61 protein-coding genes, 1 tRNA gene and 1 pseudogene are annotated in these 54,914 nt (G+C 66.9%); 23 read left to right on the top strand and 40 right to left on the bottom strand.

The annotated features are described in order from the left end of the window. Positions 1-330: 330 nt before the first annotated feature. The 3 genes from Pph01_RS30600 to Pph01_RS30590 form a co-directional block, all read right to left on the bottom strand. Complete coding sequence (locus Pph01_RS30600) at positions 331-1,410, bottom strand: CU044_5270 family protein (RefSeq protein WP_204076632.1); 1,080 nt, start codon at positions 1,408-1,410, stop codon at positions 331-333. Continuing rightward, positions 1,407-2,015 carry an RNA polymerase sigma factor gene (locus Pph01_RS30595; RefSeq protein WP_204076631.1) on the bottom strand — a complete coding sequence of 203 codons (609 nt, stop codon included), beginning with the start codon at positions 2,013-2,015 and terminating at the stop codon, positions 1,407-1,409. Before Pph01_RS30595 ends, Pph01_RS30600 begins: the two co-directional genes overlap by 4 nt. A gap of 711 nt (positions 2,016-2,726) precedes the next feature. Continuing rightward, on the bottom strand, positions 2,727-3,971 hold the full coding sequence (locus Pph01_RS30590) for a YncE family protein (protein ID WP_239117134.1): 1,245 nt from the start codon (positions 3,969-3,971) through the stop codon (positions 2,727-2,729). Between the two features lie 195 nt (positions 3,972-4,166). Between Pph01_RS30590 and Pph01_RS42955 the strand changes: the two genes are divergently transcribed. Beyond that, positions 4,167-4,439: a hypothetical protein gene (locus Pph01_RS42955; RefSeq protein ID WP_239117133.1), complete on the top strand. Its 273-nt coding sequence runs from the start codon at positions 4,167-4,169 to the stop codon at positions 4,437-4,439. 18 nt (positions 4,440-4,457) lie between these two features. On the opposite strand, the pseudogene Pph01_RS43750 reads toward Pph01_RS42955, so the two are convergent. Continuing rightward, positions 4,458-4,583: pseudogene (locus tag Pph01_RS43750) on the bottom strand (helix-turn-helix domain-containing protein); the annotation flags it as partial. A 1,064-nt stretch (positions 4,584-5,647) separates the two neighbouring features. On the opposite strand from Pph01_RS43750, the gene Pph01_RS30585 reads away from it, so the two are divergent. Both Pph01_RS30585 and Pph01_RS30580 read left to right on the top strand, forming a co-directional pair. Beyond that, complete coding sequence (locus tag Pph01_RS30585) at positions 5,648-6,697, top strand: hypothetical protein (protein ID WP_204076629.1); 1,050 nt, start codon at positions 5,648-5,650, stop codon at positions 6,695-6,697. Between the two features lie 562 nt (positions 6,698-7,259). Continuing rightward, positions 7,260-7,745: a hypothetical protein gene (locus tag Pph01_RS30580; RefSeq protein ID WP_204076628.1), complete on the top strand. Its 486-nt coding sequence runs from the start codon at positions 7,260-7,262 to the stop codon at positions 7,743-7,745. 159 nt (positions 7,746-7,904) lie between these two features. Here Pph01_RS30580 and Pph01_RS30575 read toward each other — a convergent pair whose 3' ends face one another. Beyond that, positions 7,905-8,717, bottom strand: a complete 813-nt coding sequence (locus Pph01_RS30575) for an aminoglycoside 3'-phosphotransferase (RefSeq protein ID WP_204076627.1) — start codon at positions 8,715-8,717, stop codon at positions 7,905-7,907. Positions 8,718-8,787: 70 nt separating this feature from the next. Further along, the gene (locus Pph01_RS30570; protein ID WP_204076626.1) at positions 8,788-9,516 is read right to left on the bottom strand and encodes a hypothetical protein; all 729 of its coding nucleotides are present in this window, start codon (positions 9,514-9,516) and stop codon (positions 8,788-8,790) included. 113 nt (positions 9,517-9,629) lie between these two features. Here Pph01_RS30570 and Pph01_RS30565 point away from each other — a divergent pair, with 113 nt between their 5' ends. After that, entirely contained in the window at positions 9,630-10,214 is a 585-nt protein-coding gene (locus Pph01_RS30565; protein WP_204076625.1) for a mycothiol transferase, read from the top strand. Positions 10,215-10,219: 5 nt separating this feature from the next. Here the strand turns inward: Pph01_RS30565 and Pph01_RS30560 are convergent, their stop codons facing one another. From Pph01_RS30560 to Pph01_RS30540, 5 genes are all read right to left on the bottom strand, one after another. Further along, complete coding sequence (locus Pph01_RS30560) at positions 10,220-10,513, bottom strand: DUF6204 family protein (RefSeq protein WP_239117132.1); 294 nt, start codon at positions 10,511-10,513, stop codon at positions 10,220-10,222. Next, positions 10,501-11,154, bottom strand: a complete 654-nt coding sequence (locus Pph01_RS30555) for a TetR/AcrR family transcriptional regulator (protein ID WP_204076624.1) — start codon at positions 11,152-11,154, stop codon at positions 10,501-10,503. Before Pph01_RS30555 ends, Pph01_RS30560 begins: the two co-directional genes overlap by 13 nt. A gap of 78 nt (positions 11,155-11,232) precedes the next feature. Further along, entirely contained in the window at positions 11,233-12,231 is a 999-nt protein-coding gene (locus Pph01_RS30550; RefSeq protein ID WP_204076623.1) for a hypothetical protein, read from the bottom strand. Positions 12,232-12,452: 221 nt separating this feature from the next. Continuing rightward, entirely contained in the window at positions 12,453-12,965 is a 513-nt protein-coding gene (locus Pph01_RS30545; RefSeq protein ID WP_239117131.1) for an HAD domain-containing protein, read from the bottom strand. Further along, positions 12,962-13,612, bottom strand: coding sequence for a TetR/AcrR family transcriptional regulator (locus Pph01_RS30540; protein ID WP_204076622.1), 651 nt, complete (start codon positions 13,610-13,612; stop codon positions 12,962-12,964). Before Pph01_RS30540 ends, Pph01_RS30545 begins: the two co-directional genes overlap by 4 nt. Before the next feature lie 64 nt (positions 13,613-13,676). Between Pph01_RS30540 and Pph01_RS30535 the strand changes: the two genes are divergently transcribed. From Pph01_RS30535 to Pph01_RS30515, 5 genes are all read left to right on the top strand, one after another. After that, on the top strand, positions 13,677-14,123 hold the full coding sequence (locus Pph01_RS30535) for a hypothetical protein (protein WP_204076621.1): 447 nt from the start codon (positions 13,677-13,679) through the stop codon (positions 14,121-14,123). Next, the gene (locus Pph01_RS30530) at positions 14,120-14,530 is read left to right on the top strand and encodes an ester cyclase (protein ID WP_204076620.1); all 411 of its coding nucleotides are present in this window, start codon (positions 14,120-14,122) and stop codon (positions 14,528-14,530) included. Before Pph01_RS30535 ends, Pph01_RS30530 begins: the two co-directional genes overlap by 4 nt. Positions 14,531-14,738: 208 nt before the next feature. After that, positions 14,739-15,260, top strand: a complete 522-nt coding sequence (locus tag Pph01_RS30525) for an EF-hand domain-containing protein (protein WP_204076619.1) — start codon at positions 14,739-14,741, stop codon at positions 15,258-15,260. A gap of 241 nt (positions 15,261-15,501) precedes the next feature. Then, on the top strand, positions 15,502-16,047 hold the full coding sequence (locus Pph01_RS30520; protein WP_204076618.1) for a MarR family winged helix-turn-helix transcriptional regulator: 546 nt from the start codon (positions 15,502-15,504) through the stop codon (positions 16,045-16,047). Beyond that, positions 16,044-16,409 carry a hypothetical protein gene (locus Pph01_RS30515; RefSeq protein ID WP_204076617.1) on the top strand — a complete coding sequence of 122 codons (366 nt, stop codon included), beginning with the start codon at positions 16,044-16,046 and terminating at the stop codon, positions 16,407-16,409. Before Pph01_RS30520 ends, Pph01_RS30515 begins: the two co-directional genes overlap by 4 nt. Before the next feature lie 24 nt (positions 16,410-16,433). On the opposite strand, the gene Pph01_RS30510 is transcribed toward Pph01_RS30515, so the two are convergent. Further along, positions 16,434-17,027, bottom strand: coding sequence for a TetR/AcrR family transcriptional regulator (locus Pph01_RS30510; protein ID WP_204076616.1), 594 nt, complete (start codon positions 17,025-17,027; stop codon positions 16,434-16,436). A gap of 86 nt (positions 17,028-17,113) precedes the next feature. Between Pph01_RS30510 and Pph01_RS30505 the strand changes: the two genes are divergently transcribed. From Pph01_RS30505 to Pph01_RS30485, 5 genes are all read left to right on the top strand, one after another. Next, positions 17,114-17,932, top strand: a complete 819-nt coding sequence (locus Pph01_RS30505; RefSeq protein ID WP_204076615.1) for a class I SAM-dependent methyltransferase — start codon at positions 17,114-17,116, stop codon at positions 17,930-17,932. A gap of 265 nt (positions 17,933-18,197) precedes the next feature. Beyond that, on the top strand, positions 18,198-19,208 hold the full coding sequence (locus tag Pph01_RS30500) for an aldo/keto reductase (RefSeq protein WP_204076614.1): 1,011 nt from the start codon (positions 18,198-18,200) through the stop codon (positions 19,206-19,208). Positions 19,209-19,447: 239 nt separating this feature from the next. Further along, positions 19,448-20,524: an LLM class flavin-dependent oxidoreductase gene (locus Pph01_RS30495; RefSeq protein ID WP_204076613.1), complete on the top strand. Its 1,077-nt coding sequence runs from the start codon at positions 19,448-19,450 to the stop codon at positions 20,522-20,524. Then, positions 20,521-21,138 (top strand): CE1759 family FMN reductase, encoded by a 618-nt coding sequence (locus Pph01_RS30490; RefSeq protein WP_204076612.1) that lies wholly within the window; start codon positions 20,521-20,523, stop codon positions 21,136-21,138. The genes Pph01_RS30495 and Pph01_RS30490 overlap by 4 nt, the downstream gene beginning before the upstream one ends. Positions 21,139-21,264: 126 nt before the next feature. Then, a complete protein-coding gene (locus Pph01_RS30485) occupies positions 21,265-23,106 on the top strand; it encodes an AfsR/SARP family transcriptional regulator (protein ID WP_204076611.1) in 1,842 nt (613 codons plus the stop codon). A 17-nt stretch (positions 23,107-23,123) separates the two neighbouring features. Here the strand turns inward: Pph01_RS30485 and Pph01_RS30480 are convergent, their stop codons facing one another. Further along, complete coding sequence (locus tag Pph01_RS30480; RefSeq protein ID WP_204076610.1) at positions 23,124-24,419, bottom strand: DUF5919 domain-containing protein; 1,296 nt, start codon at positions 24,417-24,419, stop codon at positions 23,124-23,126. Positions 24,420-24,512: 93 nt separating this feature from the next. Continuing rightward, positions 24,513-25,403: a pirin family protein gene (locus Pph01_RS30475; protein WP_204076609.1), complete on the bottom strand. Its 891-nt coding sequence runs from the start codon at positions 25,401-25,403 to the stop codon at positions 24,513-24,515. Positions 25,404-25,623: 220 nt separating this feature from the next. Here Pph01_RS30475 and Pph01_RS30470 point away from each other — a divergent pair, with 220 nt between their 5' ends. The 4 genes from Pph01_RS30470 (at position 25,624) to Pph01_RS30455 (ending at position 28,687) form a co-directional block, all read left to right on the top strand. Continuing rightward, positions 25,624-25,794: a hypothetical protein gene (locus tag Pph01_RS30470; protein WP_204076608.1), complete on the top strand. Its 171-nt coding sequence runs from the start codon at positions 25,624-25,626 to the stop codon at positions 25,792-25,794. Next, positions 25,791-26,699 (top strand): CHAP domain-containing protein, encoded by a 909-nt coding sequence (locus tag Pph01_RS30465; RefSeq protein ID WP_204076607.1) that lies wholly within the window; start codon positions 25,791-25,793, stop codon positions 26,697-26,699. Before Pph01_RS30470 ends, Pph01_RS30465 begins: the two co-directional genes overlap by 4 nt. A gap of 305 nt (positions 26,700-27,004) precedes the next feature. Beyond that, entirely contained in the window at positions 27,005-27,613 is a 609-nt protein-coding gene (locus Pph01_RS30460; protein ID WP_204076606.1) for a DUF305 domain-containing protein, read from the top strand. A 231-nt stretch (positions 27,614-27,844) separates the two neighbouring features. Next, positions 27,845-28,687, top strand: coding sequence for an MBL fold metallo-hydrolase (locus Pph01_RS30455; RefSeq protein WP_204076605.1), 843 nt, complete (start codon positions 27,845-27,847; stop codon positions 28,685-28,687). Between the two features lie 3 nt (positions 28,688-28,690). Here Pph01_RS30455 and Pph01_RS30450 read toward each other — a convergent pair whose 3' ends face one another. The 5 genes from Pph01_RS30450 to Pph01_RS30430 all read right to left on the bottom strand — a co-directional run bounded on the left by Pph01_RS30450 (position 28,691) and on the right by Pph01_RS30430 (position 32,879). Then, entirely contained in the window at positions 28,691-29,764 is a 1,074-nt protein-coding gene (locus Pph01_RS30450) for an MFS transporter (protein WP_239117130.1), read from the bottom strand. A 123-nt stretch (positions 29,765-29,887) separates the two neighbouring features. Then, positions 29,888-30,700: a TIGR03943 family putative permease subunit gene (locus Pph01_RS30445; protein ID WP_239117138.1), complete on the bottom strand. Its 813-nt coding sequence runs from the start codon at positions 30,698-30,700 to the stop codon at positions 29,888-29,890. Between the two features lie 5 nt (positions 30,701-30,705). Beyond that, positions 30,706-31,719 carry a permease gene (locus Pph01_RS30440; RefSeq protein ID WP_204076603.1) on the bottom strand — a complete coding sequence of 338 codons (1,014 nt, stop codon included), beginning with the start codon at positions 31,717-31,719 and terminating at the stop codon, positions 30,706-30,708. Between the two features lie 56 nt (positions 31,720-31,775). Beyond that, positions 31,776-32,648, bottom strand: coding sequence for an NUDIX hydrolase (locus tag Pph01_RS30435; RefSeq protein WP_204076602.1), 873 nt, complete (start codon positions 32,646-32,648; stop codon positions 31,776-31,778). 39 nt (positions 32,649-32,687) lie between these two features. Beyond that, positions 32,688-32,879 carry a hypothetical protein gene (locus Pph01_RS30430; RefSeq protein ID WP_204076601.1) on the bottom strand — a complete coding sequence of 64 codons (192 nt, stop codon included), beginning with the start codon at positions 32,877-32,879 and terminating at the stop codon, positions 32,688-32,690. A gap of 785 nt (positions 32,880-33,664) precedes the next feature. Between Pph01_RS30430 and Pph01_RS30425 the strand changes: the two genes are divergently transcribed. After that, a complete protein-coding gene (locus Pph01_RS30425) occupies positions 33,665-34,768 on the top strand; it encodes a DNA glycosylase AlkZ-like family protein (RefSeq protein ID WP_204076600.1) in 1,104 nt (367 codons plus the stop codon). Positions 34,769-34,807: 39 nt separating this feature from the next. Here Pph01_RS30425 and Pph01_RS30420 read toward each other — a convergent pair whose 3' ends face one another. Continuing rightward, positions 34,808-35,560, bottom strand: coding sequence for a M15 family metallopeptidase (locus Pph01_RS30420; protein ID WP_239117129.1), 753 nt, complete (start codon positions 35,558-35,560; stop codon positions 34,808-34,810). 369 nt (positions 35,561-35,929) lie between these two features. Between Pph01_RS30420 and Pph01_RS30415 the strand changes: the two genes are divergently transcribed. Continuing rightward, entirely contained in the window at positions 35,930-37,111 is a 1,182-nt protein-coding gene (locus Pph01_RS30415; protein WP_204076599.1) for an ATP-binding protein, read from the top strand. Positions 37,112-37,216: 105 nt separating this feature from the next. Here Pph01_RS30415 and Pph01_RS30410 read toward each other — a convergent pair whose 3' ends face one another. Next, entirely contained in the window at positions 37,217-38,035 is an 819-nt protein-coding gene (locus Pph01_RS30410; RefSeq protein ID WP_204076598.1) for a MauE/DoxX family redox-associated membrane protein, read from the bottom strand. 3 nt (positions 38,036-38,038) lie between these two features. Beyond that, positions 38,039-38,977, bottom strand: a complete 939-nt coding sequence (locus Pph01_RS30405) for a hypothetical protein (RefSeq protein WP_204076597.1) — start codon at positions 38,975-38,977, stop codon at positions 38,039-38,041. Between the two features lie 299 nt (positions 38,978-39,276). Between Pph01_RS30405 and Pph01_RS30400 the strand changes: the two genes are divergently transcribed. Then, positions 39,277-39,774: a SigE family RNA polymerase sigma factor gene (locus Pph01_RS30400; protein ID WP_204076596.1), complete on the top strand. Its 498-nt coding sequence runs from the start codon at positions 39,277-39,279 to the stop codon at positions 39,772-39,774. Between the two features lie 70 nt (positions 39,775-39,844). On the opposite strand, the gene Pph01_RS30395 is transcribed toward Pph01_RS30400, so the two are convergent. Continuing rightward, complete coding sequence (locus tag Pph01_RS30395; protein WP_239117128.1) at positions 39,845-40,333, bottom strand: MarR family winged helix-turn-helix transcriptional regulator; 489 nt, start codon at positions 40,331-40,333, stop codon at positions 39,845-39,847. 100 nt (positions 40,334-40,433) lie between these two features. On the opposite strand from Pph01_RS30395, the gene Pph01_RS30390 reads away from it, so the two are divergent. Beyond that, the gene (locus Pph01_RS30390) at positions 40,434-40,997 is read left to right on the top strand and encodes a YceI family protein (RefSeq protein ID WP_204076594.1); all 564 of its coding nucleotides are present in this window, start codon (positions 40,434-40,436) and stop codon (positions 40,995-40,997) included. 239 nt (positions 40,998-41,236) lie between these two features. Then, positions 41,237-41,326: transfer RNA gene (locus Pph01_RS30385), tRNA-Ser, on the top strand. A gap of 172 nt (positions 41,327-41,498) precedes the next feature. Here Pph01_RS30385 and Pph01_RS30380 read toward each other — a convergent pair. The 17 genes from Pph01_RS30380 to Pph01_RS30300 form a co-directional block, all read right to left on the bottom strand. Then, a complete protein-coding gene (locus Pph01_RS30380; RefSeq protein WP_204076593.1) occupies positions 41,499-41,768 on the bottom strand; it encodes a hypothetical protein in 270 nt (89 codons plus the stop codon). A gap of 47 nt (positions 41,769-41,815) precedes the next feature. Further along, on the bottom strand, positions 41,816-42,943 hold the full coding sequence (locus Pph01_RS30375; RefSeq protein ID WP_204076592.1) for a tyrosine-type recombinase/integrase: 1,128 nt from the start codon (positions 42,941-42,943) through the stop codon (positions 41,816-41,818). Between the two features lie 224 nt (positions 42,944-43,167). Next, positions 43,168-43,344 (bottom strand): helix-turn-helix domain-containing protein, encoded by a 177-nt coding sequence (locus Pph01_RS30370; protein ID WP_345485843.1) that lies wholly within the window; start codon positions 43,342-43,344, stop codon positions 43,168-43,170. After that, positions 43,344-44,918, bottom strand: a complete 1,575-nt coding sequence (locus Pph01_RS30365; RefSeq protein WP_204076645.1) for a replication initiator — start codon at positions 44,916-44,918, stop codon at positions 43,344-43,346. Before Pph01_RS30365 ends, Pph01_RS30370 begins: the two co-directional genes overlap by 1 nt. 95 nt (positions 44,919-45,013) lie before the next feature. Further along, positions 45,014-45,166 carry a hypothetical protein gene (locus Pph01_RS30360; RefSeq protein ID WP_204076590.1) on the bottom strand — a complete coding sequence of 51 codons (153 nt, stop codon included), beginning with the start codon at positions 45,164-45,166 and terminating at the stop codon, positions 45,014-45,016. After that, positions 45,163-46,593 (bottom strand): FtsK/SpoIIIE domain-containing protein, encoded by a 1,431-nt coding sequence (locus tag Pph01_RS30355; RefSeq protein ID WP_204076589.1) that lies wholly within the window; start codon positions 46,591-46,593, stop codon positions 45,163-45,165. Before Pph01_RS30355 ends, Pph01_RS30360 begins: the two co-directional genes overlap by 4 nt. 85 nt (positions 46,594-46,678) lie before the next feature. After that, a complete protein-coding gene (locus Pph01_RS30350; RefSeq protein WP_204076588.1) occupies positions 46,679-47,005 on the bottom strand; it encodes a hypothetical protein in 327 nt (108 codons plus the stop codon). Beyond that, on the bottom strand, positions 47,005-47,277 hold the full coding sequence (locus Pph01_RS30345) for a hypothetical protein (protein ID WP_204076587.1): 273 nt from the start codon (positions 47,275-47,277) through the stop codon (positions 47,005-47,007). The genes Pph01_RS30350 and Pph01_RS30345 overlap by 1 nt, the downstream gene beginning before the upstream one ends. After that, complete coding sequence (locus tag Pph01_RS30340) at positions 47,277-47,687, bottom strand: plasmid replication, integration and excision activator (protein WP_204076586.1); 411 nt, start codon at positions 47,685-47,687, stop codon at positions 47,277-47,279. Before Pph01_RS30340 ends, Pph01_RS30345 begins: the two co-directional genes overlap by 1 nt. A gap of 223 nt (positions 47,688-47,910) precedes the next feature. Further along, positions 47,911-48,153: a hypothetical protein gene (locus tag Pph01_RS30335; protein WP_204076585.1), complete on the bottom strand. Its 243-nt coding sequence runs from the start codon at positions 48,151-48,153 to the stop codon at positions 47,911-47,913. A gap of 924 nt (positions 48,154-49,077) precedes the next feature. Continuing rightward, positions 49,078-49,905: an integrase gene (locus Pph01_RS30330; RefSeq protein ID WP_204076584.1), complete on the bottom strand. Its 828-nt coding sequence runs from the start codon at positions 49,903-49,905 to the stop codon at positions 49,078-49,080. A gap of 3 nt (positions 49,906-49,908) precedes the next feature. Next, a complete protein-coding gene (locus Pph01_RS30325) occupies positions 49,909-50,808 on the bottom strand; it encodes a sigma factor-like helix-turn-helix DNA-binding protein (protein ID WP_204076583.1) in 900 nt (299 codons plus the stop codon). An 89-nt stretch (positions 50,809-50,897) separates the two neighbouring features. Continuing rightward, positions 50,898-51,170 carry a hypothetical protein gene (locus tag Pph01_RS30320; RefSeq protein ID WP_204076582.1) on the bottom strand — a complete coding sequence of 91 codons (273 nt, stop codon included), beginning with the start codon at positions 51,168-51,170 and terminating at the stop codon, positions 50,898-50,900. Beyond that, on the bottom strand, positions 51,167-51,571 hold the full coding sequence (locus Pph01_RS30315) for an ATP-binding protein (protein ID WP_204076581.1): 405 nt from the start codon (positions 51,569-51,571) through the stop codon (positions 51,167-51,169). Before Pph01_RS30315 ends, Pph01_RS30320 begins: the two co-directional genes overlap by 4 nt. Before the next feature lie 92 nt (positions 51,572-51,663). Further along, positions 51,664-52,524, bottom strand: coding sequence for a helix-turn-helix domain-containing protein (locus Pph01_RS30310; RefSeq protein WP_204076580.1), 861 nt, complete (start codon positions 52,522-52,524; stop codon positions 51,664-51,666). Between the two features lie 107 nt (positions 52,525-52,631). Further along, entirely contained in the window at positions 52,632-53,279 is a 648-nt protein-coding gene (locus tag Pph01_RS30305; protein WP_204076579.1) for a DUF4276 family protein, read from the bottom strand. Further along, complete coding sequence (locus Pph01_RS30300; RefSeq protein WP_373315693.1) at positions 53,279-54,589, bottom strand: AAA family ATPase; 1,311 nt, start codon at positions 54,587-54,589, stop codon at positions 53,279-53,281. Before Pph01_RS30300 ends, Pph01_RS30305 begins: the two co-directional genes overlap by 1 nt. Positions 54,590-54,914: the final 325 nt, after the last annotated feature.

Below are 54,914 nucleotides of genomic sequence, written 5' to 3'. Positions count from 1 at the left end.
CCGAGGGCCTTGGGCTCCTCGTCGAGCGAGGAATGAGCGTAGATCGAGGGGATCAGGGCAGCGAGGTGCATGCGGGGCCGTTCTGGAACCGAAATCGCTTCCTTCGTAGTTGAGGAAGTGACGGTGACGAGATCGTTCAGGGCGTGATGGGGATTCTGGCCTGAGTGATCCGGTGGGCGGTGATTCTTTCGGTGGTGTCGAGGGCGTCGGGCAGCGGACTCGTTGCGTCGGCACATTGTGAGAGGTGGGTGACTGCGCGGCGCCGGCTCGATGGAGGGCCGAGCCGGCGCCGGTTTACCGCCTATCGGCGGTGGGGCCTTGTGAGCTTGGTCAGCCGACGTGGCCGAGCGGGTAGTTGGGGACGGTGTTGGTCCAGCCGTAGGAGACCACGGCCTCGTAGCTGGTCCTGCCGGCCTTGGCGGTGGGGTTCGTCTTCCCGGGCTTGACCAGGGTTTCCGTGCGGGCCAGTACCCGTCCGGTGATCGGGTCGATCACCAGTTGGTGGTCGACGACAGTACCGCCCTCGGCCGTGACCCGGTGGACGATTCCCGTGCCCGGGCGGCCCAGCGGATCGGTGACGGAGCCGATGACCTGCAGTCCCGGCTCGGTGGCCAGCACGCGGTAGGCGGCTCCCAGTACCTTGGACGAGACTGGAGCCGAGCCGATTCGCTGGAGGTGGCTGAGCATCCACTCTGTTCGGTCGATATTGGCACCAGGAACGGAGTTCACCCGGCGCAGTTCCTCCAGCAGGAACTGCCGCAGCCGCTCGGGGTCGTCCGGCAGCGTCCGCGTATCGACCGGCTTCAATCCCTCCCAGGCCGCCAGTCTGAAGGCCTCCCCGCCCGATACTTTGACCTTCTCCCAGCGGGTCGGCATTTTCACCGGCGGCTTGGTCGCGTCCAGATTCGCCCCTTCGGCCCGGTTCGGCAATGCGATGGGGCCGTCCTCCGGGGCCGGGCCGACGATGCGGCTCTCCAGATCCCGGCTGGCGATCCATGCGTCCTTGCCAGGGCCGGCGTCCCAGATCCCGATCTGCTGGATCTGATATTTGGTGTACTTGCCGACGATGACCTCTCCGCCGTCCTGCGTTACCACTGACCAGTACTTCCCCTTGGTGAGGGGTGTTCGTTCCACCTTGGTCGCCGCGGAGAGCAACACCATCTGGGCCGTCTGCGGCGCCGCCCTTGGGGCTGGATCGTCGGCACCGGCACCTCCCAGCCCGGCCATCGCAAGTACCGCGGCGGCCGCCGCGGCTGCCAGCCCGAGCCCGGCGGCTCCCCATCGGGGCAGGGACAGCCGTCGCCGACTGGTCATGTCCTCTTCGAGGCGGCCGAACGCCTGCGCGACGGCCTCGGGAGTGGCGAGCGGCGGCTCTTTCGTCAGCTCCCGTACCAGTTCGATCTCGTTCATTTGGGTGACTCCTCTGTGAGGTGTGTGGGGTCGACCCCGCCCAGTGCGGCACGAAGCTGCTTTCGAGCCCGGTTCAGCCGGGACGCCACCGTGCCGTACTTCAAATCGAGCGCCATCGCGACTTCTTCGTAGGTGAAGTCGGCCAGCGCCACCAACAGCAGCACGTTGCGATCGCCGGGCGAGAGCGCGGCCATCGACTCGGCCAGTTCCCTGCGTACGCTTCCTGCGCTGACCTGTGCCGTGACCCGGTCCTCTGGGCCGACGGTGGACGTCTCGGCCGGCGTCTTGGCGATCATCCGGTAGACGCGCTGCTCAGCGCGTAAGTGCTGGCCCACGAAGTTGGTCGCGATGCCGTACAGCCACGGCCGTACGGCACCGCGTGCCGGGTCGAAGCGTTTGCGCCTGCGGAAGGCGGCCAGGAACGTATCGGCCGCGACGTCATCGGCGACATCAGTACCGAGCCGCCGGGCGATGTAGCGACGTATCTCTTGGAAGTAGCGGTGGAAGATCTCGCCAAAACATTCGGGCTCACGCCACGACGCCTCGATCACCGCGGCGTCGCTCAGCGGCGCGGCCGCGGCGTCGGGTGCGTGACTCAATCTCATCTGATGTCCTTCGCTGCGGCGGTCGGTCAGCTACTTCTTTGCCGCTCGCCCCCTATCCCTTCACGCCCGCGACGCGGGTTCCAATCCGCGCAGCGCTGCGGTATGACGCTCGCGGGCCGGCGCTGGGGTGATCAAGGAGAGTCTGGTCGCTGGCATTGCCGGCGGACGTGTGGCAGGCGTGCGAACGATCTGGATCGGCCGTGAGACACGGCCTGATCATGCGCACGGTGACGCCCAGGTGATCGACACGGCCCGCGCGGGATATGTACGGGATGATCTTCGGTCGCTGTCCGGCGGTTCAAGGCGTAACCACAGGTCAGTGGCTACACGACGGTGTGATTCGCAGTGTTCTTGAAAACCGCTAGGCCGGGTGACCGGTCTTGTGGGTTCGAATCCCACGCTCTCCGCTCAACCTCCTGAAATGGTGCCTGACCAGCGCGATCGCTGTCGTCAGGCACCGTTTGTCGTTTCTGGGGTGCGCCACCGTAAGCGACCCGCGGCCGCTGTCGGCCGCCCCCTTTCTGACGTGTCTTCCGATGAAGACACGTCAGAAGAAAGAGACGGCCGCATGAGTGTGTGGTCGGATTATCAACCCGTTATCAACGAACGGACGGGCTCAAAACCATTTCGGATGGAGTGTGTCAGCCGTCGGCATTCATCGGTCCCGGGATCAGCGACGCTGCTCCGAGGCCGCGTGTGGCCCCGACGTCGTCAGCCGTGTGTTCCGGCGGCATTCAGGGCTTTGGTGATCGCAGGGTGATCCAGAATATGTTGCACGAGAGTGTCGACGTCGTGCAGCTTCTTGTCGATCTTTCCTGGGTTGCTCGTGGCGACGACGCCGCCGAAGTTCTCATTCCTACTCTTGACGATGCCGCCGGCCTCTTGCTTGCTGGAGGTCGAACTCTTCGCGACGTTTCGCTTGCGAATCTTCTGAACCACGGGGACCTCGCCGATCGCTATTCCCAAGGGTCCCGCCGCGCCCGGGAGGGCGAGGGTGGTGACGAAGGTGTTGTTCGTGGTGTTGATCACCGACGAGTTGTTGGAGCCGGAGTTGGCCGTAAAGGCGCGGGTGCCGTCGCGGTTGATCGCTATCGCGAAAGGCTGGATCGCGTTCTGGAGGCCGATGTTGGAGACGAAGGAGTTGTTCGTGATATTGATCACCGACACGTTGCTCGAGCCGAAGTTGGCCACGTAGGCGCGGGTGCCGTCGGGGGTGATCGCCACCCCTTCGGGGGTGGTCGCGTTCTGGAGGGCGATGTTGGTGACGAAGGTGTTGTTCGCGGTATTGATCACCGACACGTTGTGCGAGGTGCTGTTGGCCGTGTAGACGCGGGTGCCGTCGGGGGTGATCGCTATTCCGAAGAGATCTGTCGCGTTCTGGAGGTCGATGTTGGTGACGAAGGTGTTGTTCGTGGTGTTGATCACCGACACCTGGTTCTCGACCTGGTTGAACTCGTTGGTCACGTAGGCGCGGGTGCCGTCGGGGGTGATCGCTATTCCGCTGGGACCGACCGCGCCCGGGAGGGCGATGTTGGTGACGAAGGTGTTGTTCGTGATGTTGATCACCGACACGTTGTTCGAGCTGCCCTGGTTGGCCACATAGGCGCGGGTGCCGTCGGGGGTGATCGCTATTCCGAAGGGTCCGACCGCGCCTGGGAGGGCGATGTTGGTGACGAAGGTGTTGTTCGTGGTGTTGATCACCGACACGTTGTTCGTCCCGAAGTTGGTCACGTAGGCGCGGGTGCCGTCGGGGGTGATCGCTACTGCGAGGGGCTGGTCTGCGCCCGGGAGGGCGATGTTGGTGACGAAGGTGTTGTTCGTGGCGTCGATCACCGACACGTTGTCCGAGCCGCGGTTGGCCACGTAGGCGAACTCTCGAACCTGCGCGGCGGCCACAGCCGGGGCAGGCACGGCCATCAACGGCGCCAGCCCGGCCGCGATGGCCGCCGCGGCCACCAATGAACGGACGCGGGACCGTCCCTCGCGCCCGTGGCGCCGACCGGACAGTTCCGGACGGCCATTAACTACCGGATTTCTCCTCCAACGCGTACACATTGGGGACCTCCTCTGATCAACTGAGACAGGTCTCGTTGTACGTCTGGACGCACCGCGCCCTGGAATGCGGCACGCCAACTTGCGCACTCGTTGCCGATGATGGGTACGGCGGTCACCGTCGAGATCGACGGCCCACCGCCTGGGTTTTCGCCGTCCCGTCTGATGGAACAGATGTGCGCCCGGCTGCACGAGGTGGACCGGCGCTTCAGCACCAATCGCTCCGACAGCGAGGTCAACCTCCTCGACCATGCGGAGGAGGCGCAGGTGCCAGGCGATCGTGTCGGGGCTGGCGTCCAGGCCCTGGTCGGAAAGGTGCTTACGGAGTCGGACGATCAGTTCGGCCGTCTCGGCCGTGATCGCGGTCGGTGAGGTGTTCGGTCTTCTCGACCGCGGCTCGAACGCCGCCTCGCCTTCGTCCCGGTAGCGGGCGACGAGCTTGGACACCCACCCCTTGGACACCCCGTACACGCGTGCGACTTCTGCCTGAGAGCGGCCCTCGACGACAAACCGCAGTGATCACAAGCCTGGCCTTCGACACGGCCAGACACTGGACCGCCGCAGTTTCCTATGTCTGGAGACATGCGTTTCCTATGTCCTGTACCAGCACACCACGCTCTCCGCTCAATCTCCTGAAACGGTGCCTGGCCAGCGGATTCGCTGTCGTCAGGCACCGTTGATCATTTCTGGCCTACGCAACCGTACGTCGCCAGAACGCACACCGTGAAATTTGGGCGTCGAGCTGGTCGCGGTGGCGGACTACCTTCGTGGCCGCTGCTGAGCTGTCGAAGGTCGGGCACGATACGGGCAGTGGCACGGTGGCCTTACTGGAGCCGCTCGCGCGGTCATGTCGTGGGATGCGGCTGGCGCAACGGCCGTGGCATCCGCAGTGGCTGCACCGGTGGCGCAAAATGACGGCGATATGGCAGCAGCTCACATTGTGTGGAGATGCGCGCCTTGCGCGTGCAGCCGACGCCCTTATCAATGCGGCATTGGAATTGGACGATGAGTGAGACCCTCAGCGGAGCCTTTTGGTCATGAGGTTAGGACGTCGTCAATCCTGCGGTTGGCTATCTCCGAGCCGCCGTCAATGCATTTGGCGTAGACACGGAGGAGGACATCTACTCCGTGGCCGGCACGCTCAGCCACCTCCGGAGCAGCAACGCCCGCGTTGAGCCAGAGGCTTACAGCGGAGGCTCAGATCAGCACCCCGCCGAGCAGTAGGGGTGGGGTCGCCGCGATCAACTGGATCATGGATGCTCCCCTCGATCCGACGGGGCGGCTCAATCTTCGTGCACCGTAAGGATCGGAATACGTGCTATTGATAAAAGGGCAAGAAGCTCAACACCTCCTTGATTATTTCCATCCAAATCCTCTTGATTATTTCAAATCAACAGGAGGATTTCGTGTCAAGCACTTCGTCTCGGCGCCAAGTACTCGTTGGTGGCGCCCTAGGAGTAGGAGCGCTGGCCGGCGCGGCTAGCGGCGTCGGACCGGCCCTTGCCTCACCCAAGGCGCTTCCACCGGTCAGGACCCGCCCTCGCCCGGTCGCCCCCGTCAACCAGGCCGTCGCGGACCAGATGCCACTGGCGTACAAGGTCATGCCGCAGCAGGCCGTCGGCGTCGATCTGGAGAAGGAAATTGCCATCCACACGATGGCCGACATCGACGACAAGCGCGTCCGATTGATCGACTACATCTGGAAGGGCGCCGGCCTGCCCACCACGATGCCGAAGGTCGAGCCAGGAGTCGCCCTACCCGCCGCGATCGCCGACCTTACCGGCGTACGGCAGACCACCAAGCTCACCATCCCACTGCGGTACGGCGTCAAGGCGACCCAATACCTCCTTACACCCACCAAGGTAGGGACAAAGCTCCGGCTCGCCATTTACCACACCGGCCACGGCGAGAACCCGATCATCCGGGTACGCACCGTCCAGGCGCTGCTGGATCTCGGCTACGCCGTCCTCTGCTCCGACATGCCCTTCGTCGGCTGGAACGTCCAACTGATCCAGGATCTCAACGATCCGAAGAAGTACGTCGACATCAGCTCCGGCACGAGGGCCCACAACAGGTTCGACACCTACGAGACGTCGTCCTTCTCGGCCATGACCTTCTTCCTCGAACCGCTGGCCGTGGGCATCAACTACGCCCAGCAACTCCTGCGCCCCCAGTCCATCTCCATGATCGGTCTGTCCGGCGGTGGCTGGACCACGACGGCGTACGCCGCCATCGACACCCGGATCACCCGCAGCTACCCGACTGCCGGGACGTTCCCCTTCTACCTGCGCCCCGGCCCATCGAGGGAGTCCACGGGCGACTGGGAGCAGGGCGGCATCGAGGGCGCTTCCGTTCCCGGCTTCTACGCGATCGTGAGCTTCGGCGACCTCTACGTGATGGGCGCGGTAGGTCCGCGTCGTGCCCAGCTGCAGATCCTCAACCGGTTTGATTACTGCTGCTTTGCTGGGGTGGGAGCCCGCAGCTACGCGCCGGTGGTCAGCCACCGCGTCGCCCTCATCGGTCAGGGCACATGGGATCTCCTCGAGGACGCCACCCACAATCAGCACCAGGTTTCCCCGTACGCTCTTGAGGTCATTCTGTGGGATCTGGAGACCAATCCACCGGACTGACCAGGAATATCAGCGCGGCATCGCTCGATGATGACGCCTCACGTAGTCGCGGGCATGACTGTCCGTACGCCTCAGCGAGGATCGAGCGCGGGCAGCCGGTACGCCGGACGGAGCTGCCCGCGCCCGGCCCGCGGGGCAGCCGCACTGGCACCGCGCCGTGGTCAGGTCAGGCCAGCGGCAGCCCGCTCAGTCCGACGGTGACCTCATGCAGGCCGCGGATCAGATGCGCCGCATCCATCGCCGGCGACAGCCAGCCCCGCCACCGCCCCGAGTACGGCAGCGTGCCGAGCGGCTACCCCTCTTGGCGCAATCGGCAGGCTGGGCAGGTGCAGCCAGTTCCACTGCACCTCCCCGCCCGGCTCGTGGACGGTGATCGCCACATCCCGGCCCTTGGCCTGCTGTGATCCAGTGCCATCGCCCCAGGCGAGCCCAGCAGACCGGCTCCTACGGCTCAAGCCCGGCCGTGACCTATGGCATCCAATAACTGAGGAACCACGACCAGGTTGCAGTTTCCTATGTCCTGAACCAGCACACCACGCTCTCCGCTCAACCTCCTGAAACGGTGCCTGACCCGTTGATCGTTTCTGGTGCGCATCAGCTCCAGGAGGCTCGTCGCTTCGCCCTTGGGGGCTATCGTCGCGTGGTGCGCCACCTCACGAGAGACTTCGCCGCGGGAGCCCTTCGCCGCGGCAAAGAGATCGAGCAGTTCCTCGAAGCCTTCGAAGAGGACGGGCGGAGAGGGCTGAAACATGCCGCGATCTGGGATAACAGGTCGGGCTGCTTCGTAGTGCGCCTGTGGATCGTCGAGGAGAACCCGGGTCCCACGTTCCTTCCTATCGATGAGTTCCTCGCGTTCTATGACGTGGATGACGAGCAGGAAGGTGGACGGCACGTCGGCACGGCGGACTCACCGGGGGGCGCCATTGAACTTGCGGCCCAGAAACTCGGAGCTCATCCGGAGCGCTGGGTTAATCAAGGAGTCTTGTTCGATGAGTACTACGACTACGTGAAACAAGGACGCCCCCTTGGCCGGTGGTCTCACGAGTAGGTCCGCCGGCTTGCTCCCCGGGCGTCACCGCGGCGGATGCGGACGACCCCGGCTGTTGGACGCGGACGTGGCACGCGCTATTTCGGCCTCGGACCGGTACGCCGATGTCGAGCTGCGGGCGACCGTCATGACCCGAGCAGGTCGGCCCCGGCGATCGGGTCAGGCCATGTCCCAGAGCAGGCGGTAGTAGGCGATGCGTTCCTGGTCCGGGGCGATGCCGTACGCGTCGTACACGATGCCGTCGTAGCCCGGGCCGTAGTTCCATTCCGTGCTCCACGCGGCCACCGCCAGGTCTGCCCAGCGGTCGGCCACTCCGAGCGAGCCCAGATCGACGTGCGCGGAGAACCGCCCGTCGTCGTGCAACAGGGTGTTGGGGGCGCACGCGTCCCCGTGACATACGACGAGGCGGTCGACGGCGGGGGGCGCTCCGATGCGCGCCCGGGCGTCGGAGAGATCGAGATGCCGGTGCTCGGGGAACCAGTCGATGGGGCCCTGACCGGCCGCGATGCGTTCGTCGGTTCGGGCGATCCGCCGGTCGATGCTCCAGTCGAACGGGCACTGCTCGACGGGCAGGGCATCGTGGAAGGCGCGCAGCCCTCGCCCGATCGCGGCGGCCGCGGTGGCCGGGTCGGCCACCCATCGCGGCACCACGGCTGACAGGCCGGGGACCGCCGCAGTGATCAGCCATGATCCGTTGGCGTCCGCCCCCTGCTTCACGACCTGCGGAACGGTCACCCATGGTCGTGCCCAGGCCAGGCGCTCGGCCTCGCCGGCAAGGTCGATCTCGGGGGTGCCGGCGGGGGTCCATTTGACGTAGCGGATGCCGCAGCTCCCGTCGTCGAGCCGGAACGTCAGCCCGCCGAGTTCGTTGCGCCAGACCGGGGTGACGGCGTCTTCCCCGGCGATGGTCGCGACGATGGCGGGGACGTCAACGGGCCCGGTCGGGATCTCGGAGGTGACGTTGCGGCTCACGGGGAGCGATTCTCGCGGAGGATACGAGGCGACGTCGAGCCGTGGCAGGCGGCGTCGGCGATGACGCCCGTCATTCGAATATCTGACCGTACAGGGCGAACTCGGCGAGATCGTCCCAGGTCACGGTCTCGATCGAGAGGATCCCGGGGTCCGGGGGCACATCCGGGTGGACGGGCCCGGGCACCGGGACGCGTGTGCCGTCGGACTCGTCCCAGCCGCCCAAGCCGCCGGCCATCCCGCATTCGAGGTAGCTCGCCGGGTCGAAGTTGTACCAGCGGCACGGTGTCGCCCGGGCCGTCGAGGTCCGCGGCGCGTCCACGCCGAAGAAGGCGTGCTCGCCGGGCGGTTGCAGCGCGAAGTCGTCCAGGTCGGCGATCTGGGACAGGATGACCGCCTCCCAGCGCGCGAAACCGGTCATGGTCTCCTCGGGCGCGAAGCCGTCGCGCGCGGCGACCGGCGCGGGAGTCAGGGTGGCGGCCGCCGTGAGCGTCGCGGCGACCTCGTCGAGCGGGAGCCGGTCACGGTCCCTCCGCGTACGGCTGACGCCGTACAGCGCCCGCAGATACTCCGACAGAGTGCGCCCGCCGGCGGTCAGCGCCTCACCCAGACCGATGACCCGGGTGTACAGGTCGCGGTTGGTGAGGAGCACGGGATCCCCGGTCACCCAGTAGATCTGCTTGTGCGGGTGTCCGGCGTCGAAGGCCAGCGCTCTGGCCAGTGCCGCTATCCGGTCGTCGTAGCGCGCCACTTCGACGCTGTTGCCGTTGTCGTCCTGCCGCCAGACCGACCATGTCGTCATGTGGAGATCATCTCTTGGCGTCGGATCCGGTCAGGACTCGGCCAGTCCGGATCCGTGCAAGATCGCACAGGTTCCGGACGGAGAACGTCCGCAATGCTGTCTACGGTGGCGCCATGACCAACAGCGACACTCCCTGGGAACCACCCCTTGCCGGGACCGAGGTCGAGCACCTCGTCGGGGCACTCGACCGTCTGCGCACGACCTTCCGCTGGAAGGCCGACGACCTCGACGCGGCGGGCCTGCAGGTCCGCATCGGCGCCTCCTCGCTGACCATCGGCGGCCTGCTCAAGCATCTCGCCGCAGTGGAGGACTACACCTTCACCGCCAAGCTGCGCGGGGAGCCGATGGGCGCGCCGTGGGACGCCATGAAGCACGACGGCAGGGACGACTGGGAGTTCGTCTCCGCCGCCGATGACACTCCCGAACAGCTCTACGCACTCTGGGACGGCGCCGTCGAACGTTCTCACGCGAGGCTGAGCGCAGCCTTGGCCGACGGCGGGCTCGACCAGCCCGCCCACGTGTCCTGGCCCGATGGTCGCCATGCCAGTCTGCGCCGGATCGTGTGTGACCTGATCGAGGAGTACGGCAGGCACACCGGGCACGCAGACCTGCTTCGCGAGGCTGTGGACGGACTGGCCGGTGAGGACCCTCCGGCCGGATGGCATCCCAAAGCGGGCCCATCCCGTCTGAGTAGCTGACTGAATCATTGCCGGGGAGGCCGGCGGATCTTGATGGTGCGCATGTCGGTCACCGCGACGCGCAGCACGTCGTACGGCTGGCCGTAGGCGTCGAGCGCCGCGAGGGCCCGTCGGGTGGCGTCCTGCTCGCCGTCGTCGGGCATGGCCGGCACCTGGCAGCGGAAGGTGAACGCCGACAGGGTGCCGTCGTGGGTGAAGGCACCTTGCTCGCTGAAGGCGAGTCCGGATGCGGCGAGCACGGAGGCGCGGCCGGTCTCGTCGAGATCGCCGAATCGGCCGGAGATGATCACTCTGAACACCGTGGTTCCTCTCGGATGGCGTAGGTGAGGATGCGTCCGCCGAGCAGGTCCTCGGCGGTGTCGAGGATGTCGAGGACGGCCGCGGCGATGGTGCGAGGGTCTTCGCCGGCGGCGGTGCGCCTGCCGATCTCGGTGTAGACGAGCTCGTGCAGGGCGCCGACCTGCCAGGCCACCACGCGGGGCAGCGGGTCGGCGGGGCCGGTGTCGGTCTCCTCCGCGAGTACGGCGGTGAGCGCGTCGGTCATCTGTCGGCCGAGGTCCTCAAGCCGGGCGGTCAGCGTGGGTGCGGCCCGCATCATCACGAAGACGCGGCCGAACCCGTCGGTCAGGCCGAGCCTGCGGTCGCGGCGGCGCACCTCCTCACGCAGCGTTCGCAATACGGCCGGTACGGCGCCTTCGCCGGGCCTGCGGTCGCGCACCATGTCGGCGAGCCGTTGCGCGGACGCCTGGTCGGGCGGCAGGACCAGGTTCTCCTTGGTCTCGAAGTAGTTGTAGACGGTGTTGGCCGAGACCCCGGCTGCTGCGGCGACCTCGGCGATCGTGACGTGCTCGAAGCCCCGCTCGGCGAACAGCCCGATGGCCGTATCTGAGATGTGCCGCCGTGTCTCGCGTTTCTTGCGTTCCCGCAGCCCTTCGGTCATGCGAGAAACTTTAATCGGACTCCATATTTAGAGTCGACTGCATTATTCGCCTCGGTAGTACGGGACTTCAGCACTGGCTCACGGGCCGGATCCACTACCTACGGCGTCGCCGAGCGGTCGCCGGCTTGCTCTGGGCAGAGGGCAGTCCGGCCTGGTCAGGCGGTAGTAGGAGGCTGCGGCGACGAGCAGGCCGACGCCCCACAGCGTGTACCCGAACATCTCCATCGACACTTTCCAGACCGTGGCGTCGGCCAAGTTGCCCTTGCCGAGGACCCACGCCGTCATCCCGGCCAGACCGAAGTAGCCGGTGAGGCTCGCGCCGACGAAGAAGGCGGGGCCGAGGACGAGCCATCGTGGCACCCCGCGCCCGGCCAGCGGCACCACCCAGCGCGGCCAGATCCGGCCCCAGCGATGGACCAGTGCCAGCGGCAGCAAAGTGCCGGCGAGGACCAGCAGGACGACGAAGAGCGTGAACGGTGAACCGAATGCGAGCGGCGACGGCCCGCCCGCCTCGAGGTCGTCGACCACTCGCGCGGTCACGCGAGCCGCGCACCCGGCGACCGCGACGTAAGCGGCGAGACAGGCCCACCTCGGGGTGGGTTCAGTGCGATGTTCCGGCGAGCGGCCATGGACCCGGCCGCAGCCGGAGCAAGCCCGTCGGACCCGGTGCTGCTCGGCGACGGCGCAGGCCAGCGTCAGCGCGCCGCCCGTCGTACCGGCCGCGCGGGTGAGCAGGCTCGCCCAGTCGTCGTACTGGCCGAACAGCATGGCGGCGAGGCTGATGGCGAGCATGTAGGAGTACAGAATCAGGCCGACGCCGGCCACCCATGCGGCCACCACCAGCGTCCATCGCACGTGCGCCGCCCAACTACGTTCGATTCCCCCTGCGATCAGCGAGCACACGACAGCGGCCGAGAAGGCGAGCGTCACAGCAGCCCACCGGCCGGGCGAGAACGGTTCGTCAGGAGGGGCGAACGGCGACCCGGGATCGGCCAGCCACCACACGTGGGCCGCACCGTAAGCGAAGGTCCACGCCGCCGCCGCACGCGGCCACCATCGTGCAGATCTGAGCGCCATGTCGTCGACTCTTCCGGCCGGCGACGCAAGACGGTTCCCCCTGATGGGGGAACGTCATCCCTCATCAGGGGGAACCGTCGTCGCGCCCTTACGTTGACGTCCAGTCGATCGGCACACCAGCGGCTCAAGCACCAATCATCCACTTATGCGCGGATGTAGAAGGCGTCGCAGGCCGTCTTCGAGCGTGTCCTCCGGGGTTCGGTTCGCGGTCGGGCATGCGGTCAGAGGTGTGCCAACCAGTCGGTGATGACGGCGAAGTCGGTGTGCGTGAGACCACGGCGAGGGTCGACGCGATGGAGGTGAGCCCGTCCGGGATGGTGTGCGAAGACCCAGGTTCGATCGGCGTCGGTGATTTCGTCGTCCACCCAGACGAACGGCCGCCCAGCCGCCCACTCGACCAGGCCACGGGTCTTCCAGTGCAGTGGGCCGTCGTCCTCCGCGTCCGGCCAATCCACTATCGGCAACTCGGGCAAGCCGAGTAACGGAGCAATCACTTCGTTCGCATCGGCCATCCATGTCGTCGCCCACACCAGGTCGCAGGGCAGCGCCGACAACTGGGTACCAAGCCGGGGATCGATCCTGGCCAGCAGCGGATTCGAGCCTGCTTGTGGTGCCATCCCGGGGTGCTCATTGAAGGGCAGTTGCGGTGCACCGAACGGGATGAGTGGTCCGTCGACGTCGAGGAACAGCAACGGGCGGTCTGCATAACCGGGCATCGGCGCCGGGCCGGTCATGATCCATTTAGTGGTGCGGCGGGTGTCGTAGCCGGCAGGAGTAGCTGGTTGAGGGTGTCGCGCAGCCAGTGTTCGCACCGGTCGTACGGCCAGCCGTGTTCGGTGTGCAGTTGCGTGTAGCTGTCGGTGGACAGCAGCACCGCGATCGTGGTGGCGGCGGTCGCGGTGTCCAATCCGGGGCGTAGGGCGTTGAGTCGTGCGAGGCGTCGGGCGCAGGCGGTGGATCCGTCGCGGTGGCGGGCGGATCCGGCGGCGTACGCGGCGGCGAGGTCGGCGTCGACGTGGGCACCTGAACGCAGTCCGGCGATGATGTCGTGGCAGCGCTCGTTGAGTTGGCGGGTCAGGCGCACCACCAGCGAGATGACCTCGTGGGCGTCGTCTGATCGCTGCATCTGCGCGGCGAGTTGCGGGATCTCGGCGATGGCGTCCACCTCGTCGAGCATCGCGGTGATCAATTGCGGTTTCGTGCCGACGCTGGCGTAGATCGTTTGTACGGCCACGCCCGCCTCCCGGGCGATGTCGGCGACCGAGGTGTGCGCGTATCCATGCTGGGTGAACAGCTTCGACGCGGCCAGGATGATGTCCCGGCGGGTCTGGGCCGCCTGGATCTGGCGTCGATTGGGCCGGGAACCGTCTTGCGCCGCCACGCCGTTCACCTTAATCTCATTCTAGTCACCGTAATGTCGTTCTAGTCACCTGAGTGAGTAGCCAATGACGACCCTACCGACCCCCGCCCGCGCCACTCGGATCACTGCGGCGTCCGCCGCCGGTGTCGCCGCCCTGGCGGCCTTCGCCCTCGGCCGCGTGATCTGGCCGGACCCGCCCGGCGCGATGACCCCGTCGGCGGATCTCCTGCCCTACTTCCTGATCCTGTCCGTGGTCGAGTCGCTGCTGTTCGGCGCAGGCGTCGCGTACGCCATCGTCGGTCTGCCCGCCGCGCGACGCACGGCCAGATCCTCCGGGCAGGCCTGGGCGCTGTATGTGAGCGTCTGCTTCATGCTGCTGAGCTGGTGGCCGCACGACAACCTGCACCGCGTCCTGGACCACCACGACTTCGCGGGCCTGGCCCGCATCGAGTACCTGTTCCACGTCCCGCTGATGGCCGGCGCCGCATGCGTCGCCCTCTACACCCTGCAAGCTCGCCGGGAGGCGCGATGACCAGCCATGAGGAGATCATCCGCGGCGTCTACCGCGAGCTGTTCGAAACCGGTGACACCGACCTCGCCGACCGACTGGTGACCACCGACTTCGTCGACCACGCCGCGCCGCCCAGTCCCGCTCCGCCCGGCCCCGACAACCTCAAGGCCGTCGTCGCGTTCCTGCACTCCGCGCTCGGCGACATCCGCTACGAGGTCCACGAGGTGCTGTCATCTGGTGACCGGGCCGCCTATCGGGCCACCCTCACCGCCACCCAGCATGGTCCGTTGTTCGGGCATCCGCCCACCGGTGGACGGTTCAGCATGCAGCAGATCCACATGGTCCGCTTCGACGGCGACCTGATCGCCGAACACTGGGCCTGTCGTGACGACCTCGGCGCGCTACGCCAGCTCGGGCATCTGTCCTGACCGCTCGCAACACGCCGTCGATACTCGCTCGTCCCCGAAGAGAGCACCGTGACCATCCTCGTCCTCTGATTGGCCCGCACGGGACCAATCAGAGGACGCCGTCGATCTGCCGGCCCACGGTACGTAACGGATTCGTCACTCAAATGAGTATGGTCACCGATAGTGACCGCCCTGAACCATGAAGTCTCCCGAAAGAACGGAGGCGGATGTGGCCAGTGAGTTCCAGCGCAGAAAGGTCATCGGAGTTTTCCGCACGATGGATGTGGACGGAGACGGCCGACTGACCGAGGCCGATTTCCAGGCGCTCGCCCAGCGCTGGAAGGCAGTCGCCGGACCCGTCGATCCGGAGCGGCTCGCTTCCATCATGACCGGCTGGTGGCCGGTGCTCCGATCCGCCGCGGGCCCGGACGACGTCGTCACCCTCGACGAGGTGCTGCTCGTCGTTGAAAGCCTCGGCGACATGGCGGACGCGGTCTCCGGTACCGCCGACGCGATGTTCGAGGCGATCGACCTCAACGGCGACGGCCTCATCTCCCGTTCGGAGTACGGCGCGCTCATCGAGACGTGGAACGGGACGCCCACGGCGACCGATGAGATCTTCCCCCGTCTCGACCTGGACGGCGACGGCCACCTCACCCGCGACGAGTTCCGTACTCACTGGACAGAGTTCTGGGCGGGCGACAACCCGAGCGCTCCCGGGACCTACGTCTTCGGCGCGTTGGTGGAATAGCCCAGGGCGGCGTCACCGCCTGGTCGAGTCTCGCCCTTTCCCGCGGGGCGATTGATCCAGCGGCATTGAGCCGACATCGCGCCCGTGCGCCGACACGGGCGCGATGGGTTTCGCAGGTGGCTTCCGCCGGGGCCAGCCCTACCTCGCCCCATGAAGTCTCGCAATGGAGGCGTGGGCGCCCGGGGCGGCCGCGCGCAGGCTTCCCAATTTATGGAAGTACGTACTAAAGTAGTGCCTCACTATGAATGAGGTATCTAAAGTCATCTCCGACGCTGACGGCCTGCTCTTCGACGCCCAGGCAAGGGCCGCGCTGGCCCAGTTCATCGGCGACGACGACACCCTTGCCCTTGAGGCGGCCGCAGCCGTACGCACCGCCTTCCACGCCATCGAACGCATGCGTGCCCACGGCACTGAAGATCGCGGACTCAGCTCGGGAGCACTGGACGTCCTGCTGCGCCTGAGCGCCTCGGCCGACGGGATGACCATCGGAGATCTGGCCCAGTCGGCTGGCGTGAGCTCCCGTAACGTCACCGGGCTGGTCGACACCCTCGAACGTGACGGCCTGGCGCAACGGAGCCCCGCACCCCACGACCGACGCTCCGTTCTGGTCAAGATCACACCTGCCGGACAGGAATGGATCGAGAACTTCCGGCGGCCGACCCAGGCCGCCATGGCGGCGATCTTCCGGGATTTCGCCCCCGCGGAGCTGGCCCAGCTACGTCATCTGTGCCTGCGACTCGCCGACAACCAGCACAAGCTCGCCCAGTATCTGAACGGAGTCCGATGAGCACCACCGCGCAGACGGTCCGCGGTTACCACGACGCCAGGTTCCGGGGTGACGTGGCCGCGGCGGCCGCGTACGTCGCAGAGCCCTTCAGCTTCCGCAGTCCGTTCATCAGCTCCACCGACCCGGTCGGTCACCTGGCCGGACTGCCGGAATTCGTCAAGATAGTCACGGACGTCGACCTGATCAGCGAGCTGTACGGCGAGGCCGAGGCCACGCTCGTCTACGACGTCCACACCGCCACTCCTGCCGGCATTCAGCGCACCGCCGAGCACTTCCGCCTTGACGGCAACGGCAAGATCACCGCCATCACGCTCATCTTCGACGCGGCGCCATGGCAGCCGATGGCGCAGTTGATTACCTGACGTCCCGGCCGGACGGAAGAGCCGTCACGCTCCTTGCATGACGGCTCCGATGGCCGTGGTCACGACCTTGTGGACGGCGTCGGCCTCCGGCGGGACGCCTTTCCGGTCGGCGAACAGCAGGTGTCCGGTTCCGATCAGCATGGGAGCGAGCATGTCGACGTCGGCGTCCGACGTGATCCGGCCCAGCTCGCGCTCGGCGGTGAGGTAGGAGGCGATCATGGCCGTGGCTTCCGCCAGGAGGGGGACGCCGGTCGGCCTGGACTGACGCAGTCGGGCGCGCAGGTCGTCTCGTGAGGTGACGAGGCCGACGATTGCCACGGCGACCGACTGGAACAGGTCCGTCAGCGCGGCGGTGAGGTTGCCGGCGACGGTGCCGGTTCCGGCGGATTCGCGCAGGGCCGCGGCCTGCCCGTCGATCCGGGCGACGCGGTCGAGAACGAGTTCGGCGAGGAAGGCGTCGAAGTCGGTGAAGTGCCGGTGCAGGACGCCTTTGGCGCAGCCCGCCTCGGTGGTGACCGCCCTGCTGGTCAGCGCGTTGGGTCCGTCCCGGAGCAGGACGCGTTCGGCAGCGTCGAACAACTGCTCGCGGACGTCGCGGATGGCCACCCCTGTCGGCACCGGGCATCCCTCTTTCCTTGCCGGACTCGCGTGAACCGGGCCTGGCGAGATTGACGAGTGGGCATGTGCCCACTCATAGTGGGCACATGCCCACCATACCTTTCGGCCAGCAGGAGCCTCACAAGGACCGGCAGCGGGCGGAGTCGTTCGGCTCCGACCCCGAACGCTACGACCGCACGCGCCCCCGGTACCCCGATGCCATTGTGGACGCGGTCGTCGCCGGCAGCCCCGGCTCCGACGTCCTCGACGTCGGCTGCGGCACCGGCATAGACGCCCGGCAGTTCCAGGAGGCAGGCTGCACGGTGCTCGGGGTCGAGCCCGACGAGCGCATGGCCGACTTCGCGCGGCGCAGCGGCGTCGAGACCGAGGTGGCGACGCTCGAAGTCTGGAACCCCGCCGGCCGGAACTTCGACGCGGTCGTCGCCGGGCAGACCTGGCACTGGGTGGACGCCGTGGCGGGAGCGGCGAAGGCGGTGCGGGTGCTCCGGCCCGGTGGCCGGCTGGCGGTGTTCTGGAACGTCGCCCAGCCTTCGCCGGAGGCGGCGCAGGCCTTCTCCGCCGTCTATCAGCGGGTGCTGCCCAGCTCGCTGGCCTCGATGGCCTACCGTCAGACGGCTCCCGGCCGGGACGGATACTCGGCGCTGACCGCCAAGGCCGAGGACGGCATCCGTGAGGCGGGCGCGTTCGGCGATCCTGAGCGGTGGCGATTCGACTGGGAGCGGTTCTACACCCGCGACGAGTGGCTGGACCAGCTGCCCACTCACGGCGGTCACACCCGGCTCCCGCAGGCCCAGCTGGACGAGGTGCTCGCGGGCATGGGGGCCGCCGTCGACGCGCTGGGGGGCGGCTTCGCCATGCACTACGCCACGGTCGTGGTCACCGCGGCGCGAACCGGCTCTGCGTGAACCGGCTCTGCGTGAACCCGCCCCGCGCGAACTGGCGCTGCGCGAACCCGCCCCGCGCGAACCGGTGCCGCCTGACCTGTTGGACTCGATCGCCGGCTCGTCCTCGGCCGCCTAACCCCGCCGGGCGTAGATCGTGCGACCGAAAGGACCCAAATAGCGCCAAGGATGGCGCAAAGTCTGACTGGGGGATCTTCGCCCGGATGTTCAAGCGGATGGAACGTGGGAGAGAAACAGCACCCGCAACGTGCGGAAAGGGTTCACCGCCATGAGCATCAGGTCCTTCCTGCCAGGCAGTCTTGGCTTCGGCACCGCGCCGCTGGGCAACATGTACCGCGCCATCCCCGACGACGAGGCCGCGGCGACCGTCGCCGCCGCGTGGGACGAGGGCACCCGCTACTTCGACACGGCTCCCTTCTACGGCGCAGGCTTGGCGGAGATTCGACTGGGTGAGATCTTGGCCGCCCATCCCCGGGACGAGTACGTCCTGAGCAGCAAGGTCGGACGGCTCATCCTTGATGAGACCGAGGATCCGTCGGCTCGTGAACTCGGCGAGAAGGGCGGGTTGTTCGAGCACGGCCGTCCGAACAAGATTGTTTATGACTACAGTGCGGACGGCGCCCGCCGATCGATCGCCGACAGCCTCAAGCGGCTGAAGACCGACCGGCTCGACATCGTCTGGGTACACGACGTCGCCCCGGACTTCTGGGGGGACGAGTGGCTGGGCGCGTTCGACTCGGCCCGCACCGGCGCCTTCCGTGCCCTGCAGAAACTGCGTGACGAAGGCGTCATCAAGGGCTGGGGCCTGGGCGTCAACCGGGTCGAGCCGCTCGAGCTGACCCTGGACCTCGACGAGCCGCGTCCGGACGCCTTCCTGCTGGCCGGCCGCTACACGCTCCTCGACCACGAGCGCGCTCTTCAGCGACTGTTCCCTGCCGCTGAGGAGCAGGGCGTCGACATCGTGGTGGGCGGGCCGTACAGTTCCGGAATCCTGGCGGGAGGGACGCACTTCGAGTACCAGAAGGCGCCGGCTTCCATCGTCGCGAAAGTGGAGCGCCTGAAGGCTCTCGCCGAGAGGTTCGGCATCACGATCAAGGCGGCTGCGCTGCAGTTCTCCCTCGCGCACCCCGTCACGGCGGCGGTCATACCGGGCGCTTCACGGCCGAGCCGTGTGGCCGAGGACGTCGCCGCGCTCCGCGAGAAGGTCCCGGCGGCATTCTGGACGGCACTGCGTGAGGAGAAGCTGATCGCACCGGACGCCCCCGTGCCCACCGATTGACCGCGTCCCCTCGGTAGTAGGCCCGGCTGTCCGTCACGACCGCGTCCGCCGATCGCCCGTATCGCCTGGGTGCGACGGGGCTGTGACCAGCGGCGCGGCAGACGTGTACGGCACGTGATGCGGACGTGCAGCAGGCGTCAACGCCTCGGCGCTTTCATCGGGACGTGACCGGAACCACCGGTCGCAGACGACTCAGGGAGAGCCGTCGACGGCGACAAGTTCACGAACCGAGGGACGTCATGCATTTCGGCATCTTCACCGTGGGCGACATCGCGCCCGATCCCGCGACCGGGCGCGCGCCGACCGAGCATGAGCGCATGAAGCGGATGATCGAGACGGCGCTGAAGGCGGAGGAGGTGGGTCTCGACGTCTTCGCGATGGGCGAGCACCACAATCCGCCGTTCGTGACGTCCTCGCCCACCACGCTCCTCGGCTACATCGTCGCGCGGACCAGCAGGATCCTGCTGTCGACGTCCACCACGCTGATCACCACGAACGACCCGGTGAAGATCGCCGAGGACTTCGCGACGCTGCAGCACCTGGCGGACGGCCGAGTCGACCTGATGATGGGCCGGGGCAACACCGGCCCGGTGTACCCGTGGTTCGGCAAGGACATCCGCGACGGCATCTCGCTCGCGGTCGAGAACTACGCCTTGCTGCGCCGGTTGTGGCGTGAGGACGTGGTCGACTGGCAGGGCAGGTTCCGTACCCCGCTGCAGTCGTTCACCGCGACCCCCCGCCCGCTCGACGGCGTGCCGCCGTTCGTCTGGCACGGCTCGATCCGCAGCCCGGAGATCGCGGAACAGGCCGCGTACTACGGCGACGGGTTCTTCCACAACAACATCTTCTGGCCGAAGGAGCACACCCGGCGGATGATCGACTTGTACCGCACCAGGTTCGAGTTCTACGGGCACGGGCCGGCCGATCAGGCGATCGTGGGGCTCGGCGGGCAGGTGTACATGCGGCGCAAGTCGCAGGACGCCATCGCCGAATTCCGGCCGTTCTTCGACAACTCTCCGGTGTACGGCCACGGGCCGTCGCTGGAGGAGACCATGGAGCAGACGCCGCTGTCGGTGGGCAGCCCCCAGGAGATCATCGATCGGACCCTCCAGTTCCGGGAGGACTTCGGCGACTACCAGCGTCAACTGTTCAACGTGGACGGCATGGGCCTGCCGCACGAGGCGGTGCTGGAGCAGATCGAGTTCCTCGGAGGGGAGGTCGTCCCCGTGCTCCGCAAGGAGTTCGCGGCGTCGCGACCGGCGCACATCCCCGACCCGCCGACGCACGAATCGCTGAAGGCGGCGGGCGCCCGATGAAGCGCACCATCGCCGTCGTTTCCGGCGGGCTCGGCAGTCCTTCGTCGAGCCGGCTTCTCGCGGACCGTCTCGCCGCCGCCGCCGAGCGCGAGGTGCGGGAACTGGGCGACGAGGTCGAGGTGCGCGTGGCCGAGGTCCGCGACCACGCGCACGACCTGGTCGACAGCATGGTCAGCGGTTACCCCGCCACGGAGCTCAAGGGCGCGCTCGAAACGGTGGCCGGGGCCGACGGGCTCATCGCGGTGACGCCGACGTTCACGGCTTCCTACAGCGGGTTGTTCAAGGCGTTCTTCGACGTCCTGGACATGGTCGACGACAACGCGCTGGCGGACAAGCCGGTGCTGATCGGCGCGACCGGCGGCACCGCGCGGCACTCGCTGGTCCTGGAGAACGCGGTCCGGCCGCTGTTCGCCTACCTGCGAGGTGTGGTCGTGCCGACGTCGGTGTTCGCGGCGCCGGAGGACTGGGGCGGTACGGCCGCGCCGGATCTCCTGGCTCACCGGATCGACCGCGCGGCCGCCCAACTCGCGGTCGAAATCCACCGGCGTGACGCGCCGGTGGTCCGCGACCCGTTCGAGCCGACGCCGTTCGCCGACCTGCTCGGCGCGGGCTGACCTGCTCGCCGCGTCCGTTCCGATCGGCGCGGCTGACCCGCTCGGGTACGGCCTGACCTGGAATACCAGGCCGTACGCCGGCTGTTGCCGAAGTGGGCGTGCGGTCGGTTCCGGAGGGAGTCCTGGGTGGGCGAGCGGCTGCGGTTCGAGGTGCTCGGTCCGGTGCGCGCCTGGCGCGGCGACGACGAACTCGAGCTGGGCTCCCCACAGCAGCGGGCGATTCTCGCGATCCTCCTCTTGCAGGCCGGTCTGCCCGCCTCGCCCGACCAGCTGATCGCCGCGATCTGGGGCGGTGCCGCGCCGCGTGCCGCGGTCGGCGTGGTCCGGTCGTACGTGTCGCGGCTGCGCCGCGCCCTCGACCCCGGCCAACCGACAGCGGTGATCGAGTCCATGGGCGGGGGCTACGCGCTGCGGACCGAACACCTCGACCTCACGGAGTTCCAAAGACGGCTCGGCATCGCCAGGGAGGCCCGCCGTGCCGGCGACTCGCCCGCCGCGGCGACCGCGCTGCGCGACGCGCTCGCGTTGTGGCACGGCACCCCGCTCGCGGGGGTCAACGGCGACTACGCCGAGTTCGAGCGCGTACGCCTCGGGCAGTTGCGGCTCACCGCGATGGAGGACCTGGCGGCGGCCGACATCGAGTCCGGTCGCTACGCCGAAGCGGCCGCCGAGCTCGCCGAGGTGATCGCCGAGCAGCCGCTTCGGGAACGGCCGCGCGAGCTGCTGATGCTGGCGCTCTACCGGTCCGGCCGGCAGGCCGACGCGCTCGCGGAGTTCGGGCGGGTGCAGCGACTCCTCGCCGACGAGCTGGGGCTGGACCCGGGCCCGGACCTGCGGGAGATGCAGCGGCGGATCCTCGCGTCCGATCCCGCGCTGCTCGCCCCCGCCGCGCCGGCGCCCGTGGCTGCCACGACGTCACCAGGTCCCACCCAGTTGCCTCCGGACCTGCCGACCTTCACGGGCCGCGTCGAGGCGCGGTCCCGCATCGCCGACGTCCTCACCCCCACCCACGCGAGCGTCCCGGTGGTCGGCCTCGAAGGACTCGCCGGCGTCGGCAAGACCACTCTCGCCGTACATCTCGGGCATGCGGTGGCCGCGGACTTCCCCGACGGCCAGCTGTTCGTCGACCTCGGTACGGCAGGCGAGCCCCTGGCCGAGCTGTTGCGCGGCGTCGGCGTGCCGCCCGCGGGGCTGCCCGAGTCGTTCAGCGAGCGGATGGCGTTGTGGCGGACGTTGACGACCGGCCGCCGGCTGCTCGTCGTGCTGGACGACGCCCGCGACGCCGATCAGGTCCGGCAGTTGCTGCCCGGCTCCGGCGGCTCCGCGGTCGTCGTCACCGCACGCCAGCGGCTGTACGGCCTGGCGCACGTCCATTGGCTGAAGCTGACCGGGCTCGGCGAGGACGACTCGATCGCGCTGCTGGAACGGCTCATCGGCGCCGACCGGGTCCGCCCCGAGCTCGCGGACGTCCGCGACCTGGTACGGCGCACCGCCGGCCTGCCGCAGGTGCTGCAGGCGCTCGGTGCGCGGATCGCCTCGCGTCCGGGCTGGACCATCGCCGAGGCGAAGCGGCGGATCACCAGGCCCGGCCCCGGCTCGCCCGTGCTCCCGGCGGAGTGCCGGGCCATCGAGCAGCCGTACGCGTCGGTGATGGAGCAGTTGTCACCCGAGCAGGCACGGGCGTTCCGGCTGCTCTCCGTGACGGACCGCCCGGATGTCTCACTCGGGGCCGCGGCGGCCCTGCTGGATTTGTCGCTCGGCGACACCGCGGTGCTGCTGGAGTCCCTCGTCGACATGCACCTGCTGGAGACCGGCGACCTGGGTCGGTACTTCTACCACGACCCGTTGCGGGAGTTCGCCGGCAGCCGGGCTTTCGCCGACGACGGCCCCGAGGCGATCCAGGCGGCGCTGAGCAGGCTCGCCCAGTTCGACGGCGCCGGGGAGAGGCCGGTCCGCGTCGAGGTCTAGCCGGTGGCCGACCTCGGTCATCCGGCGACCTCGAGCTCATGATCTGAGGCGGCCCGCCACAGGGCCTCAGCCTCCTCGGCGAAATGGACGAACCACCGCTCGTCCGAAGGCGGCACCACGAACTTCGGCTCACCTGACGCCTGGTACGTGAAGTACTCCATGAAGAGCGCGGACATCTCTCCGCGTGCGCTCACGGGTGTGTCGACGGCGACCATCCCCATGGCGAGAGGGTGTGCCGTCAGCCGTACCGTGAGGTCTCCTCCGGTGGAGCGCCGAAGTTCCCGCAAAAGGCGCAGTGTGTGCCTCCCTCGCTCCCGCAGGTTTTCCGGAGATCTCCCGGCGTAATATCTGTCGGCCGCCGTCGCCGCGGCCTCCGATTCGGGGTCGACCAACAGGAACCGAATCCGGCAGCCCTTCGTCAATAATTTCTCGAACTTCCCGTAATTGGCATGGACGAGGGTGTTCCTGGTCACCCCCGTGATGAGCAGTTCATCCGCCGACTCCATTGCTGTGATCAGTTCGCCGTCGAATGTCTCCTTGAACTGCGGGCGTTGCGCGTGGGTGAGCTGAAGCCCCGGAGGAGGAGGCCAAGGGCTTCCGCCCTCCCACATCCTCTCCGCCTCGAGCACGAAGTGCTGATACCAGAACCCGTCTTTGCTCTCGAGTTGGACCATCGGAAGAGCCTCGGCGGGCGCGCGATATTCATAGTGCTGGACGCATATGGTGCCGCTCGGACTCTGTGTGTCGATGGCGTTCACGCTCATGGTGGGCACGTGCCTCAGCACACGGATCTCGACGTCACCGTGGGTCTCGTCCCGCAGGAAGGCGATCTCCTCGATGGACCCGCTGATCCTCGCCGCCAGGCGCTTGGGGTCCGTATCCCTCCCCGCCTGGGCGGCGGCGTGCCGGAGCAACGTCTCGTCGGTGGGGTCCAGGAGGAGGACGCGGACCTTCGTGCCGGTGAGGAGCAGTCGACGGAGATCGTTTCGCATCGTCTGAACGGTCCGGGCCATGGAAACGCCGATGAACAGATACTGCGTGGCCGACGCACGCCGTTGGACGAGGTCGGCCGGGAATTCCGAACGCAGTATCGCCAGGGGGTCGACTTCGCGAGACTTCGCTATTTCCGCGACATGTCGCCGCGATCGGATTTGCGAAAGAGCGAGGAAGGCGAGCGCCCCCAATGTGACCGACGAAAGGGTCGCCGTGCTGGATATGTTCACCGCACCGAGCACGGTGAAGACGAGGGCGGTGAAAACGAGAATGTAGAGGTCGAGGTTCTCATCACGAAGGGCCTTGGCGAAGGACTTCATGAGACTGCGGCGCATGGAGTCATTAGAGCACCGGAGATCACCGACGAACCACCCGTTCGCCGGCGGTCGCCGGGGCGCCGAGGGGGAGGACGCCTACCGGTATTTGAGGCGGGCCTGACGCGGGACCTCGCCGAACTTGCCGCCGTGGAAGTCCTGGAAGGCCTTGGTGATCTCGACCCGGGTGTTCATGACGAACGGCCCGCCCATGGCGATCGGCTCCATGATGGGCCGGCCACTGTAGATCATCAGCCTGGTGGGCCGTTCGCGATCCCGGGCGTCGACGCGAAGCGTGCTGTCGCCCTCGATGCCCGGCACCGGATCCGACCAGGCGATCTCACCTGCCAGGGTTCGGCGTCCCGCGATGGCGGCCTCACCGGCCAGCACGTACGCGAAGGCCCGGTGAGACGCCGGGAGGAGATGGTCGAGGGACGTGCCGGGCTCCAGGGTGACGATGGCGGCGGTGATCGGCCAGTGGTTGAGGGCGGGCCCTTCGACGCCGCCGACCGAACCGGAGATGACATCGACCGTGACGCCCGGCGTGACGGTGGACACGGGACGCTTCGCGGCGAGCAGGTCCTGGTAGCGCGTGTCGACCATCTTCGAGCGCGCGGGCAGGTTCAGCCACAGTTGCAGGGTGTGGGCGTGCTCGTCGCGGAAGGCCAGCTCACGGTGGATGATTCCGCGGCCGGCGGTCATCCACTGCACGTCGCCGGCTTGGAGCACCCCGGCGTGGCCGGCGTTGTCGCCGTGTTCGAGAACGCCGTCCAGGATCGTGGTCACGGTCTCCATGCCCCGATGGGGATGCCAGTCGAAGCCGGGTGTGGAGAACCAGTCCTCGCCGAGCACCAGAAACGGATCCGTACGTGCGGGGTTGGTCGGCGCGATGATGACGGCCCTGTCGTCGGTCTGGTCGTTGGGGCCCATGGCGACCTTCGCCTCGACGCGGTCGACGGTGCGAGCGGCGCTCGGTGCCTGAATGGTCACGGCGATCCTCCAGCGAGGGTGCGGGCCGGTTCGGTCCGCTCTGTGGTTTCCGGCCTCTCGGCTCCGTGGCGCGGGCTGCCTCGTCACGCGAGAGCTGTACCGGACTGTAGTCCGGTTCTGCCGAGAACCGTTGGAGGCGACCGGCTATTCCAAATCGGTTGCTAACGGATCAATTCGAACGTTGCAGGATCTAATACGAAGATCTGCAACCGGAGGACCGATGTCTGAACCTGAACCATCCGAGGCCGATCTCGTCGCGGCCGAGGTGGACATCCATGAATGGGGCCCGACGGAGGAGGACGAGGAACAGGTCCTCCGTGACCTCGGCTACGTGCTCAACCCCGTGACCGGCGTCTACGAAGGCGAGGGCCACGTGGACGGTGACGCATGAGCGTGCAGAGCATGCTTGCGGCCGCCCGCGAGTCCCTCGGCCTGCAGGGCCGCCCGAACGCCGTCACCCGCGACTACGCGAAGCGGCACGGTGACGAATTCCTCAAAGCGGCATGGTGCGACCAGGCGGTGACGTACTGGGCCAGGAAGAGCGGCAACGCCGCGGCGGTCCTGCCCAACGGGGACCGCGCCTACACGGTCTGGCACGCCCAGGACGGCCAGAAGCTGGGCCGATGGTTCGCGGGGACCGCGGCGAACGTGAAGGCGCACGCGAAGCCCGGCGCGATCGTGTTCTTCGACTGGGAAGGGCGCGACGCCGTCGGCGGGGTCGACCACGTCGGCGTCGTCGAGCGCAACCTGGGCGACGGCCGCGTCCAGACGATCGAAGGCAACACCGGAGACGCCTGCAAGCGGCGCGTGCGCGCCGCCTCGGTGATCGCAGGTTTCTGGAATCCCGACTACAGCGTGGAGGACGACGTGCCTGAGGTGGTTTCGCTGGGAGCCGGCGTGGACCAGCAGGTCCCCGCGAACGGCGAGATCGTGGTGCGGTGGGGGACCGAGTACGTGGACGACCCCAAGGCCCACGGGGACAACGGGGTGGCGGTGCTCGCCTCCGGGAGTCGCTGGTGTCTCTGCGACGCGTTGGTGCGGATCGGCGGTCTGCAGCCGGGTGACGAACTGGACGTCTCGTGGGCCCGTTACGACCGGGCCGGGAAGAAGTTCCTCGACGACGCGTGGCGGCTCACCTGCCATGCCGGCCCGGACGGGCGCATCGAGGTCAGCGTCGGCGGCCAGTTCGGGTTGGGCACCGACAACCAACTGCGGCTGAGGATCATCAACGCCGGCCCTCGGGTGGCCGTCGTGGAGAAGACCACCATGGCGAAGGTCTCCCTGTTCAAGCACTGAGGGCCGCCTCCGGCCGCATGCCTGCGCTCCGGGAAGGCCGATGGGACGCGCCTTCCCGGGTACGGCCCTGCCCGGTCCCACGTGGTGATCACTCCGGTGCCGTGCACCACGCGGGGGTCGGCTCGCCGTGCCCTGTGCCCCGGAGATGCGACTTCACATAAGTGGATAAGTAGGTTCACAGACCACTCTTGGGCAGATTGACACCTCCGTTTACTCTGAGGCGGGGCCCGTTCGACAGGGCCTCCCTCGCCGAGATCTGAGATCCACGGTCTGAGATCTGGCCGGCCCGAGCGAGAGGGACGGACATGAGAGCGGTCACCGTCGGGGCGCCTCTCCTCGCGATGATCACCGTGTTGCTGGTCGCCCGATGTGTCGCCGCCGGGCCGACCTCGTCGGCCGCGAGCCACGACCATCACCCGCAAGAGGCGACGAGCGCGGTTTCCGCGGCCGCCGCCACGCCGTCCGGCTCCTTCAACGCGACGGACGTCGCCTGGCTGCAACTGATGATCCCGATGACCGAGCAGGCCGTCCGATTGCTGGACCTGGCGCCGGACAAGACAGCCGACCCGCGGATCACGCGTCTGTCCAGATCCCTCAGTGCCGATCACCGCGCGGAGCTCCAGCGTCTGCGCGACCTGCTGGACCGATCGGGCGTGCCGTACGTCAACGTGCACGAGGGGCACAACATCCCGGGCATGGTCACCGCGGACGAGCTCAAGGTCATCACCGAGTCGAAGGGGGACGCCTTCGACCGGCTCTTCGCCGAGCACACGCGTGACTACCTGAAGCAGTCGGTGCTCGTGGCGCAGGGCGAACAGGGGGCGGGGGCGGACGGAGACACCAAGGCCTTCGCCGCCGCTATGGCGAAGGCCCACGCGGGCGAGCTCACCCGGCTGACCGCCCTCGGGGAATGAGCCCGCTCGCATCACGGCGGTGTGGTCCCGCCCGGTCGTGAGGAAGGCTCGGGAGCTGGATATCAGTAGGCCTCACGGCCTACCTGGACTCGAACCAGGTGAGAAGGAAGCCCTCGAGCCGATCTTTCGATTCGGTCTGAGGTAGATCTTTGCTGGCCGGATGCCAACCCCCCACGCATGGGCGATTCGTGCCCATATGCGTAGCCTGAAAGTGCGAGAGGGGAGGAAGGCATGAGCGATCAACGAGATGCGAGCGTCTTCTTCATCGGAAACGCGACCACGATCATTCGCTGCGACGGGTTCACGGTGCTGACCGACCCGAACTTCCTTCACCGCGGCCAGCGGGCCCACCTCGGCTGGGGGATCACCACGAAGCGCCGCACCGAGCCCGCGATGGACGTCTACGAGCTGCCGCCGCTCGACGCCGTCGTCCTGTCGCACCTGCACGGCGATCACTGGGACCGGGTCGCGCGACGGGGCCTGGACAAGGAAGTGCCGATCATCACGACCCACCACGCCGCCGGCAAGCTCAAGCGGCAGGGCTTCCACAACGCGCTCGGCCTGGAGTCCTGGGACGAGCACCGGATCCAGCGCGGCGACCGTTCGCTCACGATCACCGCCACACCCGCACGTCACGCGCCGGGGCCGATGCAGATGCTGCTGCCGCCCTGCATGGGCAGCGTCCTGGACTTCGCCAGGCAGGGCGAGACGGACATGCGCCTGCACATCAGCGGGGACACGATCATGGACCCGTGCCTGTCGGAGATCCCGCAGCGCTTCCCGGACATCGACGCGGCCATCGTCCACCTCGGCGGGACCAAGATCCTCGGCCTGCTCGTCTCCATGGACGGCTGGCAGGGGGCCGACTGGATCCAGTTGATCAAACCGGCGTCCGTGCTCCCGGTCCACTACGACGACTACGAGGCGTTCAGCTCCGGCATCGACGACTTCCAGCAGCAGGTCAACCGGGCCAGGCTCTCGCACCTCGTCCACTACATCGGGCGCGGCGAGACCTACCACCTGCCTGTCCGGCGCCCGGGCACGCACCCGCAGCCGCCGCCGGGCCCGCGGTAGGCCTCACCGCCGCACCGCGAGGGCGACCAGCAGGTACGGCACGGCGGCCACGGTGAAGATCAGCCACGGGCCTGCCCAGATCGATCCCAGGGCGTAGGCGGCGAAGACGAGCACTGCCATGGCCTCGACGCCGAGCCCGGCCATCGACGTGACCGTCGCGCGGGACCGGTCGGTGATCTGGTCCTGTAGCCGTGCGTCCATGGCGGCGGTGGCCCACTGGAAAATCCCGAAGGCGACGGAAATGAGGACGAAGCCGGCGGGCAGCCCGCTCGCCGCCCCGGCGGCGAGGCAGAGCCCGCCGACGGCCAGGGCGGGGGCGAGCGCCCGGGGTGCTCGCCCGGCGAGCCACCCGCCTACGGTCACTCCGATGGTGACCACCAGCACGAGCACGGGCACGACGGCCGTCGTGACCCCGGTCGCGCTCGCGAGGAGCGGCAGGTATTCGTCGAGCGCCCCGGCGCCGGAGATCACCGCCAGGAGCAGGAACAGGCGCCGCACGAGCGGTGCCCGCCGCACCTCGGAGAGGCCGTCGCGGAGCACGCCCATGAAGGTCTCTTCGTCACGGTCCTCCGCCGAGACCCTGGACTCGGGGAAGGACCATCCCACCAGGGCCGTGATCAGAGTCACCGCCACGCTGGCCAGCCCCAGAGCGAGGTAGCCGCCGACGGCGAACACCGGGCCCGCCAGGGCGGAGGCGGTCATCACCGCCGTCGTGCTGATCGCCTCCGAGCGGCCGATGAGCCGGGCGTAGCGGTCAGCGGCGCCGAGGCGGTCGAGTTCCTCGTAGACGAGCGCCTGCATCGTGCCCGAACGCAGGGCGCCGCCCGCGCCCCACAGGACGAAACCGAGCGCGAACGAGAGATACGAGGGGAAGAAGGTCCACAGCGCGAAACCCGAGCCGGTCAGCAACGGTCCGACGATCAGCAGGCGCCGCCGGGAGAAGACGTCGGCCCACAGGCCGGACGGCACCTCGATCACGGAACTGGTGACCGACCAGATCACGAACAGAGACGAGATCTCGCCCGGAGACAGGCCGGTCTCGGCGAACAACACCGCGTACACCGGATAGAGCAGCACGCAGTCTTCGGCGAAGGCATAGGCGTACAGCCGCGCCGCGAGAGGGGATTCGGGTGAGCGTCAATGTCGCCAGGTCATGCTCCGGACTCTAACCGAGACTCCGCGATCGTGAGCGCTTCTGAATCATTCGTACGGTTCGAAGGGCTGGGGTATCTCGGTGACGTCGGTGGCGGCCAGTTGGGGCGGGACCGTGCCGTTCGGGATCTTGTCGGTCTTGGGGGCGATCCAGGTGCCCGTCACCTCGACCCAGGTGTCGTCCGGCGGCCGCTCGGCGTCGAAGACGGCGACCTTCAGCGCGATGGCGTCGGCGGCGCAGCAGCTCATCTGCATGCGCGTGACGTACCACCGGTCCTTCTTGCTGGAGCGCACGACGAAGCCGGTGAGCGTGACCTTCTTGTCGGCGAGCGACCGGTTGGCATCTCCCCATGCGCGGCCGATGAACTCGCCCAGTTCCATGGACGTGGCCTTGTCCGCGGGCAATGGGACATACGCGTCGGCGGCATGGGCGGGCGGCGGAGACGGGGCATCCTCCGAGCGGGCGGCGAAGGCGCCCAGCGGCGGAGGCGAGATCAGGAAGATGGCGAACACCGGCAGGCACAGCAGCCAGGCCGCCCGCGACACCCGGGAATGGTCGTGCCCGTGATGGTGCCCGTGGCCTTCGGCCGCGACCGGCGCGGAACCCGGGCCGGTGGCGTCGTCCGTGTGCGCCGGATGGGTCCCCGTTGCGTCGTCTGTGCGCGAGGGGCCTTTCCCCGCGACCGACGGCTGACGCCACTCCTGGACCAGGCCCACGACACCCAGCACGAGGATGACGACGCCCGCCGCGATCAGGAACGGGCGGAACCCCGGCTTGACGTAGTTCACGTACGTCGTCGACAGGACGGTGACCCGCAGCACCGCGCCGCCGAGCAGGACGAGGAGCAGGCTCTGGGACATCCGGTTCACAGCAGGACCTCTCCGACCACGATGCTCGCCGCGATGCCCAGCAGGAAGGTGAGCGGGACGAACCGGATCGCGAACGACCGCCCGAACGTCCCGGCCTGCAGGGCGATCAGCTTCAGGTCCACCATGGGGCCCACCACCAGGAAGGCGAGCTTGGCGGTGGGGGAGAAGGCGGTGAGCGACGCCGCCACGAACGCGTCCGCCTCCGAACAGATGGACAGCAGGACCGCGAGCAGGCCGAGCACGATGACCGACAACACGGGGAGGCCGGCCACGGAGCCGAGCCAGGCACGCGGCACGACGACGTTGAGCGTCGCCGCCGTCAGGCCGCCGACCACGAGGAACCCGCCCGCGTGGAGGAGGTCGTGACGCATCGCGTCGCGGAAGGCCGCCCAGGCCGAGCCGGAGGCGGGCGGACGCGACGGCACGCGCAACCAGCTCGACCTGCCGAACCGGAGCCAGACCCAGCCGACGAGCACCGCGACGGCCAGCGAGGCGCAGAACCGGGAGACGACCATGAGCGGCTGCTGGGGGAAGGCGACCGCGGTGGCCACCACGACCACCGGGTTGATGGCGGGTGAGGACAGCAGGAAGGCCAGCGCGGCCGCCGGGGTGACCCCACGCGCCATCAGGCCCGACGCCACGGGCACCGAGGCGCACTCGCATCCGGGAAGCACGGCGCCCGCCGCCCCCGCGACCGGAACCGCCGCGTACGGGTGGCGGGGAAGCGCCCTGGTCCAGAACGACGGCGGGACGAAGGCGGTGATGGCCGCCGACAGCAGCACGCCGAAGACCAGGAAGGGCAGGGCCTGCACGCAGATCGCCACGAAGACGGTGGCCCAGGTCTGCAACGCCGGCGCCGTCAGTACGGGCGTCAGGACGATCCGCCCCACCAGGAGCAGGAGGATGACCAGGCCGAACACCCACGGCATCACGGGGGCGACGGTCGACCTCCGGCCCCACGCGTCGGGAGGGATCTCGATCGTTCGGTCGGCCACGGCTCGGTCGGGCATGCGCCAATCCTGGCAGCCCCGCGACAGCCGCCGGGACCGCCTGTGGAAAACCGTCGTCAGAGTTGGCCGAGCAGCCAGCGCGGACCGGTGACGAGCGCTCCGAGTTCCGCGACCCGCTCGCGCAGCCCCCTGTCGGCGGTGACGACGAGGACCTTCTCCCACGTCCGGGCCTCGCGGACGACCTCCACGATCGCGTCGTCGCCGCTGCCCGGCGCCAGGACGACGTCGACGCCGAGACGGGGGACGGTGTCGGCGCCACGGGCCGCGGCGCCCTCCAGGACCGCGATGATCCGCGGGAACCGTTGAGCGAGCTCCGGCAGGTCTTCCGGTTGGCGGCCCAAGCCGTCCGAGGCGAGCGGGAGGAGGTCGTTGAGCAACCGGTTGGCCGCGCCTGCCCGGTCCTTCCACCAGCCGTGCTCTGCCCGTGCGCCGACGATGTTGGCGACGTCGAGCACCAGGACGAGAGGGCTGAGCGCGGGCCTGATGATCGGCCACGTGTTGGCGAACCCCGGATGGAGGCGCTTGGCGGCCACCTCGTCGGCCGCGACCCAGCGCATGTCAGCGCTCTCTCCGCTGGCGGCGCTCGCGTCGAGCAGGCCCGCGGCCGCGGCGATCACGGTGTGGTACGACCAGCCGCCGTGGTCGTCGACGTAGACGCCCTGGACCCGGACCTGGTCGGGGGTGAGCGCCGCCTCCTCCCACGCCTCGCGAAGTGCGCCGGTGACGGCGTCCTCGTGGCTGTCGCGAGCGCCTCCCGGGAGTCCCCAGGTTCCGCCGTGATGGCTCCACCAGGCGCGCTTCTGCATCAGGACGTACGGCATGCCGTCGTCGGTGTGGTGGACGGCGAGGAGCCCGGCCGCGCCGTGGACGCCCCAGTGCTGATGCCCGCGGGCGCACAACGCCCAGCCGTCCCCGTCCATCGCGGTCATGGCCTCATCCTGCCCCGGCGGGGGACCGCGCCCCCTCGATCACCAGGCCTCCAGCGGAATCTCCACTCCCGCCGCCAGATCGAACAGGACGACGCCGTCCTCGATGCGGATCACCTGGATCTGCGTCGCCAGGCCGGAGTCCCTCATGCGCATGGCCGCCTCATGTGCGGCCGTCGCGGAGGCGTAGCGGTCGGCGGCTCCGAAGCTCGGGTTCGGCCGGATGGAGCGCACTTCGAAGCGATCAACCGGCCAGATGGGAGATACGGGACCTGAATGGAGCCAGTCGGACATCCTTCTCCTGTCACACCGCACTGGGAGGGGCAGTTGATCTGGGTGCGGGGCCACGGGCGTCGCGATGTGACGGGCCCGATGGCCGATCGTTATGAACCGGTAAGCGATCCTTCCCGACCCGTTCCCGCAGTTCTACTAACGTGTGACCCCTGACTCGTGATTCCCCCATTTCAGGAGAATCAGGAGATTTCATATCAGAGTACAGAAGACGCCCGCTTCCTTTCAGCTGGAGGAGCGGGCGTTGTTCTTTTCCGGCCTCCCCGACAGGGTCTCACGTTCGCCGTCAACGATCGGTCCGTATCGCGGATGAGATCGCCCCACTTGGACGCCGGGGTGAGGGTGTCCGGTGACAGTGCTCAGCGATCATTCGACGTTCGTGCCGCATTCACTGAGTCGTCGTCCAGAGAAGGGGTTCGGGCTTCGGTCGGGGTGGCCCGAGATCACTTCAGCGGGTATCGCGTTCTGCCGGTTTGTTATGACATACGACACAATCGCCGGCTTCCGGATCCAAGATCGGCGATCTAGAAAAACGACATTTAAGCCGATTTGCCGCTCTGTGCGAGTTTTGGCGGTGACGGTATGTGGCGATCTTTTATCGCACCCATTCGCGCATTTGTGAAACCGGGCAAACGGGGCGCACCGGGCAGTGGTCCGCGGGCGGTGGGCCTCCGAAGAGATCCCGCCGGGCGATGGTCACCGGCGGATCGGTCGCCTAGCCTCGTGGCGTGGTCGTCCACGAACTCTCTCGCACCGATGCGCGGCGCATCGCCGTGCGCGCGCAACTCCTGGACGGCTCGCGGCCGGCCGGGCTGCTCGACGCGGTGCGCGGTCTGACCCTGCTGCAGCTCGACCCGACCGCCGCCATCGCGCCGAACGCCGATCTCGTGGCGTGGAGTCGTCTCGGGTCGTCGTACACGCCGGCCATGCTGACCGCCGCGCTGGCGGACCGGTCGCTGCTGGAACTGCGGGCGCTGATCCGCCCAAGTGAGGACCTCGCGCTGTACCGCGACGAGATGGCCCACTGGCCCGGGCGCGGCGAGCTGTCCTCCTGGCGGGTGCACCTCCGCGACTGGGTGCGGGCCAACGACGCGTGCCGGCAGGACATCCTCGATCGGCTGGGCTCCGCCGGACCGCTGCCGTCGCGTGACATCCCCGACACCTGCATGGTGCCGTGGAAGTCGACCGGATGGACCGACAACCGCAACGTCACGCAAATGCTGGAGTTCATGGTGGGCCGAGGTGAGGTCGCCGTCGCCGGACGCCGCGGCGGCGACCGGCTGTGGGACCTGGCGACGCGGGTCTACCCCGACGGCCCGGTGATCCCGGCCGACGAGGCGCGGCGCATCCGCGACGAGCGGCGGTTGCGTGCTCTGGGCATCGCCCGCTCCCGGGCGCCGGAGGTACCGGTCGAGCCGGCGCACGTCGGCGAGGCCGGCGAACCTGCCGTGGTCGAGGGGGTGAAGGGCACGTGGCGAGTCGATCCGTCCCAGCTGGGCCGGCCGTTCTCGGGACGCGTGGCGTTGTTGTCGCCCTTCGACCGGTTGATCCACGACCGTAAGCGCGCCGCCGAGCTCTTCGGCTTCGACTACCAGTTGGAGATGTACAAGCCTGCGGCCAAGCGCCGCTGGGGGTATTTCGCGCTGCCGATCCTGTACGGAGACCGGCTGGTGGGCAAGCTCGACGCCGCCGCCGACCGCAAAGCCGGCGTGCTGCGGGTCCACGCGATCCACGAGGACGTCCCCTTCACCGACGACGTGACCGCGGCGGTCGCCGGTGAGATCAAGGAGCTCGCCGGCTGGCTCGAGCTGGACCTCGAGCCACCCCGTTGAGCGTTGCTCCTTCGGAGCGCCGGGTACGGCCAGGCTCGTCTACCGGCCGTTCTCGGAGAAGTGCTGGTAGTCCTTGTCGCCGGACCAGGAGCCGCCCCAGCCCCAGCCCACCGAGGCGAAGGCCTTGACCACACGGTCGTCCGCGTTGATCACGCCCGGCTTCTTGAGCGGACGGCGGACGAAGGCGTCGGCGTTGCGGTGGGCGTTCGACCCGTCCGCGTAGACGTAGGGGTTCTCCCGGGGGTTGACGTCGACGGCCAGGCCGTACGCGTGGTTGGACCACTTGCTCGACCCGGTGGCGTTGCGGCAGTTGAACGCGGAGGTGTTGTCCGCGTCGATGGACGCGTCGTCGCTCCCCTTGTAGGCGTCGACCGGCTGCATCCGGCGGATGGGGTAGCGGAAGCCGTACAGCTTGGCGAAGACCTTGACCATGTCGTCGGCGGCCGACTGGTTGACGACCAACTGACCCGTGTGCGGCTTTCCGTCGAACCCCCAGTAGGTCATCGTGATCTTCCGCAACCCGCTCGGAGAGACCGGGCAGCCGGCGTGCCACGAGGACGGCAGGTCGGCCCGGGAGACCTTCTGGATCTTCGCCGAGAACTTCGGCGGCCCCGCAGGTGTCGGCGAGGGCGGCGGTGTGGGGGTGCTCGGCGCCGCAGTCGAGGGCGAGGCCGACGCCTCCGTCTGGAAGGCCGCCGGCGACGATGTGACGACTCCGGTCCCGCCGCAGGCGGTCAGACCCAGTACGGCGACCGCCACCATCGCTGACCTGGGGTTCCGTAAGGAGGCCATACGCGCAGAGTACCCGTCCCACGCAAATCCCCGCCGGTGTTCGGATCTTCTCGTGGGTGCCGGAGCCCGGCCTCGTGACGGCTTTTGCCGGAGCTTTTCTCGTGAAAACCTCGCGCACATGTTCGATGTCGCGCTACAGTTCTGGCCATCGGATCGAACATGGGTTCGGTCGCCGTCTCGGCAGGTGAGGGGTGTGCAATGACAGTTCTCGCGGCGCCCGAGCCCGCACTGGCCCCGCCCCCCGGGATGACGGCCGCCGAGCCGTCCGCGGCCGTGCGGTGTGTTCCGCGCCGCCCGCGGGCGACACGCCGTAGCGCTTTCTACGGAAATCTACGACGGCCGCTATATCCCGTCATAAAGTCCGAGAGCGTGGACCCCGTGCGCAATCCCTATGCCCCCGGCGCGGGTCAGCGCCCTCCGGAGCTCGCCGGGCGCGACCGCGAACTCCAGCAGTTCGAGGTCGTGCTGGAACGGGTGGCCCGTGGCCGTCCGGAGCGGAGCATGGTGCTCACCGGGCTCCGGGGCGTCGGCAAGACCGTCCTGCTCAACACCTTCAAGTCGATGGCCATGCAGCGGCTGTGGGGCACGGGCAAGATCGAGGCCCGTCCCGACCAGTCGATCCGCCGGCCGGTCGCCGCGTCGCTGCACATGGCGATCAGAGAGCTCGCCCCCCGTCATCGGGCGCCCGAGCGCATCGAGGAGTTCCTGGGTGTACTGAAGGCCTTCGCCATGCGCGATCCGGCCGCGGCGAAGGGCACCTCCCACTGGTCGCCCGGCATCGACGTCCCGGCCTCTCGCGGGCGGGCCGACTCCGGCGACCTGGAGATCGACCTCACCGAGCTGTTCGTCGACGCCGCGGGGGTCGCGACCGATCTCGGCGTCGGCATCGCGCTGTTCATCGACGAGATGCAGGACGTGCAGGCGCCCGACATCTCCGCCCTGTGCGCCGCCTGCCACGAGCTCTCCCAGACCGGCGGGCCGCTGATCGTGGTCGGAGCCGGTCTGCCCCACCTGCCGAGCGTGCTGTCGGCGAGCAAGAGCTATTCGGAGCGGCTGTTCCGGTACGCGCGGATCGATCGGCTCGACAGGGACGCCGCCGATCTCGCGCTCATCGCACCCGCCGAGCGCGAGGCGGTCGAGTTCACGCCCGAAGCGCTCGACGCCCTCTATGAGGCGGCCGACGGCTACCCCTACTTCGTCCAGGCGTACGGCAAGGTCGCCTGGGATCTGGCTCCGAACAGCCCGATCACCGTTGACGACATCAAGGTGTCGGCGCCGGAGGCCGAGGAGGAGCTCGCCGTCGGCTTCTTCGGCAGCCGCTACGAACGTGCCACCCCTGCCGAGCGCGACTACATGCACGCCATGGCCCAACTCCGGGATGATCCCGTACCTACCGCCGATGTCGCGGAGTCGCTGGGCCGCAAGCCTTCCAGCCTGTCTCCGGCCCGAGACAGCCTCATCAAGAAGGGCCTGATCTACAGCGCGGAACGAGGAGTGATCGGATTCACGGTCCCTCACTTCGGGAGGTTCCTGCGTGCCCAGCCGCTGTAGCCGTCCCTCCCATTGACCTCTCTACGGCTTTCTAGAGGGGAAGCTAGAGAGCCGTAGAGAGCTTAATCGCAGCCCCTTCATGCGGGAATCTATGCCTGTATAGCGCTAGGCCGATACACGCATAGATTCCCGCAGAGGGGTGATCGGCTGACCGTCGGCGTTGACGATCGCCGACTTCACCGCAGGTCGTCGCCCACTCAGGTAGACGGCGAAGACGACGTCTGCGCCGTCCTGCGCGGGAAAGACGAAGAACCGCCAGCACAGCTCCCGCCACGTGTCGGCGGGCTCGTCGGACATCAGCACCGGGGCGTGCGACCGCCATGCCGTACTGCTCTGGAGGCGGGACAGGGCCCGTTTGGCGGGAATCGCGCGCTGCTCGCACGGTGCGCGATGACGCAGGCGGGAGGTCGTCTCCTCGATTTCCGTCGACAGCAGCAGGAGCAGCGTCACGCCGCCGGCCAGCCACGCCGTCGTCATCCACGACCAGCTCGACAGAGCCGCGAGTCCCGGACTCTCGACCGCCACGATGACCGCGGCGCCGGCCAGAACCGCCGCCCGGCCGATGGACCGCATCCCGATCGGCGCCGCGCTGACCTCGCCGAAGCAGCCGCATCCCACGTCGGGCCGCCTGCGGCGCAGGTCCCACAGGACGTAGGTGGCGACGGTGAAGAACGCCACCGGCATCCAGCGGGCCACCGCGTGATCGGGGAGCAGGAGCAGCACCCCGATCAGGCCCAGCTCGCCCAGTGCACAGCCGATCATGGCGGCCTTGCGGAAGCGTGGCGGAGCTAGCACCGCGGGCCCGAGCCGGCCCAGACCGCCGGGCTCGGCGTCACTCCCGGCCATGAAGAGTTTCGCGACGCCACCCAGCAGCAGCATCGCGATGAGGATCGGCAGGGCCGCCGCCGCGATGGTCGAGAGCATGAGTCACCCCAATCCGACGCGTGCGTTGAAGCAGCCTTTGATCAGATCTCCACCCAGCTCGACGTACGACGTGGCAGACATCTCCACCAGCCTGCCGCGGGGTGAGGTGCCACACTCCAGGCACCGGTCGCAGAAGCGTCCGGTGATGCAGCCGCAGCCGATGATCGGCAGCGCGTTCGCCCGGCCGTCGCATACGTTGCGGACGAACAGCATGGACCCGACCGACAGGTACGGCAGGCCGGCGCAGGAACGCCCGGTGTCCTCGCAGTCGGCGTCCGCGGACTCCAGCATCGGATAGGTCACGCCCGGTTCGGTGAAATCCCCCCACGCGGCCGCGCCGGAGATCTTCGACTGAACCCCGCGGAAGGCGGGAGGCGGCGGCGGGACGGACTTCGCCCGGTAGGGGGGCTGCGACGTCGCGGGTATGTGGGCGAGCGCGGTGCCGGCGTCCATGAGCCCGATGGCGTCGAAGAGATAACCCGCTTCGAGCTGCGGATGCCGTACCCGGATCCGCCCCGAGCTCCGGTAGGGGACGACCACCGAACGGCGCCCGCGGTGCGGGCCGCAGTCGAGCTCGATGGTGAGGTCCCGCTTTCCCGAGATGCCGAGGATGATTCCGGTCATCCGGGTGATGTTCGCCCATATGCGGTCGACCACCGTGCCTGATCGCAGAGCGCGGATGACGACCCTCGCTCCTATGGGCAGGTCGGCGGGAGGAAGCGACGCTCCGTGCCACGCGGTCGCCCAGGGGGCGATGACCATCCGCCGCTCCTCCCCGTCGTCGTCCTCGACGATGATCAGGTGCGGGCTCACGTCGAGGATCTCCCCGCTGACGGCGTCGAGCGTCATCCCGTCGTCAGCGGTCAGTCGCGGCGCCTCCGTGTCGCGGCCGAGCACGGCCGCGGCGAGCATGCGCCTGCGATCAACGGTTCGGTTCCTCATCACCCCTCCCCACGCCTTCTAGCCTCACATGCCGCGAATGTCGACAGGAGAGGAATGGCAGTCGATGGGGTGACTGCGGAGCAATAATCCCACCCCAGGTGGAAGGCGTATCGCCCCAGTCTGGGCAAATCAGTGCCTACAGTGCGAGCGCCGTGTCAGCAGGGTGGATGAGGGCCCGCCACCGAGCTTGCGCGATCTTTGCGCATGGCTGCACGAAACCTTGTTTCCGGTTCAGCCGGATTCTGGAATGAGGCTGCCATTCTGGCACGAGATGCCTCTCAGGCCAGGTCGGTGATCGCATGATCGTGAACCATGAGGAGTTCCATACGTATGTGGCGTCCCGCGGAGCGGCCCTGCTGCGGGTCGCGCATCAGCTGACCGGGAACCTCTGCGACGCCGAGGACCTGCTCCAAGCAGCCCTCGCCAAGACCTATCTCGCCTGGGATCGGATCCAGGATCGTTCCTCGCTGGACAGCTACGTGCGCCGGGCGATGGTGAACATCAACATCTCGTGGTGGAGGCGGCGCAAGCTGGAGGAGTACCCGTCCGAGGATCTGCCCGACATCCCCACGCAGCATGATCCGCGGCATCAGTACGACGAACTGGAGCAGGCGCTCGACCGCCTGCCCGCCAGGCAGCGTACGGCGATCGTCCTGCGCTACTACGAGGACATGACCGAGATGGAGATCGCCAGGACTCTGGGGATCAGCGTGGGCACGGTCAAGAGCACCGTGTCCCGGGGGATGGCCAAGCTCCGCGGCGACTTGGTTCCCGTGGGCCGCGAGGCGATGAACTGAGAACCGCCGGGGGCGAGGAGCCCGGGTGCCACGGGAGGGGTGGTGGCAGCTCCGGGTTTCGCCTGATGCGTCAGCCGGTCGCGACGTGCTCCGCGCTCTCGACCCCTGCTGTGGCGCACGGCCGTACGACGTCGCGGATGGTGCGAAGGGTCTCGAGGAAGGTCGCCAGCTGCTCCGGGGTCAGCAGGCTGGTGAACCAGGTGTCGATGTCCTCTAGATGTTGCGGTATCAGGGCCGTGAGGCGGTTCACGCCCGCCTCGGTGAGCACGGCATAGGAGGCACGCCGGTCGGTGCTGCACGGGCTGCGCCGGACAAGGCCTTCGCGCTCCAATCTGTCCACGACACGGGTGATCCCGCTGGTGGACAACGATGTCTGCCCGGCGAGGTCGCTCATCCTGAGTTGGTGCCGAGGGGAGCGAGCCAGGCGTATCAGTGTCTCGAAGTCGACTTCGGAGAGACCGGCGGCGGAGAAGGTCTTGCCGAGTTCGGCCGCCAATCCCGTTGAGACCTCGGCCAGTAGGCCCATCGCAGTGAGCCGCGGGTCGTCAAAAGGATCCATGTGCAAAGTCTACGCGACAATAGTTGACGAAGGGAATAATCCTCGTGTAGAAAGTTGTTCGCGCAAACATCAACGGAGCAAGCAGCCCTGGGAGGGCACAATGAGCATTCGTGAGTGGGATGGCCTGAAGATCCCGACGGCCGGCGAATTCGCCCTCGACAAGACGCACACGCGCGTGGGCTTCGTCGCCAAGCACATGATGGTGACCAAGGTCCGGGGTCACTTCGACGAGTACGACGCGAAGATCGTGATCGCGGAGAACCCGCTTGACTCCACCGCTGAGGTCGTCATCAAGGCCGCCAGCGTCGAGACCGCCGTCGCCGACCGCAACGGGCACCTGAAGAGCGACGACTTCCTGTCGGTCGAGAAGCATGAGGACATCACCTTCCGCAGCACCAGCGTGAAGGACCACCGCGGTGACGACTTCGTTCTGGTCGGCGACCTGACGATCCGCGACGTCACGCGAGAGGTCGAGCTCAAGGTCGAGTTCGGCGGCGTCGGCACCAGCCCCTACGGCCACGAGGTCTTCGGCTTCACCGCCGAGACGGAGATCAACCGTGAGGACTTCGGTCTCACCTGGAACGTGGCCATCGAGGCCGGCGGCGTCCTGGTGAGCAAGAAGATCAAGATTGAGATCGAGGGCGAAGCCGTCCGCCAGGGCTGATCGACCTTCCCCACAGAGCCGGCTCTTGTCCACAAGCTGTGGACAAGAGCTGTGCATTGTCCTGGGGAAAAGTTGCGTGTCTCGCTTGCCGTGTCTCGCCCGATCTGGGCATATGGTCAGCGCGAGACGTCTTCGCGGTGCTGCCGGCAGGGGACGGGTCCAGACCCGTCCTCAGGTGGGATTCCGCTTTGCCGCCTCACACAATCGCCGGTACTCTGTCCTGAGCCACTCGGCAACCAGGAGGCTTCGCCTAGTCAGGTCTATGGCGCCGCACTGCTAATGCGGTTTGGGTCTTAAGCCCATCCGGGGTTCAAATCCCCGAGCCTCCGCAGATCAAAGCCCCTTTCCCGTTGATCAGGGAAGGGGCTTTTCTGATCTTCAAAGGCCTCAGGGTTGCAGTTTGGGTTGCAGTTGGGGCGGTCCATGAGCCTGGCTGCTCTGGCTCGACCCCGTCCCCGGCCTGGTCGGGTGCCACAGGTGGCTGAACGCCGCGCTCCTTCACTACGGCTCGTCCCCTGGCCGACCCACCTCGCCAAGGGTGTCCAAGAGCCTCTCCTGAGCGGTGCTCAGTCGGTCGCTGTAGTCCGATATGAAAACCTCCGCCAGTGAGGTCTCCAGTGCTCCGGCGATCCGGTGTAGCGGTGACCAGACCGCGTGGTCCTGGCCGACCAAGCTGTCAAACTCTGCAGTACCGATCACGCGGTAGAGCCAGTCAGAGAGCACCAACGCCTGATCCCGCGTCAACTTGATCGTGAAGTCTTCCTCGGTCATTTGCCGAGATTATCTTTCGGCCACCGAGAACCGTTGTGGTGACCGCATTAGTCGTCATCGCCCCAGAGAGCGGCCCCCATGCGCTCGCTTGCGTCCTTCACCTGAAGGCTCGCCACGTGGGTGTAGCGCTCGGTCGTGGTGACACGGGCGTGGCCGAGGATCTCTTGGACTACCCGGATGTGGACGCCCTGCTCGACGAGGAGAGTCCCCGCTGTGTGGCGGGCGTCGTGAAGCCTGGCTTCCCGAACCCCGGCCCGTCTCAGGAGCGCTTTCCACATCTTGTAGTCCTCGCTGCGCTCCATCGGCCGGCCCCGCCGGGTGGGGAACAGGAGGTCGTGGTCCTCCCAGAGCTCGCCGGCTTCCGCCCGTTCGGCGTCCTGGATCTTCTTGTGCTCGCGGAGGATCGGCAGCAGCTCGGACGGGCACTGGAGGGTGAGACGGCTGCGGCCCTTGCGTTGCCGAAAGATGATCCCGCCGCCTGTGCGCTTCGGACAGCGGTCCGCGTGGCCCGTGCAGTCCTTCGGGCACGTCCTCGTCGGGCACGCGTGCCCGCGTCGCTTGCAGTCCTGTGGACAGTCGGGGTGGTGCTTGTGCTCCTTGCACCGCGGCTTACATGGCACCCGGTGCCACTCGGCGCCACATTCGTGAGGGCCGTCGCAGCCGTGTCGCCAGGGGGAGCGCTGCGCCTGATACCAGGCTTTGATCACCCCGGTCTCCAGGTCGACGAATGGCCAGCGCAGGCCGAGCGCTTCGCCCTGGCGGATGCCGAGAGCCAGGGCCACCGACCAGCGCGCGGCATTCCTACGAGGTTTGGCCGCTTCGAGGATCTTCCGCGCTTCGTTCCGAGTCAGCGGTTCCAGGTCAGGGTCGTTTGCCACGGGCGCGTCAATCAGCGTGGCGACGTTCCGCGTGACCTTGTTCCGCCGCATCGCGATCTTCAAGGCCCGCGACAGAATGCGATGGACCTTGAGTACCGTGCTCGACGACCGACCCTGCTCAAGCATCGTCGCGTATGCCTTGTCCAGGTGCTCAGGGGCGAGCCTGTCGAGGCGGTGTCGGCCAAGCAGCGGAGTGATCCAGTGACGGGTCTTGGAGCGGTAGTCGTCGAGCGTTCGAGGCGCCATCTTGCCGGAGGCGACGAGGCGTTCGCAGATGACGTCGAGGTATTCGGTCATCCACTCGGCGACGGTGGGAGCCTTGCCCGGCTTGGCGACCTGTCCCGCCTCCCGCTGACGCTCCAGTTCGCGAACTCTCCGCGTGACCTCCGCTTCCGTCTTCGCCTTGCGGTGCCGGCGATCGGGAGAGCCGTCGGGCTTGACGCCGACGGTGACGTAACCATGCCAGAGGCCGTCTTTGCCCAGGTAGATGGTGGAGCGACCGTTCGGCTTACGGGCCCCCATCACGCAGCCTCTTCCAGGTGGCGCGCGAATTCCAGGAGCGCGCGGGCCGGGACGAGTCGATAGCCCTCGTACTTGATCGAGTGCAACTCCCCCGACTTGATCAGACGAAAGACCGCCGTACGGCTCATGCCGAGCACGACCGCCGCGTCCTTGGGCCGGTAGAAGAGTCTGTCCATCACGCCGCCCTCCCTTCTGTTGCCGAAAAATCTTGTCCGTCTGCCTCCGCCTGTAGTTGGTTCATGTGGTTGCGCCAGCGTTGGCGTTCGGCGATGTCGCGCAGGAGTCGCACGCCGATGGGTTCGAGGTCGGGGTCTCCGGGTTTGACGGGCCGCCAGGTGTAGCGGTGGGGATCGGTCGGCTCGTCCGGGAGACCGAGAGCTTCCAGGACCCAGGTACGCCGATCGTGCTTGTGCTCGGTGAGGGTTTTGTTGGACCACTTGCGGGAGACGAGCACGCGGCGCCCCGCGTAGCCGAGGTGGTCGGGCTTGTGCGCCTTGCCCTTGCATCGACCCGGAGCCATCCCGGCTTTCGCCTGCTTGGGCTGCACGCCGTAGCGCAGCCAGTTCGGGCAGGTGGGTGAGCAGGGTTCGAAGCGCAGCGCATTGGCGAAGCGTTCGGCGTGCGCCCGTTGAGCCAGGTTGTCGGGGTCGAGTGCGTCGCCGATGGACTTGGTGAGGTACTTGGACAGGTATTGGATGCAGGTGTCGGCGTCGGTGGTACCGGCGAGCACGCCCTGGACGTCGACCTGATCGCCGAAGCGGACGACGTGCAGCGGTTCGGCGTCGTTGTCCTGGCCGAGCTGGTCGAGTGCCTCGTCCCAGGTGGGCAGGACTTCCCCGGTTTCCGGGTCGAGGTAGCCGGCCTCATCCGACCAGACCGGCAGCCGGTCACCCTCGAAGCGGATCACGTCGGTTGGTGGCCACCACACCTGGTGATACGTGGCCGCCACGATCTGCCGGATCTCCGCGCGCGGCATGTGGCCCCGGATCGCCATGTGCAGATGCGGAGCCAGCCGCTTTTGCGGTTCGACAGCCGCGAAGTATTGGACGTCGAAGCCGGCCACACGGCGAAGGTTCTGCACGAACCGATCGACCAGCTTGGAGAAGTGCAATGCGTCGCGAGCCGCCCGCGCGTAGTCGTACGTCGACGGGTCGACCGGGACACCGGCATTGACGCGCCCGTAGGACGGCAGCGTGAGCGTGACGAACATCGACGGCCGGAAGGTTCTGCCGTTCGAGCTGGTGAAGGTCCGCCCGAGCGTGCTGGGCGTCATCTTCCGCTTGGGCAGGTCGGGCGCGTCCTGTCGCCGCCGGGTGGACCGGGACCGCTTTGGCGATGGTCGGCCGAGGACGTTGCCGCGCATGCCCGCGTCGTTGATCTCCGCGTCGAGATCGGCGATGGCCGCGTCCAGGTCGGCGGTATCGGTCCCGGCGCCTTCGGCTTGGTCGCGCCAGGCTTGGGCGTCGGCCCGCAGTTCGACGAGATACCGCTGGTAGTCGTCGGGTTCGTCGGGGGTGTTGACGGGTTCGTGGTCGAGATGCCAGCCCTCCCGGCATTGCGCCATCCGCAGTTGCCGGTTCCGCTTGGCGCAGGAGGGACACTTGGCTTCCATCGTGGTCCCGCAGGGAACGTTGAGGACCGTGTTGGCGCCGGTCAGGGTGTCGATCCTGCGCAGTGGGACGGGCCGGATGCACACGCCGTTCTGAACGGCCAGGACTTCGATGACATCGCGGGCAAGAGGTTGGGCCATCCGGATCGCGCGAGGCGTTGCCCGGTCGGCGCGACGGCCCGGTGCGGGGGAGTCGTCGGCGTCTCCCCCGGCCGGGTTCGAGTCGTCACGGTTGATCAACTGTCCTCCTTTCCGGTGTCAGGCAAGGTGAGTGCGATCTGGCCGCATTCGTGGCACTCGACCAGGCCGCGGACGGGGTCGAGCCAGAGCATGTTGAGCGCGCCGCAGCAGGCACAGCGCAGCCCGTCGAGGAAGTGGGTGAGCGTCATCGGCTCTCCCCCGTGACCGTCGTGAAGTCGTCGACCATGGCGCGGATGTCGGTGTCGGAGACGTAGGCCGCCCGCACCCTGACCGGGTCAGGGCTCGTTTCGAGTCGGACGTAGCCGACGCCCGCGCCGAGCTGCGGGATGGGTGAGATGTGGTCGGCCAGTGCGCCCCGGTCGCGTGCGCCGTCGCCGAGGACCATGTCGACCTGTTCGGACTCGTCGAGCCGGAGTGCGATCTTGTCGGGGAACAGGTTGCGGATGTTCATGACCTCTTTGCGCGGGTCTTGAAGTGCCGCGAGGACGCCGACGCCGACCGCTCGACCTTGTGTGGTCAGGGTCGCCAGTGCCGCGCTGATCTGGTGCTTGAGTTGCCGGTCGGACTGGTAGGCGGTGAGGAACGCGACCTCATCGACGATCACCAGGACGAACGGGTCTTGAGCGGTCGGGGTGTGGTTGCGTTGGAGGCCGGCGAACCGGTCGGCTCGTTCCTGCATGACGCAGACCGCCTCGTCTAGTAGGTCGGCGCACTGTTTGGGGTCGGCCGCGTAATGCTCACCGAACAGGGGACGGCCGAAGGACAGTTCCATGCGTTTGGGGTCGAGCGCCCACACCTGGACCAGGCCCGCCCGCATCGCGGGAATGAGCCCACGGATGGTGCTCCACAGGAACGACCCCTTGCCTGCACCCGTCGCCCCCGCGACCAGGACGTGCGTGCCGTGGACTTTGAGCCGGAGCGGACGGCCGTCCTCCTGCTGTCCGATCTCGACCGGCCCGACCGACGCCGCAGCGGGGACGGGGACGGCCGGCAACGGGTCGGCGAGCGGGTCACGCCGAGGGAAGGTCAGCACCAGCCGCCCGGCACGTTCGACCGCCACCCGGCAAGACGGGGAGCCGAACCCATGGGCGAGGTTGTCGGTCCGGTCGGCCCAGTCCTTGACCGCCTGCCCTCCGAGCATGCGGACGGTGACCCGGTCGGCCCACTGGTTGCATTCGACCTGCACCAGCCGGGGCAGGTAGTCACGCCCGCGCAGATGCCGGGCAAGCCCGGACACCGTCACGACGGGTTGCCAGTGGCGCCGGTAGATCCAGAACCAGCGGACGAAGGCCAGCAGCCGCCAGCCCACCCAGCGCAGGAACGATGCCCGATCCAGCGAGAACCAGGACAGTCCCGCCGCCAGGACGAGGCCGAGGACGACCAGGGCCAGACCGTACCCGTACCGGACCGAGACGACGCAGATCAGGACGGGAACGGCGACGGCGATCGGATGCCAGCACACCAGCCGAACCAGACCCGCGACCAGACGGCACAGCCAGAGGACGAGGCTGATGATCGCGGGAGTGTGGACGACGGCCGGGCGGAACACCACGGCGGTGTCAGGGGTGGTGGAGACGAGGCTGCGTGTCTCGTCACCAGGCAGTTTCTTGAACACTAGGCTTGTACTCCTCTCGAACATTGCTGTGTGCGGGAGACCTGGGGGCCGCCGGAATGCCAGTTCCAGCGGCCCCACCTGCATGTCAGGCCGCCACCTCGTCGCCAGGGGCGTCGAAGCGTGCGGGGGTAGCCGGCTGCTGGGTGTGCAGTCGCTCGCAGTCGGCCAGATAGCGCGCGGCAGCGTTGAAGATCTGCCGGGCGACGTCGAGATCCTTCGTAGTGACCGGACCGGCCCCAGTGGTCGAGACCGACACCCGCGCCTCGTTGGAATCCAGGCCCAGGTACGGCCGGCCGGTGTTCAGCACCGAGGCACTCGCTCGAAGGTCGGGCGTGTGGAACGAGACCCCGATGTGTGGAGCCTCGCCCGGCTGGATCGACATCGTGACGTGGGTGTAGGGGGCGAGGGTCATCAGGCAGCCACCCCGCGGCCGTCCGGCAGCCCGTGAAAGGCCCGCTCGACCGACCGGGCGAACGTGGCCGCCTCACGAGCCAGGCACCGGGCGAACTCCACGTCAGCCGCCGTCACCTCGTCGGCCGCCGACGTGGTCACCAGCACCTGAACCGAGCCGAAGCGCAGCTCCAGCACCGGAGTCCGCACCGGGTAGGAATGGTTCTCCGCCACCGCGCCCGAGCTGCTGTTCAGGTTGATCACGCTCGCTGGGCGAGCCTTGGACCGGCCCATCACGCCGCGTCCTTCGCAGCCGAGCGGGAACCGCCTGAGCGGGGAGCACGCATCTCGCGCACCCGGATCGAGTAAGCCAACCGCCCCGACTGGTTGACGTAGGGCGTGACGCTGACCCCGTCGAACTCGACCGGCGTGAACGGCAGCCCCGCCATCGGTGCCGGGGGAGCCGGCTGAACCGGAGCCAGGATCTTCACCGCCACCGTCTTCTGGGCCGGCTTGAGCGTCGGGTCCGCGTCCATCACCGCGACCTGCCAGACGAGCTCTCTGGTCTGCTTGTCTCGCGCCTGGACGAACCGCCCGTTGGTCGAGGCATCGAAGTCCTTGACCTGCTCGACCTCCCCCACGACGTAGCAGCCGTGCGGAAAGACCATGTCGAAGGTCACCGGAATCGGTCCCTGTAGTGCCATGTCACTCCTCCCTCCTGTCGACCCCCCTAGACACTCCGGTTTGAAGCGATACTAACTGTCTAGGGGGCTATGCAACACCACCATAGCTACGCCCATCGATGTTGTCTAGGGGGGTGTACGCCAATCGTCGATCGCGACCGGTTGCTTCACGCGCAGATCGGATTGGGGGTGCTTCGCGTCCGGCAGTGACAGGGGTTTGGCAACGGGGAAACGCGACAAGCCTCTAGAAAATGATCTTTACCAGCTGGTCGCTGCCTTCCTTGTCGCGCAACACGATCTGCTTTCCGTTTCGTAGCTCGCTATCGATGAACTCGTAGATCATCAACGCTCGGTTAACAAGATCAACCTTCTTCAGTCCTGTGCGCCGCTGAAGCTCATCCAAGGCCTGAGCTGATTCCGGGACCAAGGCCGCATTGATGCGCTCCACCGCTGGTTGATCCTTCTTCTCACGTGCTCCATCAGCCATGACTCAGTCTCGCCTCTCATGTCAGCGGGTACCTCGACAGACCATCATGCCAGCTCACGTGTGTGTTGGCCACCGAGTAGACACCGAATCTGTGTGGATTTGGTTGCGATACCTGTCGCTCCGTGTAGCATCTTGTCGCGGCAGCGCCGCTCGGGCGTTGCCGAGACGGGTCAGTGCGACTGGCCCCCGTTCCCAACAGAAAGGGGTGGAGGTATTGAACATCGGTCCGTCGCCTTAATAGGTGTGCGCGTGCCTTGATGCACGCGAGTCGACGTCAACCACCGTCGCTCAATCAATGTTGAAGGGGCACTCGGGCTACAAATCCCAATTCCCTCGGGATCAATACCCGAAGGAGCAGAAGTGCTCCCGAAATCCGACCCTTGGAGTGGTGGGGCATAGGCCACTCCGATATGGAGTCGGACCCGTGGTTGCCCTTGAGATGACAGGCCCGCAAAGTATGCGGGCCGCTTCTTCAAGGGGGGAAGGAAGAAGCGGCCCTATGGCTGCACTACAAGGAGATGCAGACAGAACTCTATCTCCGGAAGATGTACAGGGACCCGACGAACCAAGCCGTCGCTTCTCTACGGTGACCTTCCAGAAGGAGGATCTAAGAGTGGAGGTAGCCGTGCCTCCCTCTCAGACTCGGCACCTTCTTGAAGTCATCGTAGATATTTCCTGTATAGGGGGGATCGTGTCGGGGCCTCTGGTGACATTCAAAGCGGCATCCGGGTTTCAACCCTGGGTGGTAATTTCAGTGGCCATTTGCCAACTAGGCGCACTTGCTGGCGCCACGCTAGGGATGCACAAGAAGACCGGCCGACCCAAACGCTAGTACACGCAATTCCCGGTGGCCGCCCCTTTAGAGGGGCGGCCATTTTATTGTTTAGCGATTTCCTATAAACCGATGCATCATTCCGGGCTTTCTCATCGAAAGTATGTCCGGCAAAATACAGCAGTAGAGTCGTCGTGGGTCTTGCTCCGTCGCCATCGTTCGCCGTGCGGGTCTGACTGCTCGGCGGCACGGACTTGGCGGATCAGTTCGGCTGGGCCGTCCTGGGCGAGGGTATCCAGGAGTTGCCGCCAGGTGACGAGGTGGTAGCGGTCGACGGCGTCGGATGCTCCGTCTGAGAGAAGCGCGGCGGCATACACAGAGTCAGCGGGGACGGAGCCGGTGAGCGCCTGGTCGGCGGCGAGGGGATCAGTAGCGGCAACCCAGAATCCGCCGTCGCGGTTGCGGTAGTCGGCCAGGCCTTCCACGTACCCGCGTAGCGCTGTGGCGTGCTCGGGGGTGCCACCGAATAGGGCGTCGAGCCGGGTGCGGCGAGGTGCAGCAACCCGATCCAGCCGGTCGTCGCGCACCACCATCGGTTCCGCCGTACCGGTGTCGAGGATGAGCGTGGAGTCGCCGAGGACGAGCCAGTCGAGTTGGTCGCCGGCTTGCCGGAGCATGACGACGGTGGCCGAGGGAGATCCGCCGTGAGAAAGGTCGCAGGTGAAGTCGTGAAGTGAGGTCACGTGCTTGATGCCCTTGGCGAGCAGTTCGGGCAGAGGGCCGGCGCTTTGGGTCATCTCGGTGAGCAGGGTGGAGCCGAGGGTGTGGGAGTACCAGCGCACGCTGTGCGTGCAGCCGGATTCGATCCCGGGCGGGACGCTGGCACCGTCGAGGAGGACGACCGCGTCCGGTGTGGCGCCGATGAAGTCCTCATTGGGCCGGCCCGCGTAGGCGGGTTCGCTCGCGAAGGTGACGCGCACGGCTCAGGTCTCCTCGTGCCGGTAGAGCGGGCTGGCCAGTTCCGCCCGCACTGGTTCCCCGGTCGCAGGGTCGTATTCGACGGCGACGACGCAGGAGAACCGCTTGTCGTCGACCTGGCCCCACAGGGTGGCGATCTCGTTCGTGAGGAAGTGGACGACGCCGAGGGAGCCGTTGGGGCGGATACCGGCGATGGCGAGGAACGAACCGTTGCCGTCTGGGCGAGGGAGTCGGCCGAGGAATGCCGAGTCGGTGGGCTGCCGGGGGTCGGTCTGGGTGCCGGAGCGGAACACCTGCTGTGTCCGGGTGTCAATGAGCATCCAACCCTTGTCATCGCGGTCCCAGCGGATGACCGGATCGATGTCGTAGGCCGCTCGCATGGCGTCGGACATGCGGGGGCCGCAGATGACGAGCAGGCCGTCCCGGTTGAGATCGATCCGGCCGTCAACGGTGACGTTGTCGGTGGCGACGTTCAGGCCGAAGCTGCGAGCGAGGTCTTCCAGGCGCTTGCCGGATCGCATGTCGTCCAAGGCGACCATGGAACGGCCGGTTTCGGCGTCGTGTCGCAGCGGCGTGACGACGGTGACCATCCCGGTACCGAGGAACGCGCCTTCCGGGGCGGGGCCGGTGTGGCGGATCTGATGGATACGTCCGCGGGAAAGGCCGGCCTTTTCGGCGATCTGCGCATACGACATGCCCTGAGCGTGGAGTTCTTGAATGACGCGGCGACGGAGCCGGGCCAGTTCGGTGACTTCTTGCTGTGCGGCGTTGAGTCGTTCGGTGGCGACCCGGAGCAGCCGGTAAGGGTCATCGATCGCGGCAATGCGGTCCAGGTCGCTCGGTGGCACGTTTCCTCCTTGGTGGTGCTCGACCGAGTCTAGGCCCCTAGACGAAATGCCGTCCATCCCCCTTGACGGTACGGTTTTAAGGGGTTTGCCGCTTTTTGGGTCCACGGCCCGGATCGCAGAACGGCGGTTCGGCACGCCCCGCGGACTCATCGTGCCATCCCGACGAGGACGGCCGCCCACAGTTGTCGTACCTGCCAGATCGGCATCCGATGCGTCTCGGTGACGGTGATCGTGTCGCCCTGGACGGTGCGGCGGATGAAGCCGAGCCCGCCCAATTCACACAGCTCATAGATCAGAGCCTTGCAGTCACACGTCCACGCCACCACTCGGCATCGGACGTCGCCCCGAGGATCAAGCCAGGTCAGCCGCACGTATCCCGACTGCGGCACCGGCACGTGCGGGGCCAGGCAGTCGGTCACTCCGCGGTGACCAGTGCCGGCGCTGTGGACAGGACGGCCCAGACGGTGCGGCCATGCTCGTCCCCGCACACGCCCCACTGCGCCGCCAGGGTGGAGACCAGTAGCAGGCCCCGGCCGCCTTCATCATCGGAATCTGTCGAGAGCTGCGGAGAGTGTGGGCCGCCCTCGTCGAGGACGCCGAGCCATAGCCCGTTGGACGCTACCCGGATGGTCACCATGAAGCGGCCTCCGAACCGGCCACTTGCCGAGTGCCGTACGGCGTTGGTGGCTAGTTCGCTCACGACGAGTTCCGCCGCCTCCAGACACGGCCAGTCGCGCAGGAAGCCGGTAACGAACCGGCGGGCTTCGGTCACCGAGGCAGGGGAGCCGAGGAAGAAGCGGGACATGCGCCAGGCCGGCATGGGCAGCTCCGATGTCTAGGGGGCTATACATCCACATGCTCAGCGTATGAGTCACCCTAGAAGGCGTTCAAGCTATTCCACGTATAAATGCGTCAGACGTCGAGCTTAGTTGCCAGCTCCCTGAAGTCGGCCGCGATCTCACCGAGGAGATCCCGCAGCTCATCGCCGTACACGGCCGCGGCAGCGAACGCGTCGAAGGTCTCCATGTGCATGGTGATGTCGCCAGGGTCGAGGTGAGTCACATCGCCCGTGAGCGCCTCTACAACGCTGGTCGTCCCGTCATAGATCGTGAATCCGTGCAACGGGAAACCCGGAGCCGGCACCGTCCAGGGCACCACACCAAGCCGGACATGGGGCAGCGTCGACACCTGGACCAACCTGTCGAGCTGGGCCAGCATCAACGATGGAGATCCCGGCCAAGTCCGTACCGCACCCTCGGTTAGCACGAACGCGAACTCACGGCCGGCATCGAACAGAACCGCCTGAGCACTCACCCGCGAGGCCGCCGCACTTGCCGCGTCATCCTCGTCGACATCTCGGCCGACCACCAAGGCAAGCCGCGCGTACTCGGCTGTTTGGAGGAGGGCCGGGATCATCGCCGGCTGAAACGACACCACACGTTGAGCCGAGCGAACCCGCGCAGCATCAGCCGCCTCGCGTCCGGCGAGCCCATCCTTGAGGCGCGCCACCTCGTCGCGAAGGCGCAGGAGCAGCGCATCCAGTCGGCCGTGGTCCGTGTCGTTGAGCCCAAGTGCGACACAAAGCCGATCAACAGTTTCCGGAGTCGGAAGAAGCTGCCCAGTCTCTATCCGCGAGATCGATGGCTGAGCCACCCCTGCACGCTGCGCAAGCTCCTTACCTGTCAGCCCGGCGTCCTTGCGTAACTGCCGAAACAGCTCACCTAGCGCCCGCAGTCGATCTCGACGATCCTCCACAATATGCTTTCTTATCATGTTGGGATGCCACGTCCATCGACAGATAGTCGAATCGTCGGTGACAAGTCCTTGAGAACTCCTTCGAGCCTGCTTAGCGTGCACGAACAAGCATCGGACTGAGATGCTCAGGCAACTTCTCGAGATGTGCAGCTACCACCCTGATAGAGGGCATCTCCAGTCACTGCAAGGAATCTGCGGAAACTCCTGCTATTCCTAGCCATCTCCGCGATATTTGCATGATGTAGAATCTTCGGGGCGTCCTTAGTTTTATCGTAGGCCTGATTGTTCATTGCATCGTTAAGTAGCCGGTGAGGCTTGTCGATCTTATCTGCCCTGCCCGGCTCTACCACTCTCGATATGCGCTCGAAATGCGGGAATCGCGATCTCTGCTTTATAAATGCAGAGGGACATGAGATAAGCCAGTTCTCGAAGGTTCGATCTTTTAAGACAACTCTCACCGATACGCTAAAATTCGGTGCGATGGCGTTTTCGATTGCTCTCGCGCGTGCGGATGCTGAGTGATTCTGTTGTTCACGGTCAAGTAAAATAACGACCATGTCAGCGCCTTTGGCGATCGCAAGGCGAACTCGATCACGGAGCGCTTGTACGAGCACCGGTATGGGGGCGCATGGGTCGGCTGTGGCTCGGAGGGGCCGCAAGAACTGCTTACCGGTCCTCTGGCCAAGTTGTGTGTATAGCTTAGGTAGTCCTGCGATCTCCGATTCGCCTTCAACTACGATACCGACTTTTAACGGCTTCTTTCTTGCGACCATTACACCGACCCCTCATCAGCGCCAGGGATCGCCTGAGCGATTAGCCCGCTGTCGTACAGCTCGAAAACGTCGAAGCCCTTCTCGTAGTAAAGCCCTCTAACCTCAGGGCTGGTCGTTAGCAACGGCCGCAATTTAGAACGACCTTGGGTTCGCCACATCAAGAAGACTTCTTCCGGGCGTACAAGCTTGAGCAAGATCGGAGAGTGCGTGGTGAGGACTATCTGCTTGTTTAGTAGCGACCTGCATGTCTCCAAGAAACGACGAAGAACCCAAGGGTGGACAGCATTTTCTGGTTCTTCTATCAAAATAAGTGGAGGCCGGGAGTCGTGTAGGAGTACTAGTAGGGCCAGTGCTTGAATCGTTCCATCGGATACTTCATGAGAGGACCAAGGGCGACCACGATTGGTCTCATTGAATTGAAGTATGAGACCGCGTTCGGCGCTTGGCTCTGTGGTGATGGTGACAAGATCCGGAAGCAGTTGGCGCATCCCAGCAAGTATGCTTTGCCATACGCTTGGCTGTTGTCTGCTGATTCGGGCAACTACCGCTGGGAGGTTCCCGCCGTGGCTGTCCAAGGTGGCGTTTGGTGTGAGAACTGCTGGTTGCCGTGAAGAATCAGGGCTCAATCGATAGGCTCGTATCAAGCCCATTCTGATCTGATATTCGCGCACTACGGGCGCCAAACGGAAGATTTCGAAAAGGCTTTGCCCGAGCCCGGCGGAGTCCTCGGATATGCTGTTTAGGTATTTTGTTATATTCCCCAACGCGGCTACTGCTACATCGGAGACATCTTGTCGTTCATGACTAAGATAAGATGCGGTTACTTCTATAGATGATCCAGCCGACCCGGCTTTAACATGTAGGAGTAGTATCCACTCTCCGAGCAGGTACGCAGAGAGTTCCAGGCTCTCGGCCTCTACGATGTAATCGAGGCCGGTTGCGGATGGTGCAGCCTTCAAGACGAAGTGGTGTTCCAGTTCCAGATCCACCTCGCCATATTCCTCCTGAAGCTTCTTTCGTGCGTATCCGATGTTTCGTATCTCGGACAGCTTAAGCAGTGCCTTTGCTGTATATTTCACACCAATGGTCGTGCGGCGCTTATCGCGGAAGCTGATGGCGTCCATCCCGCCTGCGCGGCCAACTGCAAATTCGAAGCCGAACCGATAAACCTCGCCCAGGAATGCCAGAGCATCTACGAGGTTACTCTTCCCCGAACCGTTTGGACCGGTTATGACACTGAATGGCTCCAGTTCCATCGATACGTCATAGAGTGATTTGAATCGACTAACGCGTAGCGAGGTGATTTGCATTCTTCCTTCGCCTCCAAGTTCACTTTGGATGGAAGAATGTGGTCCAACCCTGGTATTGGACAAGAACGTGCATCCTACTCAGAGGCATGCGGATTGGCCAGAAGCTAAGCCGATGGCTCAGAAGCTGAGATGCAACTGTTAGAACGTGTCGCCGGAGGCATCGCCATGCATCCACTCTGGTGTGATCTGCTACAACCCATTTACGGCGACGTGCCCAGTTCGGCATATTTCGGTCGTCTTCAAAGTCGTGTAAGTGCTCGACTGTTGCCGAATTGGGCTAGTAGGAATCAAGGGCGGCGCTCCGCGCCGCCTCGCGGCCCTGCGC

Origin of the sequence: Planotetraspora phitsanulokensis (genome assembly GCF_016863295.1) — a bacterium.
Lineage (GTDB): Bacteria > Actinomycetota > Actinomycetes > Streptosporangiales > Streptosporangiaceae > Planotetraspora > Planotetraspora phitsanulokensis.
This window is presented reverse-complemented; position numbering and strand designations above follow the sequence as displayed.

Coding starts and splice junctions, on each gene's coding strand:
- Pph01_RS30600 (WP_204076632.1), bottom strand. CDS start 1,410: ATGAACGAGATCGAACTGGTACGGGAGCTGACGAAAGAGCCGCCGCTC.
- Pph01_RS30595 (WP_204076631.1), bottom strand. CDS start 2,015: ATGAGATTGAGTCACGCACCCGACGCCGCGGCCGCGCCGCTGAGCGAC.
- Pph01_RS42955 (WP_239117133.1), top strand. CDS start 4,167: ATGATGGGTACGGCGGTCACCGTCGAGATCGACGGCCCACCGCCTGGG.
- Pph01_RS30585 (WP_204076629.1), top strand. CDS start 5,648: ATGCCACTGGCGTACAAGGTCATGCCGCAGCAGGCCGTCGGCGTCGAT.
- Pph01_RS30570 (WP_204076626.1), bottom strand. CDS start 9,516: ATGACGACATGGTCGGTCTGGCGGCAGGACGACAACGGCAACAGCGTC.
- Pph01_RS30565 (WP_204076625.1), top strand. CDS start 9,630: ATGACCAACAGCGACACTCCCTGGGAACCACCCCTTGCCGGGACCGAG.
- Pph01_RS30555 (WP_204076624.1), bottom strand. CDS start 11,154: ATGACCGAAGGGCTGCGGGAACGCAAGAAACGCGAGACACGGCGGCAC.
- Pph01_RS30550 (WP_204076623.1), bottom strand. CDS start 12,231: ATGGCGCTCAGATCTGCACGATGGTGGCCGCGTGCGGCGGCGGCGTGG.
- Pph01_RS30545 (WP_239117131.1), bottom strand. CDS start 12,965: ATGACCGGCCCGGCGCCGATGCCCGGTTATGCAGACCGCCCGTTGCTG.
- Pph01_RS30535 (WP_204076621.1), top strand. CDS start 13,677: ATGACGACCCTACCGACCCCCGCCCGCGCCACTCGGATCACTGCGGCG.
- Pph01_RS30530 (WP_204076620.1), top strand. CDS start 14,120: ATGACCAGCCATGAGGAGATCATCCGCGGCGTCTACCGCGAGCTGTTC.
- Pph01_RS30520 (WP_204076618.1), top strand. CDS start 15,502: ATGAATGAGGTATCTAAAGTCATCTCCGACGCTGACGGCCTGCTCTTC.
- Pph01_RS30515 (WP_204076617.1), top strand. CDS start 16,044: ATGAGCACCACCGCGCAGACGGTCCGCGGTTACCACGACGCCAGGTTC.
- Pph01_RS30505 (WP_204076615.1), top strand. CDS start 17,114: ATGCCCACCATACCTTTCGGCCAGCAGGAGCCTCACAAGGACCGGCAG.
- Pph01_RS30500 (WP_204076614.1), top strand. CDS start 18,198: ATGAGCATCAGGTCCTTCCTGCCAGGCAGTCTTGGCTTCGGCACCGCG.
- Pph01_RS30495 (WP_204076613.1), top strand. CDS start 19,448: ATGCATTTCGGCATCTTCACCGTGGGCGACATCGCGCCCGATCCCGCG.
- Pph01_RS30490 (WP_204076612.1), top strand. CDS start 20,521: ATGAAGCGCACCATCGCCGTCGTTTCCGGCGGGCTCGGCAGTCCTTCG.
- Pph01_RS30480 (WP_204076610.1), bottom strand. CDS start 24,419: ATGAAGTCCTTCGCCAAGGCCCTTCGTGATGAGAACCTCGACCTCTAC.
- Pph01_RS30470 (WP_204076608.1), top strand. CDS start 25,624: ATGTCTGAACCTGAACCATCCGAGGCCGATCTCGTCGCGGCCGAGGTG.
- Pph01_RS30465 (WP_204076607.1), top strand. CDS start 25,791: ATGAGCGTGCAGAGCATGCTTGCGGCCGCCCGCGAGTCCCTCGGCCTG.
- Pph01_RS30460 (WP_204076606.1), top strand. CDS start 27,005: ATGAGAGCGGTCACCGTCGGGGCGCCTCTCCTCGCGATGATCACCGTG.
- Pph01_RS30455 (WP_204076605.1), top strand. CDS start 27,845: ATGAGCGATCAACGAGATGCGAGCGTCTTCTTCATCGGAAACGCGACC.
- Pph01_RS30445 (WP_239117138.1), bottom strand. CDS start 30,700: ATGTCCCAGAGCCTGCTCCTCGTCCTGCTCGGCGGCGCGGTGCTGCGG.
- Pph01_RS30440 (WP_204076603.1), bottom strand. CDS start 31,719: ATGCCCGACCGAGCCGTGGCCGACCGAACGATCGAGATCCCTCCCGAC.
- Pph01_RS30435 (WP_204076602.1), bottom strand. CDS start 32,648: ATGACCGCGATGGACGGGGACGGCTGGGCGTTGTGCGCCCGCGGGCAT.
- Pph01_RS30420 (WP_239117129.1), bottom strand. CDS start 35,560: ATGGCCTCCTTACGGAACCCCAGGTCAGCGATGGTGGCGGTCGCCGTA.
- Pph01_RS30410 (WP_204076598.1), bottom strand. CDS start 38,035: ATGCTCTCGACCATCGCGGCGGCGGCCCTGCCGATCCTCATCGCGATG.
- Pph01_RS30405 (WP_204076597.1), bottom strand. CDS start 38,977: ATGAGGAACCGAACCGTTGATCGCAGGCGCATGCTCGCCGCGGCCGTG.
- Pph01_RS30400 (WP_204076596.1), top strand. CDS start 39,277: ATGATCGTGAACCATGAGGAGTTCCATACGTATGTGGCGTCCCGCGGA.
- Pph01_RS30395 (WP_239117128.1), bottom strand. CDS start 40,333: ATGGATCCTTTTGACGACCCGCGGCTCACTGCGATGGGCCTACTGGCC.
- Pph01_RS30390 (WP_204076594.1), top strand. CDS start 40,434: ATGAGCATTCGTGAGTGGGATGGCCTGAAGATCCCGACGGCCGGCGAA.
- Pph01_RS30380 (WP_204076593.1), bottom strand. CDS start 41,768: ATGACCGAGGAAGACTTCACGATCAAGTTGACGCGGGATCAGGCGTTG.
- Pph01_RS30375 (WP_204076592.1), bottom strand. CDS start 42,943: ATGACCGAATACCTCGACGTCATCTGCGAACGCCTCGTCGCCTCCGGC.
- Pph01_RS30370 (WP_345485843.1), bottom strand. CDS start 43,344: ATGGACAGACTCTTCTACCGGCCCAAGGACGCGGCGGTCGTGCTCGGC.
- Pph01_RS30365 (WP_204076645.1), bottom strand. CDS start 44,918: ATGGCCCAACCTCTTGCCCGCGATGTCATCGAAGTCCTGGCCGTTCAG.
- Pph01_RS30360 (WP_204076590.1), bottom strand. CDS start 45,166: ATGACGCTCACCCACTTCCTCGACGGGCTGCGCTGTGCCTGCTGCGGC.
- Pph01_RS30350 (WP_204076588.1), bottom strand. CDS start 47,005: ATGACCCTCGCCCCCTACACCCACGTCACGATGTCGATCCAGCCGGGC.
- Pph01_RS30345 (WP_204076587.1), bottom strand. CDS start 47,277: ATGGGCCGGTCCAAGGCTCGCCCAGCGAGCGTGATCAACCTGAACAGC.
- Pph01_RS30340 (WP_204076586.1), bottom strand. CDS start 47,687: ATGGCACTACAGGGACCGATTCCGGTGACCTTCGACATGGTCTTTCCG.
- Pph01_RS30335 (WP_204076585.1), bottom strand. CDS start 48,153: ATGGCTGATGGAGCACGTGAGAAGAAGGATCAACCAGCGGTGGAGCGC.
- Pph01_RS30325 (WP_204076583.1), bottom strand. CDS start 50,808: ATGGACGGCATTTCGTCTAGGGGCCTAGACTCGGTCGAGCACCACCAA.
- Pph01_RS30315 (WP_204076581.1), bottom strand. CDS start 51,571: ATGCCGGCCTGGCGCATGTCCCGCTTCTTCCTCGGCTCCCCTGCCTCG.
- Pph01_RS30310 (WP_204076580.1), bottom strand. CDS start 52,524: ATGATAAGAAAGCATATTGTGGAGGATCGTCGAGATCGACTGCGGGCG.
- Pph01_RS30305 (WP_204076579.1), bottom strand. CDS start 53,279: ATGGTCGCAAGAAAGAAGCCGTTAAAAGTCGGTATCGTAGTTGAAGGC.
- Pph01_RS30300 (WP_373315693.1), bottom strand. CDS start 54,589: ATGCAAATCACCTCGCTACGCGTTAGTCGATTCAAATCACTCTATGAC.